Annotated in this window: 44 protein-coding genes and 5 pseudogenes (1 of these 49 running past the window's edge); 26 read left to right on the top strand and 23 right to left on the bottom strand. The window is 63.1% G+C overall.

Annotated elements, in window-relative coordinates:
* Window positions 1-231, bottom strand: partial view of a cell surface protein gene (locus CKO42_RS16310; protein WP_200246320.1) — the 5' end (the start) only. Its footprint begins 942 nt before the window's first position; 231 of the gene's 1,173 nt are visible here — the first part of the coding sequence; the start codon lies at window positions 229-231; its stop codon lies beyond the left edge, outside the window.
* Window positions 232-734: 503 nt separating this feature from the next.
* On the opposite strand from CKO42_RS16310, the gene CKO42_RS16305 reads away from it, so the two are divergent.
* The 9 genes and pseudogenes from CKO42_RS16305 to CKO42_RS27400 all read left to right on the top strand — a co-directional run bounded on the left by CKO42_RS16305 (window position 735) and on the right by CKO42_RS27400 (window position 10,423).
* On the top strand, window positions 735-2,096 hold the full coding sequence (locus tag CKO42_RS16305; protein ID WP_200246318.1) for a TrpB-like pyridoxal phosphate-dependent enzyme: 1,362 nt from the start codon (window positions 735-737) through the stop codon (window positions 2,094-2,096).
* 190 nt (window positions 2,097-2,286) lie between these two features.
* The gene (locus CKO42_RS16300; RefSeq protein ID WP_200246316.1) at window positions 2,287-3,390 is read left to right on the top strand and encodes a LysM peptidoglycan-binding domain-containing protein; all 1,104 of its coding nucleotides are present in this window, start codon (window positions 2,287-2,289) and stop codon (window positions 3,388-3,390) included.
* Window positions 3,391-3,565: 175 nt separating this feature from the next.
* The gene (locus CKO42_RS16295; protein WP_200246314.1) at window positions 3,566-3,919 is read left to right on the top strand and encodes an ArsR/SmtB family transcription factor; all 354 of its coding nucleotides are present in this window, start codon (window positions 3,566-3,568) and stop codon (window positions 3,917-3,919) included.
* Window positions 3,920-4,050: 131 nt separating this feature from the next.
* Window positions 4,051-5,124 (top strand): phosphate ABC transporter substrate-binding protein PstS, encoded by a 1,074-nt coding sequence (gene pstS / locus CKO42_RS16290; RefSeq protein WP_200246312.1) that lies wholly within the window; start codon window positions 4,051-4,053, stop codon window positions 5,122-5,124.
* A 151-nt stretch (window positions 5,125-5,275) separates the two neighbouring features.
* Window positions 5,276-6,325: an ArsJ-associated glyceraldehyde-3-phosphate dehydrogenase gene (locus CKO42_RS16285; protein WP_200246310.1), complete on the top strand. Its 1,050-nt coding sequence runs from the start codon at window positions 5,276-5,278 to the stop codon at window positions 6,323-6,325.
* Between the two features lie 13 nt (window positions 6,326-6,338).
* Window positions 6,339-7,550: pseudogene (gene arsJ, locus CKO42_RS16280) on the top strand (organoarsenical effux MFS transporter ArsJ); the annotation flags it as partial.
* An 885-nt stretch (window positions 7,551-8,435) separates the two neighbouring features.
* On the top strand, window positions 8,436-9,398 hold the full coding sequence (locus tag CKO42_RS16275) for a permease (RefSeq protein WP_200246306.1): 963 nt from the start codon (window positions 8,436-8,438) through the stop codon (window positions 9,396-9,398).
* A gap of 119 nt (window positions 9,399-9,517) precedes the next feature.
* On the top strand, window positions 9,518-10,018 hold the full coding sequence (locus CKO42_RS16270) for a disulfide bond formation protein B (protein WP_200246304.1): 501 nt from the start codon (window positions 9,518-9,520) through the stop codon (window positions 10,016-10,018).
* 105 nt (window positions 10,019-10,123) lie between these two features.
* A complete protein-coding gene (locus CKO42_RS27400) occupies window positions 10,124-10,423 on the top strand; it encodes a thioredoxin family protein (protein ID WP_242479441.1) in 300 nt (99 codons plus the stop codon).
* Here the strand turns inward: CKO42_RS27400 and CKO42_RS27395 are convergent.
* Window positions 10,399-10,752 (bottom strand): annotated as a pseudogene (locus tag CKO42_RS27395) (glutaminase); the annotation flags it as partial. The gene CKO42_RS27400 and the pseudogene CKO42_RS27395 sit on opposite strands and share 25 nt — an antisense overlap.
* A 29-nt stretch (window positions 10,753-10,781) precedes the next feature.
* Here CKO42_RS27395 and CKO42_RS16260 point away from each other — a divergent pair.
* Complete coding sequence (locus tag CKO42_RS16260) at window positions 10,782-11,363, top strand: Uma2 family endonuclease (RefSeq protein ID WP_200246302.1); 582 nt, start codon at window positions 10,782-10,784, stop codon at window positions 11,361-11,363.
* Window positions 11,364-11,635: 272 nt separating this feature from the next.
* On the opposite strand, the gene CKO42_RS16255 is transcribed toward CKO42_RS16260, so the two are convergent.
* Window positions 11,636-12,595, bottom strand: a complete 960-nt coding sequence (locus tag CKO42_RS16255) for a GNAT family N-acetyltransferase (protein WP_200246300.1) — start codon at window positions 12,593-12,595, stop codon at window positions 11,636-11,638.
* Between the two features lie 225 nt (window positions 12,596-12,820).
* Here CKO42_RS16255 and CKO42_RS16250 point away from each other — a divergent pair, with 225 nt between their 5' ends.
* Both CKO42_RS16250 and CKO42_RS27990 read left to right on the top strand, forming a co-directional pair.
* Window positions 12,821-14,395 carry an AAA family ATPase gene (locus tag CKO42_RS16250; RefSeq protein WP_200246298.1) on the top strand — a complete coding sequence of 525 codons (1,575 nt, stop codon included), beginning with the start codon at window positions 12,821-12,823 and terminating at the stop codon, window positions 14,393-14,395.
* A gap of 187 nt (window positions 14,396-14,582) precedes the next feature.
* On the top strand, window positions 14,583-14,705 hold the full coding sequence (locus CKO42_RS27990) for a hypothetical protein (protein WP_274608930.1): 123 nt from the start codon (window positions 14,583-14,585) through the stop codon (window positions 14,703-14,705).
* A gap of 87 nt (window positions 14,706-14,792) precedes the next feature.
* Here CKO42_RS27990 and CKO42_RS16245 read toward each other — a convergent pair whose 3' ends face one another.
* From CKO42_RS16245 to CKO42_RS16235, 3 genes are all read right to left on the bottom strand, one after another.
* The gene (locus tag CKO42_RS16245; RefSeq protein ID WP_200246295.1) at window positions 14,793-15,149 is read right to left on the bottom strand and encodes a Uma2 family endonuclease; all 357 of its coding nucleotides are present in this window, start codon (window positions 15,147-15,149) and stop codon (window positions 14,793-14,795) included.
* A gap of 419 nt (window positions 15,150-15,568) precedes the next feature.
* Complete coding sequence (locus CKO42_RS16240; protein ID WP_274608929.1) at window positions 15,569-16,615, bottom strand: rod shape-determining protein; 1,047 nt, start codon at window positions 16,613-16,615, stop codon at window positions 15,569-15,571.
* Window positions 16,616-16,705: 90 nt separating this feature from the next.
* Entirely contained in the window at window positions 16,706-18,028 is a 1,323-nt protein-coding gene (locus CKO42_RS16235; protein ID WP_200246293.1) for a hypothetical protein, read from the bottom strand.
* A gap of 211 nt (window positions 18,029-18,239) precedes the next feature.
* On the opposite strand from CKO42_RS16235, the gene phoU reads away from it, so the two are divergent.
* Window positions 18,240-18,983 carry a phosphate signaling complex protein PhoU gene (gene phoU / locus CKO42_RS16230; RefSeq protein ID WP_200246291.1) on the top strand — a complete coding sequence of 248 codons (744 nt, stop codon included), beginning with the start codon at window positions 18,240-18,242 and terminating at the stop codon, window positions 18,981-18,983.
* A 73-nt stretch (window positions 18,984-19,056) separates the two neighbouring features.
* Here phoU and pstB read toward each other — a convergent pair whose 3' ends face one another.
* From pstB to msrB, 8 genes and pseudogenes are all read right to left on the bottom strand, one after another.
* Window positions 19,057-19,803, bottom strand: a complete 747-nt coding sequence (pstB, locus tag CKO42_RS16225; RefSeq protein ID WP_420844325.1) for a phosphate ABC transporter ATP-binding protein PstB — start codon at window positions 19,801-19,803, stop codon at window positions 19,057-19,059.
* 129 nt (window positions 19,804-19,932) lie between these two features.
* A pseudogene (gene pstA / locus CKO42_RS27390) lies at window positions 19,933-20,727 on the bottom strand (phosphate ABC transporter permease PstA); the annotation flags it as partial.
* Between the two features lie 525 nt (window positions 20,728-21,252).
* Window positions 21,253-21,759 (bottom strand): annotated as a pseudogene (locus CKO42_RS27385) (DUF3333 domain-containing protein); the annotation flags it as partial.
* The gene (gene pstC, locus CKO42_RS16215) at window positions 21,752-23,143 is read right to left on the bottom strand and encodes a phosphate ABC transporter permease subunit PstC (RefSeq protein ID WP_200246280.1); all 1,392 of its coding nucleotides are present in this window, start codon (window positions 23,141-23,143) and stop codon (window positions 21,752-21,754) included. The pseudogene CKO42_RS27385 and the gene pstC, both read right to left, overlap by 8 nt.
* Window positions 23,144-23,268: 125 nt before the next feature.
* Window positions 23,269-24,312, bottom strand: a complete 1,044-nt coding sequence (locus CKO42_RS16210; protein WP_200246277.1) for a substrate-binding domain-containing protein — start codon at window positions 24,310-24,312, stop codon at window positions 23,269-23,271.
* A 195-nt stretch (window positions 24,313-24,507) separates the two neighbouring features.
* Window positions 24,508-25,377, bottom strand: coding sequence for a trypsin-like peptidase domain-containing protein (locus CKO42_RS16205; protein ID WP_200246274.1), 870 nt, complete (start codon window positions 25,375-25,377; stop codon window positions 24,508-24,510).
* A 113-nt stretch (window positions 25,378-25,490) separates the two neighbouring features.
* Entirely contained in the window at window positions 25,491-26,717 is a 1,227-nt protein-coding gene (locus CKO42_RS16200; RefSeq protein ID WP_242479440.1) for a D-alanyl-D-alanine carboxypeptidase/D-alanyl-D-alanine-endopeptidase, read from the bottom strand.
* Between the two features lie 291 nt (window positions 26,718-27,008).
* Window positions 27,009-27,407, bottom strand: coding sequence for a peptide-methionine (R)-S-oxide reductase MsrB (msrB, locus tag CKO42_RS16195; RefSeq protein WP_200246269.1), 399 nt, complete (start codon window positions 27,405-27,407; stop codon window positions 27,009-27,011).
* A 302-nt stretch (window positions 27,408-27,709) separates the two neighbouring features.
* Between msrB and CKO42_RS16190 the strand changes: the two genes are divergently transcribed.
* Window positions 27,710-28,378 (top strand): hypothetical protein, encoded by a 669-nt coding sequence (locus CKO42_RS16190; protein ID WP_200246268.1) that lies wholly within the window; start codon window positions 27,710-27,712, stop codon window positions 28,376-28,378.
* 199 nt (window positions 28,379-28,577) lie between these two features.
* Window positions 28,578-29,423: an archaetidylserine decarboxylase gene (gene asd / locus CKO42_RS16185; RefSeq protein WP_242479446.1), complete on the top strand. Its 846-nt coding sequence runs from the start codon at window positions 28,578-28,580 to the stop codon at window positions 29,421-29,423.
* 204 nt (window positions 29,424-29,627) lie between these two features.
* Here the strand turns inward: asd and epmA are convergent, their stop codons facing one another.
* Together epmA and efp are read right to left on the bottom strand one after the other, a co-directional pair.
* Window positions 29,628-30,662 carry an EF-P lysine aminoacylase EpmA gene (gene epmA / locus CKO42_RS16180; RefSeq protein ID WP_420844322.1) on the bottom strand — a complete coding sequence of 345 codons (1,035 nt, stop codon included), beginning with the start codon at window positions 30,660-30,662 and terminating at the stop codon, window positions 29,628-29,630.
* A gap of 81 nt (window positions 30,663-30,743) precedes the next feature.
* Window positions 30,744-31,316 carry an elongation factor P gene (efp, locus tag CKO42_RS16175; RefSeq protein WP_200246266.1) on the bottom strand — a complete coding sequence of 191 codons (573 nt, stop codon included), beginning with the start codon at window positions 31,314-31,316 and terminating at the stop codon, window positions 30,744-30,746.
* 111 nt (window positions 31,317-31,427) lie between these two features.
* Here efp and epmB point away from each other — a divergent pair, with 111 nt between their 5' ends.
* Window positions 31,428-32,435: an EF-P beta-lysylation protein EpmB gene (epmB, locus tag CKO42_RS16170; RefSeq protein WP_200246264.1), complete on the top strand. Its 1,008-nt coding sequence runs from the start codon at window positions 31,428-31,430 to the stop codon at window positions 32,433-32,435.
* A gap of 37 nt (window positions 32,436-32,472) precedes the next feature.
* Here epmB and CKO42_RS16165 read toward each other — a convergent pair whose 3' ends face one another.
* The 6 genes and pseudogenes from CKO42_RS16165 to CKO42_RS16140 all read right to left on the bottom strand — a co-directional run bounded on the left by CKO42_RS16165 (window position 32,473) and on the right by CKO42_RS16140 (window position 41,031).
* Window positions 32,473-33,408: a 5'-nucleotidase gene (locus tag CKO42_RS16165; protein WP_200246344.1), complete on the bottom strand. Its 936-nt coding sequence runs from the start codon at window positions 33,406-33,408 to the stop codon at window positions 32,473-32,475.
* An 83-nt stretch (window positions 33,409-33,491) separates the two neighbouring features.
* Window positions 33,492-34,016, bottom strand: coding sequence for a hypothetical protein (locus CKO42_RS16160; RefSeq protein ID WP_420844321.1), 525 nt, complete (start codon window positions 34,014-34,016; stop codon window positions 33,492-33,494).
* A 223-nt stretch (window positions 34,017-34,239) separates the two neighbouring features.
* Window positions 34,240-34,872, bottom strand: coding sequence for a nucleotide-binding protein (locus CKO42_RS16155; protein WP_200246262.1), 633 nt, complete (start codon window positions 34,870-34,872; stop codon window positions 34,240-34,242).
* A 55-nt stretch (window positions 34,873-34,927) separates the two neighbouring features.
* Complete coding sequence (locus CKO42_RS16150) at window positions 34,928-35,809, bottom strand: hypothetical protein (RefSeq protein ID WP_200246260.1); 882 nt, start codon at window positions 35,807-35,809, stop codon at window positions 34,928-34,930.
* Between the two features lie 22 nt (window positions 35,810-35,831).
* Window positions 35,832-39,777 (bottom strand): annotated as a pseudogene (locus CKO42_RS16145) (efflux RND transporter permease subunit).
* Between the two features lie 87 nt (window positions 39,778-39,864).
* Window positions 39,865-41,031 carry an efflux RND transporter periplasmic adaptor subunit gene (locus CKO42_RS16140; RefSeq protein ID WP_420844324.1) on the bottom strand — a complete coding sequence of 389 codons (1,167 nt, stop codon included), beginning with the start codon at window positions 41,029-41,031 and terminating at the stop codon, window positions 39,865-39,867.
* A 610-nt stretch (window positions 41,032-41,641) separates the two neighbouring features.
* Here CKO42_RS16140 and CKO42_RS16135 point away from each other — a divergent pair.
* The 7 genes from CKO42_RS16135 (at window position 41,642) to dauA (ending at window position 50,445) form a co-directional block, all read left to right on the top strand.
* The gene (locus CKO42_RS16135) at window positions 41,642-43,111 is read left to right on the top strand and encodes a dynamin family protein (protein WP_200246256.1); all 1,470 of its coding nucleotides are present in this window, start codon (window positions 41,642-41,644) and stop codon (window positions 43,109-43,111) included.
* A gap of 15 nt (window positions 43,112-43,126) precedes the next feature.
* On the top strand, window positions 43,127-44,074 hold the full coding sequence (locus tag CKO42_RS16130; RefSeq protein ID WP_200246254.1) for an ROK family protein: 948 nt from the start codon (window positions 43,127-43,129) through the stop codon (window positions 44,072-44,074).
* A 95-nt stretch (window positions 44,075-44,169) separates the two neighbouring features.
* On the top strand, window positions 44,170-44,898 hold the full coding sequence (locus CKO42_RS16125) for an NUDIX hydrolase (RefSeq protein WP_200246252.1): 729 nt from the start codon (window positions 44,170-44,172) through the stop codon (window positions 44,896-44,898).
* A 216-nt stretch (window positions 44,899-45,114) separates the two neighbouring features.
* Window positions 45,115-46,185: a quinolinate synthase NadA gene (gene nadA, locus CKO42_RS16120; protein WP_200246250.1), complete on the top strand. Its 1,071-nt coding sequence runs from the start codon at window positions 45,115-45,117 to the stop codon at window positions 46,183-46,185.
* Between the two features lie 120 nt (window positions 46,186-46,305).
* Complete coding sequence (gene bioA, locus CKO42_RS16115; RefSeq protein ID WP_242479439.1) at window positions 46,306-47,772, top strand: adenosylmethionine--8-amino-7-oxononanoate transaminase; 1,467 nt, start codon at window positions 46,306-46,308, stop codon at window positions 47,770-47,772.
* Between the two features lie 139 nt (window positions 47,773-47,911).
* A complete protein-coding gene (locus CKO42_RS16105) occupies window positions 47,912-48,562 on the top strand; it encodes a LysE family translocator (protein ID WP_200246248.1) in 651 nt (216 codons plus the stop codon).
* A gap of 149 nt (window positions 48,563-48,711) precedes the next feature.
* Window positions 48,712-50,445, top strand: coding sequence for a C4-dicarboxylic acid transporter DauA (gene dauA / locus CKO42_RS16100; protein ID WP_200246246.1), 1,734 nt, complete (start codon window positions 48,712-48,714; stop codon window positions 50,443-50,445).
* Window positions 50,446-50,647: 202 nt separating this feature from the next.
* Here the strand turns inward: dauA and CKO42_RS16095 are convergent, their stop codons facing one another.
* A complete protein-coding gene (locus CKO42_RS16095) occupies window positions 50,648-51,073 on the bottom strand; it encodes an OsmC family protein (RefSeq protein ID WP_200246244.1) in 426 nt (141 codons plus the stop codon).
* A gap of 371 nt (window positions 51,074-51,444) precedes the next feature.
* On the opposite strand from CKO42_RS16095, the gene CKO42_RS16090 reads away from it, so the two are divergent.
* The 3 genes from CKO42_RS16090 (at window position 51,445) to CKO42_RS16080 (ending at window position 57,562) form a co-directional block, all read left to right on the top strand.
* Window positions 51,445-53,262 (top strand): hypothetical protein, encoded by a 1,818-nt coding sequence (locus tag CKO42_RS16090; protein ID WP_200246241.1) that lies wholly within the window; start codon window positions 51,445-51,447, stop codon window positions 53,260-53,262.
* A 5-nt stretch (window positions 53,263-53,267) separates the two neighbouring features.
* Complete coding sequence (locus CKO42_RS16085) at window positions 53,268-57,068, top strand: DEAD/DEAH box helicase (RefSeq protein ID WP_200246340.1); 3,801 nt, start codon at window positions 53,268-53,270, stop codon at window positions 57,066-57,068.
* 212 nt (window positions 57,069-57,280) lie between these two features.
* The gene (locus tag CKO42_RS16080) at window positions 57,281-57,562 is read left to right on the top strand and encodes a hypothetical protein (protein WP_200246238.1); all 282 of its coding nucleotides are present in this window, start codon (window positions 57,281-57,283) and stop codon (window positions 57,560-57,562) included.
* The last annotated feature ends 109 nt before the right edge of the window (window positions 57,563-57,671 follow it).

The following is a 57,671-nucleotide window of genomic DNA, read 5'->3' as shown; positions in this document are numbered from 1 at the left end:
GCCAACCTCCATCGCCTGCACCTGCTGACGGACCACGGTGTTGAAGGTCGAGGCCTGGCCCAACGTGCGGGCAATGGCGGTCACCCGCTCCTCATCGAGCACGGCGATGGCCTCCAGTAACGGGATCATCGGATCATCAGCGCTGCGCTGCTTGCTGGGCAGTAGGCCCATCTCATGCAGGGTATTCATCGCTTTATCCAGGTGCTGCATCGGGGCTGCGGTGGTGCTCATGGCGGGTCCTCTTAACGCGCGTGCTACCGAATAAGGGTGTCGTAGGCAATCAACAGGGAATCATCAGGGAGTCATCAGGAGGGGGCTCAGTCGCCCCAGACAAACAAGCCGCAAGGTCTACCGGTCAGCTTACCACCTGTTCGCTTGCACCAATCAGCTTGCTACCCGTTAGCCGGTGACAGTAACCCCAAGCTCGGACGTCTACAAGCAATGGTCGACGATCAAGGTCGACGATCAAGGCCGACGACCAAAGAGTTGCGCAAGCGCCCTTCAGCCAACACCGATAACCTGGCAAACTTGCCGACGCCGCAAGCACTGGCCAGCGATCGCCAGTATCGATGGCGGCGAACGTGCCATAGCACCAATAGCCATTCACCCTGACTGCCGGCCGACTGCCGGATTTGACGAACAGATAGCGCTAGCGTTCTAGCGTTCTGGCCTGCCTCGGCCGGCGATCAGGTAGAACGGCCACAAAATACGACTGGGGAAACTGAGAAACGATCATGTCCGACAGCGTCAAGTACCTGCTCGACGAAGAGCACCTGCCCAAGTTCTGGTACAACATCAACGCCGACCTACCCGAGCCGATGGCGCCCGTGCTCCACCCCGGCACCAAAACGCCCATCACGCCCGATGACCTCGCCCCGATCTTCCCGCGCGCCGTGATCGAGCAGGAGATGAGCACCGAGCGTGAGGTTGAGATCCCCAAGCCGGTCCGTGACGTCTACCGGCAATGGCGCCCATCACCGATGTTCCGGGCCCGCAGACTCGAGCAAGCGCTCGATACCCCAGCTCGCATCTATTACAAATATGAGGGCGTCAGCCCAGCCGGCTCGCACAAGCCGAACACCGCGATTCCACAAGCCTTCTACAACAAGATCGAAGGTGTGAAGCGAATCACCACCGAGACCGGCGCCGGTCAATGGGGCTCGTCACTGGCGCTGGCCGGCACCTTCTTCGATCTCGAGATCGTCGTCTTCATGGTCAAGGTCAGCTTCAACCATAAGCCTTACCGCCGCGCCTACATGGAGACCCTCGGCGCCGAGTGCATCGCCAGCCCAAGTGACCGCACCCAGTCCGGGCGTGCCATCCTCGCCGAGCATCCAGACAGTACCGGCAGTCTCGGTATCGCCATCAGTGAGGCCGTCGAGCTGGCGGTACAACGCGATGACACGCGCTATGCGCTGGGCAGCGTGCTCAACCATGTGCTGCTGCATCAAACCGTCACCGGACTTGAGTCGATCGAGCAGATGCAGATGGCCGACGACTACCCGGACATGGTCATCGGCTGCACCGGCGGCGGCAGCAACTTCGCCGGCATCGCCTTCCCCTTCCTGCACCAGGCCATGCGCGACGACCTGAAGACCGAGTTCATCGCCGTCGAGCCCTCAGCCTGCCCGACCCTGACCAAGGGCGCCTTCGCCTACGACTTCGGCGACACCGCGCATCTAACCCCGCTGGTGAAGATGTACACGCTCGGCTCAACCTTCGTGCCACCCGGCTTCCATGCCGGCGGGCTGCGTTATCACGGCATGGCGCCACAGATCAGCCATCTGGCCAAGCTGGGCTTGATCAAGCCACGCTCCTACAATCAGCTCGAGTGTTTCGACGCTGGCATCCGTTTCGCCAAGGCCGAGGGTATCTTGCCGGCCCCGGAGGCCAACCACGCCGTGCGCGCCGCCATCCACGAGGCCGAGAAATGCCGTGAGTCCGGAGAGTCGAAGGCGATCCTGTTCAACCTCTGCGGACACGGACACTTCGACATGCAGGCCTATATGGACTACAAAGACGGTAAGCTCGACGACCTGAGCTATGACGAAGGCGAGATGGCGATGGCCCTGGCGGGATTACCCGGCGGCTGTTAGTGGCGTCGATCCGCCGCGCCCCGACTCCATTCATGGCGCAGGCTCATGGCGCAGGCGGGCCCTGACCGCAATCTGCCGGTTGAAACCTTCCTCTTCAGGGGCATAATGCCGCACGGGAGAGGTCTAACCTCTTTCGTGCCATGTCGCCCGACTTGGTCGGGCCTGGATTCAAGCCGCCGCGGAGATTGCGATGCCGACCCCCTCTGCAAACCAGCTATCGAGTCAACAATGGTTAGCGCGGCAGCACCGCGCTAGCCGCTGGTTGGCGCTGAGCGCAAGCGGACTCCTGCTCGGCGCGGCCATTGTGCTGGCGGACGACGAGGCCAGACCAACTACCTCCCCTGCGGACACAGCGCCGCAAGCAAGCCCCGAAGACGCTGGGCAGCAGGCTTGGAACGAGCGCCCCGGCCCGCAACGACAACCCATCAGCCCGTCCGAGCAAGCTCGGCCCAAGGCTAAGCTCGAACGGGTGCAGGAGGCCTCCCAGCAAACCCAAGCGCAGGTCGCAACACTGCAGTCGCAGCTCACGGCCGTCGAAGCCGAAAAGGCGCGGCTGAGCCTGCAGCTCGACCTACTGAACCGCAAACAGGCAGACCTTGAAGCCCAAGCCCGCGAGCTAGAACGCGTTCAGCAGCAGCTTCGCCACAGCCAGACCGCCGCCGAGCGCGCCGAGATCGAAGCCGCAGCGCTCCGAACCGAGATTCAACAGCTCAGGCAACAGCGTGAGCTCGCAACGCAGAAGCACACAGCACAGCTCACCGCGGCGGAGCTACGACTGCGAGAGCATAAGGACCGGCTCGGAGGCGTAGACGCCCGCATTCAGAGTCTCGAGCAACAGCTCGCTCAACGCGAAGCGCAAATCGCACGCTTAGAGGCCGCGGATACTCGACGCGCTGAAGCAAAGCAGCAGCTCGAAGACCGTATCGCCGAGCTACGCGCGCGTCTGCCTGCGCCGGAAGGCGGCACGCTGACGGCCGCCCAGGCCCAGACGCAAGCGAGGCGAGACGCCGAAGTTCTCGCGCGCCTCATCCGCGAAGGCCAAGGGGTGCAAAACCCGCAGCTTTGGCAGCAGATTCAAGAAACGGAAAACGCCCTGCATCGCAGCCAATACCTCCTCGCCCGTGCCCAAGGTGACCGCACCGTCTATCGGGTGCGTCCAGGCGACTCGCTCGCACGCATCAGCGCCATGTTCTACGGCGACGAGGAGACCTGGACGCGTCTCTTCGAGGCCAATCGTCACCTGCTCGATGATCCGGCTCCGATCCCACCGGGTCTGACCTTGGTGATTCCCTGAACCCATAGGATAGACAGACTGTTCCTCAGCCATTCGCCCTCGATCGGCATCCTCTTAGCCATGAGTGCCGATGTAGCCGCTGCCCGCAACCGCTGCAAAGCGAGGAACTAGTGAAGCCTGAGCAGCGCTTCACGCCGCTCTGCGACTTGGATAGATCATCTCCGACAGGGACCACATGAGCATCGATCCCAGTGCCTTCTATGGCGCCCTCGCCCACCCGACTCGGCTACGCACCCTGATGCTGCTCGGACGCTATTCCGAGCTCTGTGTCTGTGAGCTGACCTATGCCATCGGGGTGAGTCAACCTCACATCTCCCGCCACCTTGCGCAGCTTCGCGAGCAGGGGCTGGTGACCGATCGACGCGCCAGCACCTGGATCTACTACCGGATCAATCCTGCCCTTCCCGACTGGGCCAAGACCGTGCTACACGAGACGCAAACCGGCCTCCAATCCAGTCAACCCTTCATCGACGACACCACCGCATTAAGCACAATGCCAAATCGCCCAGACGCACCCCGCTGCGCCTAAACTCACCACTCACCACTCACCACTCACCAAGCGACCTGTCATCATTCCGTAAACATTTGGTCATCCATATATTCGAGTAACGCTATAGACTAGGCCGACCGCTGAGATCCACCTGCACCCCGGAGACCAGAATGCGCCTGCCTGTTCCATTCGCGATCACTGCCTCGGTATCTGTTCTTTGCGTCTCCCTGCTCGGCGGCTGCCAGCCGCAACAGGGTGATGACACCGCCGACCAGCCTTTAACGACGACCAGCGCTGACGCGATCACCGCCGCCGGCTCCTCATTCGCGGCCCCGATGTTCAACCAATGGCTCCAGGTCTACGGCACTGAGCATTCAGACCTGAGCCTAAGCTACGACTCGATCGGCAGCGGCGCCGGCATCGAGCGCTTCCTCGCCGGCAGCGTCGATATTGGCGCCACCGATGCGCCCTTGCGCGGCGATGAGGACAAGCAGTTTGAAGGCCACTTCGCGCAACTACCCATCACCGGCGGCATGATCGCCATCGCCTACAACCTGCCGGGCGTGCAGGGGCCGATCAATCTGCCGCGCGATGTCTACGCCGACATCTTCCTCGGCAAGGCCTTCCGCTGGGATGATCCACGCCTGATCGCCGCCAACCCTGGAATCAACCTGCCGCCGAAGCTGATCCAGGTCGTCGGCCGCCGCGATTCGAGCGGCACCACCTTTGCCTTCACGAACCATCTCGCCGCGATTAACAAGGACTGGGCCGCCGGCCCTGGTGTGAGCAAACAGATCGACTGGCCGGGCGGCGCCATGGAAGCGCGTGGCAACGAAGGCGTCGCACAGCGAATCAAGGTCACCGAGGGCTCCATCGGCTACGTCGAGGCCGGTTTCGCGCAGCGCCTCGGCCTCTCACTCGCCTGGCTGGAGAACCAAGCCGGTGGTTACGTACAGCCCAACGTCGAAACCGGGCGCCGCGGCCTCGCCGATGGCTCTGACAGCCCCCCAAGCGCTCTGACCCGCACCATCCCTGACCCGCAGGGCGCTCGATCCTACCCGATCGTCACCTACACCTGGGCGTTGGTCCGCGATGCCTACGAGCCCGCCGACAAGACCGCGAAGGTGCACGACCTGATCCGTTGGACGCTGACCGAAGGCCAGCAATACGCCGAGTCATTACGCTACGTGCCGCTGCCAGAGAATCTCGTTCAAGCAGCCCTTGCCGAGCTGGATAGCCTCTAGCAAACGCCTCACGAGACGACTCACCTAACACTCATGGCGCGGCGCCACTCCGGAAAATGAATCGCTTGAGATTCACGTTAACGCTCATGGCGCGGCGCCACCCCGAAAAATGAATCGCATGAGATTCACCTTATCTCCCGGAGGATGACTCTTGATCACCCGCATCGGCATCAACGGCTTCGGCCGTATGGGTAGGCTGGCACTGCGCGCAGCCATCGACCGCAAGGCAAAGGCAGCCACCAAGCACCAGCACCCAGGCCACAACCTGGAATTCATCCGCATCAACGAGATTGCTTGCGACGCTGCCGGCTCAGCCCATCTGTTGCAATTCGACTCGGTCCATGGCCGCTGGAGCCAGGATTGCCGCAGCAGCCAAACCGGCAACGCCGAACAGATCAGCATCGACGGGCAAACGCTCGCCTACAGCCAGCACAAAACCATCGCCGAGGGCGACTGGTCGGACTGCGACATCGTCATCGAGGCCACCGGCAAACACCACAAACAGCCCGAGCTGCTGCAGGGTTACCTCGATCAAGGCGTCAAGAAGGTCCTCGTCGCCGCACCGACCAAGGGCGCACTCGACATCGTCTACGGCGTTAACCACGATCGCTACGACCCCGCCGCGCACCCGATCGTCACCGCCGCCTCCTGCACCACCAACTGCCTCGCGCCCGTGGTCAAGGTCATGCACGAGCAGGTCGGCATCCGCCACGGCTGCATGACCACCATCCACAACATCACCAACACCCAGCGCATCGTCGATCTCGGCCACAAAGACCCGCGCCGCGCCCGCGCCTGCGGCCAATCGCTGATCCCGACCACCACCGGCAGCGCCAAGGCCATCACCAAGATCTTCCCGGAGCTTGAAGGCAAGCTCAACGGCCACGCCGTGCGCGTCCCGCTGCTCAACGCCTCGCTCACCGACTTCGTCTTCGAGGCCGCGCGCAAGGTCACCGCCGAAGAGATCAACAGCCTGCTCAAGAGCGCCGCCGAGGGTCCGCTCACCGGCATCCTCGGCTACGAAGAGCGCCCGCTGGTCTCGGTCGATTATCTGAATGATCCGCGCTCCTCGATCATCGACGCCCTCTCCACCATGGTCATCAACGACACCCAGGTGAAGATTTACGCCTGGTACGACAATGAGTGGGGCTACGTGAATCGAATGATTGACATCGCCGAGATGCTCGCCGAGTCCCTCTAGCGGCAGGGTGCGCATGGACAAGAACACCCGCAACTACCTCACGGTCACCGCCGGCTACTGGGCCTTCACCATCACCGACGGCGCCATCCGCATGCTGGTGGTGCTCTACTTCCACCAGCTCGGCTACTCGCCGTTCGAGGTGGCGATGCTATTCCTCTTCTACGAGGTCTTCGGCATCATCACCAACCTGGTCGGCGGCTGGCTCGGATCGCGCATCGGGCTCAATCTCACCATGCACATAGGCATGGGCCTGCAGGTCATCGCGCTAATGATGCTCACGGTGCCCGATGCCTGGCTCGGCGTCGTCTACGTGATGGCCGCTCAAGCGCTGTCCGGCATCGCCAAGGATCTGAACAAGATGTCGGCCAAGGCCACGGTCAAGACCCTGACTGGCGACGGTCCAGCAGGCGAGTCCAAGCTGTTCAAGTATGTCGCTGTCCTGACCGGCTCCAAGAATGCACTCAAGGGCGCGGGCTTCTTCGTCGGTGCCGCACTGCTGCAAGGGTTTGGTTTTCGCAACGCGTTGTTCATCCTCGCTGGCGGGCTGTTCCTAGTGATGGTCATCACCATCGCACTGCTGCCCTCGGGTGTCGGCAAGCTGAAGGAAAAGGCCAAATTCACCCAGGTCTTCTCCAACACGCCGGCGATCAACTGGCTCTCAGCGGCGCGCTTCTTCCTGTTCGGCGCCCGCGATGTCTGGTTCGTCGTCGCGCTGCCGGTCTACCTGTATTCGGTGCTGAACTGGGAATACACCGCGGTTGGCGCCTTTCTTGCGCTCTGGGTGATCGGCTACGGCTTCGTCCAGGCCGGCGCCCCAGCGCTGATTCGGCCGAACAAGCAGGGGCACGGACCAAGCGGACGAACCGCGCTCCTCGGCGCCTTGCTGCTGGCAGTAGTCCCGGCTGGCATCGCCCTCGCGTTGAGCGAGGGACCAGCACTGGCCTGGGAGCCGGCACCAATCCTGATCGTCGGGCTGATCCTCTTCGGCATCGTCTTTGCCATCAACTCCGCCGTCCACTCTTACCTGATCCTGGCCTATGCCGATGCCGACAAGGTCGCCCTCAATGTCGGCTTCTACTACATGGCCAATGCCGGCGGCCGACTCGCCGGCACCGTGCTCTCGGGTCTGATCTATCAGATTCAGGGGCTTGAAGGCTGCCTCTGGTGGTCAACGGGCTTTGTGCTCGCTGCCGCACTGCTCTCGCTCTGGCTGCCGCGCACGCCCCAAGCCACGCTACTCAAGGCCGTCGCTCAACAGCCTGGACAGATCCAGGTCAACGGAGTCGTCGAGCCGACCCGGCGCGCCGAGCTCTACGCACCGATGGCCGGGCGGCTCCAAGCCTGCTCGGTGCGCGAGGGTGATCCGGTCCATGCAGGTCAACGGCTGCTCAGCATCGTCCCGACCGCCGATGAGCTGGCCGAGCACCCGATCGAAGCCCCCTGGGACGGTCGTATCGCGCGTTTGCATGCGCGTGTCGAAGGGCGGGAGATCGCGGCGCAGACGCTGCTGGTCGAGCTCTTCGATCCAGACAGCCTGGTGCTGCGCTTTGCCGTTGATGGACAGCAGGCGATCGGCCTTGGCGTCGGCCAATCGGTGCAAGTACAGTTCAGCGCTGCCCCGGACAGCCTCATCGCGCTCAGGATCACGCGGACATGGCCGGCCCTCGAGCCGGAGACCGACCTGCGTGTGTTCGAGGCCTGGATTCCCCCGCAAGCCGATCTCGCCATTGGCATGAGGGCGCAAGTCCGGGCCAATCCCGCCATCAGCTTGCAACTGCCAGCGAACAGCCTCGATGGTTTAGCGAGCCCCTCCGGCATCCTGGCTGCCCATGGATCAGGCCCCCAAGCCCAAGCCTAACGCGCATGGCGGCGGGCCAGAGCCACCCTGGCAGATGCATCGCATGAGATTCAGGTTCACCTGCCTGGGGCCGCATCACTCCGGCAGATGAAGCGCGAGAAGTTCAGGTTAACGAGCTTTAGCCGCACCAGGTGACACCTCGACTACATGCGGTTAATCATATATATGAAATCACAGATCTGCTAGGCTTGCTGATTCTTGGCCGAATCCGAGTGAGCTGCCGGCCACAGCAACCCAGTCTGGAGCCTCCGCATGCCCGACCCCTTCGCCTGGCTTGGCAATGTCATTGCCTATTCACTGTTCGGCCTGAGCCCAGACAGCGCGGCCGGCTCGGCCATGCAGTTCTTCGTTATGGATGTGGTCAAGCTCTTCGCACTCTTGGTCATCATCATCTATCTGATGGGCCTACTGCGGGCGCTGGTCTCGCCCGAGCGCGTGCGTGAGTTCGTGCGCGGCCGACCGGACTGGCAGGCGCGTGGCCTGGCCGTGGGACTGGGTGCGGTGACGCCCTTCTGCTCCTGCTCCTCGGTGCCGCTGTTCATCGGCTTCGTCGAGGCCGGCATTCCGCTCGGAGTGACCTTCTCGTTCCTGATCGCCTCGCCGATGATCAACGAGGTCGCTGCAGTGCTGCTGATCGGCATCCTCGGCTGGAAGCTGGCGCTGCTCTATATCGGCGCCGGGCTCATCGTCGCCTGGTTTGGTGGCATCATCATGCAGCGCTTCAAGCCAGAGCGCTGGGTTGAGGACTACGTCTGGAAGATCCAGATGGGCGAGACCGCCATCCAGCGCCCGGATACCAGCCTGCGCGGTCGGCACCGCTTCGCCGTCGCCGAGGTCAAGGAGATCCTGCGTCGGATCTGGAAGTGGGTCTTTATCGGCATCGGCGTCGGTGCGCTCTTCCATGGCTTCGTGCCGGAGCAATGGGTGGTCGAGCACCTTGGCGATGGTCAATGGTTGGCGGTTCCCGCTGCGGTGCTGGTTGGCATCCCGTTGTATTCCAATGCCACTGGCGTCATACCAGTGGCCGAGGCGATGCTTGGCAAGGGCGTCGCGATCGGCACCGTGCTGGCATTGATGATGAGCATCGCCGCGCTCTCGGTGCCGGAAATGCTGATTCTGCGCAAGGTCATTCGCTGGCAGGCGTTGGCACTGTTCGCCAGCGTACTCGCAATCTCCTTCATCATCGTTGGCTGGACCTTCAATCTGATCACCTGAGTCCCTATAGGATGTCCCTCACACTCGACTCCAGCATTCACTGCCCAGACTGCGGTTTCAGTCGCATCGAGCAGATGCCCACAGACGCAGAGCGATAGCCGCAGGAGTTGCTGCCATCCATGAACATCACTTCCACCCGCAGCCTTTGGCTGCTGATCGTCGCCGCGAGTGCTGCCCTCGCGCTGGCAAGCATCCTGCTGACCGAATGGCTGGCGCTACAACCCTGCCATCTTTGTATCTTTCAACGGCTGCTCTACATGCTCATGGCGCCCTTGGCGCTGTTCGCAGCACTCACCCCGGGCCTCGCACGGCGCATCAGCGGCGCCCTGACCGCCCTAGCAGCAGCGGGCGGTGCTGCGACAGCAACCTATCAGACCTGGCTGCAGGCGCAGCCGGCGGGCAGCGTCTCCTGCATTGGCCCTGACATGGGCCCAATCGAGCGGCTGGTGGAATGGCTCGGCATGCAACTGCCATCGCTGTTCATGGCCACCGGTTTCTGCGAAGACCAGGCTTTGGTAATCCTCGGCCTGTCGTTGGCGCAATGGGCGCTGGTCTGCTTCCTTCTGGCGCTACTTCTGAGTCTTTGGCTGCTCGTGCGATCGCGCGGGGAGCCGCGTTGAGGAGACCAATCTCAACACCAGAACCAGGCCCTAGAGTCCTTAGGATCAATGGTCGATGAACGGCTGCGGGAGCGACTGCTAACCTGATAACGAGGTCAAACCATCATGAAACAGATCAAGGTTCTCGGCTCTGGCTGCCGAAACTGCGAGATCACCGCCAAGGTCATCAGCCAGGCCGCGGCCGAGGCGGGCATCGAGATCGAGTTGGAAAAGGTGACCGATATCGCCGCGATCATGGGCTATGGTGTGATGTCCACACCTGGCGTCGTCGTCGATGGCGTTGTGGTCCACTCCGGTGGCGTGCCAGGACCGGAACAGGCGCGCGGCTGGGTCTGCGGTAGCGCCGACAGCAACAGAGGAATCACCCTCGAACCGCCGCTCTTGCCGGGCAGGCCGGTGTCATAGAGCCAGTCACCTGAGTGCTCGTAGAGGCCCGCCGTCACCATCACCGCCAGGACATGCTGACAGTGGATCGCCTCGATCACGGGCTCGCGGGTGACCGGATTGACCCCTCCATTGGCAAGCGTTGCCGCCATCACGGACAGATCACGCACGGTCACCCGCAGGGCGCATTGCCGCGTGTAGACATCGGTCGCCTGCAAGGGATCGAAATAGATCCGATCATAGCTCTGCAGCAAGCTGGCAATGCCGGTGTTGCGCTGATTGGCGGCAGACTCGGACTTGAAGCGGGTGTCCCGCGGCCAGCGCGACCCATCTATAGTACAGTGAGTCATCACTAAAAGATCTCAGCGGAAGCAACCGCATGGCAACCGTTCTGAAAGATCGCTTCGTCGCCCTTAAGGACTATTTCGCCTTGGATTCCGAGACTGCGGGCGAGCGTTGGGAGTGGCGCAATGGCGACGTCTACTGCATGACCGGCGCCCAGCCAGAACACAATCTCTGTTGCGTCAATCTCGTCGGCGAACTGCGCGCTGGGCTGCGTGGCTCCAGTTGTCGAACCTTCCCGAGCGATCAACGCGTCAAGGTCCACGCGGGTAGTCCTTACCTATACCCAGATGTCTCAGTCGCCTGCGATCCGCGCTACACGACCATCAACGGCCTACGCACACTGCTGAACCCGACGCTCATCGTCGAGATCCTCTCGCCCAGCACGGCTCAGGACGACAAGGGCACCAAGTTCATGCAGTACCAAACGATTGAGTCGCTCACCGATTATCTGCTGGTCGACTCCAGCGAGGTCGCTGTGCTGCATTACCGCAAGGAGAGCGAAGTTTGGACACCGCGACTTTTCGATCAGGCAAGCGACAGGGTCGAGCTTTCGCGATTGAACATCGTGTTACCCATCACCGAGATCTATCTCGATACGGGACTGCTGACCAGCTGAAATTGCTCGCCGTCAGAGGACAAGGCTGCTGAACTAAGCAAGGTGTCAGTCCATCGCCGGGCTCGGCGTCGTTCGATAGGAATTGAATCCCTGACGTGCCGCCGCCCGGTTGCCGAGCCGGTATTCAGGACGCTCGCTGTTGGGAGTGCCAGAGGTGGCTGTCCCAACCAAAATGCATCAAAACGTTCTACCAGATAATCCCGGTCGCCCTGCCGGGCGGCACCTACATCCTGCGCCGTCGCGCCACCGCCGTTGCAGAGTGCTCATGCGGCTCATGACAACGCCTCCCAGCTCGGATAGCTGAGTCCTGGAATGCGCGGGGTGCGCACGGGCAGTCCGTGGTGGCGGGCATAGGCCTCCCAGAGCTGGATCTTGTGCGCCAACCCCTCGGGCATGCCGGCGTCCATCCAGCGCAGCCGGTCCGCCCAGGTGCGCTCGCTGCGGATCAGTGGCCAGCCGTGCGTCGCCAGCCAGAGCGCCAGCGTCGGCTCCCAACGCTGCAAGTTGGCGCGGTCCTCACGCTCTGCTTCTGTGTGATGGTCGTGCCAGCGCAGCTGCTCACCGTCACGCGCCGCGCTGAAAATCGGCGTTTGGTCGGACTCGCGCAGCAGTTCGATGCGCGCCTGCTGGACCCGCACCCGCGGTGTCGGCAGCTCGCGCCAGCGCACCAGGCTCAGCACATGCTTCCAGTTGGCCACCGCGAACCCACAGTCGAGATAAAGCCGCACCGCCGGTTGCCAAAGCCAGTCCGTCTCCAACCGCAGCGCGGACAGCCCCACCTGCTCCATGGCGGCAAAGAGCCTGGTCAGCAACCGCTTCGCATGCCCCCGTCGGCGGCGTTCCGGAAAGACGTACAAGCTTGCAAAACCGAGGTGTGGGCCAGCCCAGCCCCAATCCCAGACCTGCAACGCAATCGTGCCGATCCGCTCGCCATCGACCAAGATCCAATAGGACCGGTACCAGTCAGACTCACGCGGGTCGCTGATCCGTTCCCCGGGTAGCAGCAGGCGCGAAGACCAAGCGTCGATGTCGCCAGCGGTCATCGCGCGCGGGTCCAAAGGCATTGCGGGGTTGTCGATACGGTGATCGAGAAAACTGCACAGCTCACAGGCGCGCCAAAGGGTGCGTGCGCCGGCATCGTCGAGGTCGAGCGGCACGACCGCAGGCGTGCCTGCCCGCAGTGGCTCGGCCACCTGCCGATGCAAGTCTTTCAGCTCGTCTTCACTCAGCATCTCCAGCTCCAGTTCCAGTTCCAGTTCCAGTTCCCGCTCCACAGTTAGCCATTCAGGATGCTACGCGAAACCGATCGGTATCGAATTCAGCCAGGAGCAGCGAGAGATGGCGAAGGAGATGTGCAGCGAGGTCTCAGATGCCAGCCCGATCCGTTCGGGGCATGGTAAGTTGCCCACTGGCTTTAACCCGGATTATCGCCTCGTCTCAATGCCGCAGGTACCCGCATGCGCTTCTTCAACACTGAAGGCCCGATCCGCCCCGAAGACCATTACAGCCTGCCACCTCTTTCACGCTGGGATCTCGAGCAGATCCTCAGCCTGATCGAGCAGAAGAAATATTTCCTGCTCCACGCCCCACGCCAGACGGGCAAGACCTCGTGTCTGCTGGCGCTGATGGAGCATCTGAATCGGTATGGGCACTATCGGGCGGTCTATGCCAACCTGGAAGGCGCTCAGGCCTGGCGCGAGCAACTTGCCGACGCCATGGCGACCATCGTCACCGATATCGCCACCTCGGCCCAGGTCTGGCTCGGCGACGAGGAGCGGCCAGGTCACGCCCGGGAGGTGCTCGCCAGCACCGCGCCCGGTTCGGCATTGAGCGTGTTTCTGAGTCAGTGGTGTCAACGCAGCGCCCAGCCCCTGGTACTGTTGCTGGACGAGGTCGACGCCCTGATCGGCGACACCCTAGTCTCCCTGCTGCGCCAACTGCGCGCCGGCTACCCGCAACGCCCGACGGCCTTCCCGCAGACGGTCGTGCTCTGCGGTGTGCGCGATCTGCGCGACTACCGCATCCACGCCAGTTCCGAGCGCGCGGTCATCACCGGCGGCAGCGCCTTCAACATCAAGGCCAAGTCCCTGCGCTTGGGCGACTTCAGCGCCGAGGAGACGCGCACCCTGCTGCTGGAGCACACGCAAGAGACCGGGCAGCTGTTCACCCCCGAGGCGCTAGAGCAAGTCTGGACGCTGACCCTAGGCCAACCTTGGCTGGTCAATGCGCTGGCCTATCGCGCCTGTTTCGAGCTGCCCGCGGGACGCGACCGGACCCAGCCGATCACGCGGGAACTGATCGATCAGGCCAAGGAGCAGATGATCATCGAGCGCGTGACGCATCTCGATCAGCTCGCCCATAAGCTGCAAGAGCCGCGGGTGCGCCGCGTGATCGAGCCGATGCTCGCCGGGATGCTAATTGAGGATGCGAGCGAGGATGAACGCGACTATTTAGTCGATCTCGGGCTGCTGAAGCGCGACGGCGCCGGCGGACTGATCGTTGCCAATCCAATCTATCGCGAGGTACTCCCCCGCGCCCTGGCCAGCGTTACGCAGGACTCGTTGCCCCGGATCACTCCAATCTGGCTCAAGGCCGATGGCCGCCTTGATCCCGAGCAGCTCCTCGACGCCTTTCTCGCCTTCTGGCGTCAGCACGGCGAGCCGTTGCTCAAAAGCGCCCCCTACCACGAGATCGCCCCGCATCTGGTGCTGATGGCCTTTCTGCATCGGGTCATCAACGGTGGCGGCACGTTGGAGCGCGAATACGCCATCGGCTCCGGGCGCATGGATCTGTGCCTGCGCTATGGCGCGGTGACGCTGGGGATAGAGCTGAAGGTCTGGCGCGATGGTCGCCCTGATCCGCTCGCCGAGGGGTTGAAGCAGCTCGATGCCTATCTGGCGGGATTGGGGCTTGACGGAGGCTGGCTGGTGATCTTCGATCGCCGCACTGGGCAGCCACCAATCGAGGCGCGCACCGCCAGTGAGGCGATGATCAGCCCCGGAGGGCGGGAGGTCGTCTTGGTGCGCGCCTAAGTTTCAACCTGGGACCAGCGGACCCTAGGGCCTAGGTCTCGGCTAGAAGCCATGTTCACCTGGCTGGTCATCTCGAGTAGTCGGCATGCTGATGACGAAGTTCCCCCGCATAGCCGCCTCGCCGCGCCGAAGTGGGGCAACGCTGGTGACGCCAACCAATCCTATCCACTTCAAAAAGGAGCACCAAATGGCACTGATCACGCATCGCCGGTTGTGGCTACTCATCGCCGGCACCAGCGCGGCACTCGCGCTGGCAAGCATCCCGGCGCGCGGCGGCGCTGAGCGCGATCGACCGCGCGATCGGAATTGATGGAGTAGCGCTAGGCTCGAGCTGCCCGGGGAAGACTTCCGGGCGGTTGCCCGTCATCCGGTGTCCGTCTCCGTCATCCGGTGCCCGTCATCCAAGACCGCTGAACAGGAGGCTTAGGTCGATCTCGATCGCTTCGAACGGCGGGATGCGCACCTTGGCCGTGGTCTCGTCCGGGCCTTCGGCCGTGAACAGGGCACGGTAGCCACCGTCATCCAGGGCATAGGCGATCAGCGCTCGGTCCTCGGGTGAGACAATCCAATAGAACGGAACGCCGGCACGTTGCAGACGCAGGAAGTGCGTGACCGTGTCCTTGCGCTCGTGGCCCGGGGAGAGGATCTCGCAGACCCAATCCGGCAACAGGGTCATGACGCCGGCAGGTCGCTCCGGCAGCCGCTCCTTGCGCCAACCGGCCAGGTCGTGGCTAGGGCAGCGATCATCTGGCATCGGTCGAGGCCTTTTAGTTGGGCAGTTCGATCGCTTTCATCGCCGTTTAGCGCGCTTGATCGAGGCAATGACCGGTAGAGAATGTCTGGAGCAATCTCTCGCGCGGCGAGCCGCACTTCAGCCTCGCCTAGGTCGCCTTGAACGACCTGATCATGGTATTCGCATTCGGCCCGATCTGCGCAGCACTCAAGTGGTCATGGCGCTGCACCTGCTTGGTCATCAAACTCGAGACAACAGGCTCTAGCGGAAAGCGATTGCCCCGCCGCCTTCAGCGAACCACTGCTATCCTGACCATCAGGAATCCCGCCCATCAGGAATCCCGCACTGGAGCCGATCACATAATGGCGGCCCTGAACAATCCGCCTCGTAAGCCCTTAGGCCGGTGCCTATCGGCGCTACGAGACCTTTGTCTATCCGTGCTACTCACGACGCAGGAGATCGATGCCACGCCGATCGATCTGCTCGAGCACCTTGCCTCCGCCACGCGCCACGCAGGTGAGCGGATCTTCCGCAACCACCACGGGCAGACAGGTCTCCTCGGCAATCAGACGATCGATATCGCGCAGGAGCGCGCCGCCACCCGTGATGACAATGCCGCGCCCGGCAACATCCGCCCCCAGCTCCGGCGGGGTCTGTTCGAGCGCCTGCTTAACCACCATCACAATCCCCATCAGCAGCTCCTGCAAAGCCTCTAGGACTTGTTGGCTATTGAGCGTGAAGCTGCGCGGCATGCCCTCGGTGAGATTGCGGCCCTTGACCTCAAGCTCATTGACCTCGCTGCTCGGAAAGGCCGACCCAATACTGTGCTTGATGTGCTCGGCCACCGCCTGGCCGATGACGCTACCGAAATGGCGACGCACATAACTGATGATGACGTCATTAAAGTTGTCACCACCAATCCGAACTGACTGGGAAAACACAATCCCATTCAATGAAATGACCGCAACCTCCGAGGTTCCACCGCCAATGTCCAACACCATCGAGCCGCGCGGCTCATGCACGGGCAGCTCGGCGCCAACCGCTGCCGCCATCAGCTCGTCAATCAGATAGACCTCACGTGCACCCGCCCCGATCGCCAGCTCTTTGATCGCGCGCCGCTCCACCTGGGTCGAGCCGCAGGGCACGGAGATCAGCACACGCGGGCTGGGACGAATCACCGACGACTGGTGCACCTTCTGCAGAAAATACTGCAGCATCTTTTCGGTGATCGTGAAGTCAGCGATCACGCCGTCCTTCATCGGCCGGATCGCGGTCAGATTCTGCGGTGTTCGCCCGAGCATCCGCTTCGCTTCGGCACCGACTGCGACCAGCGACTTGCGCCCGGTCGCGCTATCCTGACGAATCGCAACCACCGAGGGCTCGTTCAGCACAATCCCTTGCCCGCGGGTATAGATCACCGTATTCGCCGTTCCCAGATCGATCGCCAAATCGTTGGAAAAGAGTCCTCGAAAGCGCCTCAACAACATCAAACGTTTCCTCAACAGCAGGGAACACTACCCTAGCGCCCCAAGAATCATCGCCAGACAAGCATCATCGCCCAGAGAAGCATCATCGCCCTAACACCGCGGCACCCTATAGCGACGATGCGCAAGCTCTCCACCGCAAGGCTGACCTTGCACCTCGACCAGCACGCGGCCGGAATCATCGCTCAAGCGCCAATCAGCGATACCGATCTCTTCGCTGATGAAGAAGTGCCGCACCGCAAGCCGCTGCCGGCGCAGCAATGGCATCCGATGCAACACGCGGTTGTCGAGGCTCAGCCGCAGGCCGCCAGCCGCAGCCTCGATCCGCCGCCGCAATGGCCGTTGCACGCCGAGCACTGGGTCGTACACCCGCTCGGACCAGTCTAGCCGAAGACTCTCCGCCGGAAAACGCCACTGTCGAAGCGCTCCATCCTGCAGCCAACAGACCTCGACATAGCGCAGCGCTTGGCTGCCGCGATAGGTCTGCAGGACCAGCGCCTCGCTCGTCTCCGGCTTGGGCACAAACAAAAAGTCCCAGCCCTGCAACGGCAACGGCCGAATCCCGAAGCTATGCTCGGCGTAGGCGCTCGCAGCCTGCCAAGTCAACACCTGCTCGCCAGAGGCAACACGCGCCCGCAATGCAGCCGATGCATAGCAGGGATTGATGCCGCCTGACGCCTCGGCACATCCGTCTAAAAGGCCGGGCTCAAGCATCAGCTCGCCATCGGACCAGGCCATCGGCGATGGGCATTGCACCTGCCAATGCGCCCCCAAGGCCCGGCCGAGCCAGCCATCAAGACGCGTATCGAGCGCATTGGGCAAGGCCGCGCCTGGCACACCGGCATGCGCAAGGCGCAGCTTGAGCCCCTGCCCCGATTCGACGACAAGCGATGCCTCGGCAGCACTGGCTTGGCGGAGCTCGAGACAACAGTCGGCATCGCCAGCGCGCAGGCTAACCCGAGGCGAGTCTGGGCCGGACGGATCGAATGCGCAGGCCTCAGGCGCGAACAGATGCATCCAGCACAGCTCCGCCGTCTCGCCGCCAAGCAACGGGCCGCTCTCGTTAGCCGCGGCAACCGAGATCGGCAGTCGCGGACGATCCACGACGCCAGCGATAATCAACAGCAGACCGCCCTCAGCGATGCGCTGAAAGCGATGATCCGGATTCACCAGCGCCAAGCCGACGATGCCGTGAAACGCCGGCGATAGCACCGCGAAGTAGCGCCATTCGACGAAAGACGCCCGCGCGAGCCCATGCAGCGGCGGCGGCGCGATCGGGATGGAGTTCGCTAGATCAGTCGCCACTGTGGCGTCGAGCCCCAAGTGACCGCGATCGCGCGCAAGCACGCGCGCAGATAAATGCGCTCGATACCGCGGCCACTGCCACTGCATCGCCTGCAGCGCATCAGGGCTCACTCGACTGGCTCCTGGCGCCGTTCACACTGAGCGGAAACGAGCGAGCGTCGAACCATTGCATCCGATCGAAATCATTGCACCCAAGACAATCCCCTCTATCTAACACTGCCCTCTACCTCACACTTCTATGCGAAAATCTCAGCTCGGCAAGGCGTCAGCGCCCACAGACCCCAAGCCCCACACCATATCCCGACATCAGAGGCTAGAATCGATGCAGACGCACGACGATCATCATCATATCGTAAGCGCCTACGACCTTGAGCTTGCCCATTTCCGAAGCCTGGTCGTCGACATGGTCTCTGCCGTGGCTCGGCAGACGAGGGATGCAGTCGAGGCACTTGCGACCAACAGCAGCGCGCTCGCCCGCGAGGTCGTCGACCGCGACCCCGATGTCGACGCACTCAGCCTGGCCGCCGATGAAGAGGTGTTTCGCGTCATCGCCAAGCGGCAGCCAACCGCGATCGACCTTCGCCTCGTCTTGGCGACGGCGCGCATCGTGGGCGAGCTGGAACGGGCCGGCGACAAGGCCAAGCGCATTGCAAAGCATTGCCTGAAGCTGATCGATACCGAGACCCGCCCACTCTTACCGGAATTGGCCATCGAGCCGATGCAACGGTTGATGGACATCGACTGTGAGCTGCTGCAGGATGCTGTCTCTGGCCTCGTCGAGGCCGATCTGCAGAAGGCCGTTGCCGTTTTCCAGGCGGACTCGCGACTCAGTGGCGCAAGTGGTCAAGTGCGCAGCAGCCTGTTCGACCCGGCCACGGGACTGAGCGGCGATCACTTCGCCAGCCTGCTCACCGTGGCTCATGCATTGGAGCGCACCGGCAACCACGCCAACAACATCGCCGAGCAGGTCGTCTATGTGATTACCGGTGAGGATGTGCGCTTCCGCAACCGTGAGTTGCTGATTGACCGTCTTCGCAGCGAACGCCCCGCCTCATCCAACCGCTAAAGGCGCAGGCTGGCCCCGTCGTGCCAGCCCGGCCGGCGTTACCGTTCAAGCGGCTGGAGTGGCTTGAGCCGACCTAGCCGAAACGGCCAGTGATGTAGTCCTCGGTCAGCTTGTGCTTGGGCTGATTGAAGATGTCATCGGTGGTGCCGACCTCGACCAGATCGCCGAGATGGAAGTAGGCGGTGCGCTGTGACACGCGCGCGGCCTGTTGCATCGAGTGGGTGACGATGGCGATGGTGTACTGCTGGCGCAGTTCATCGATCAGCTCTTCGATGATCGCGGTCGCGATCGGGTCCAAGGCCGAGCAGGGCTCGTCCATCAGGATCACTTCAGGTGAGACCGAGAGGGTGCGGGCGATACAGAGACGTTGCTGTTGGCCGCCCGAGAGGCCGGTGCCGGGCGCGTCGAGCCGATCCTTGACCTCTTTCCACAGGCCCGCGCGCTGCAGGCTGGTCTCGACCAGCTCATCGAGCTCGGCGCGGCTGTTGGTCAGTCCATGGATACGGGGGCCGTAAGCGATGTTCTCGTAGATCGACTTTGGGAACGGGTTCGGCTTCTGAAACACCATGCCGACTCGGGCCCGCAGCGGCACCACATCGATGCTCTTGTCCTGGATCTCTTGGCCATCGAGCTGGATCGAGCCTTCCACCCGCGCTGCCGGAATCGTGTCGTTCATTCGATTCAGGCAGCGCAGGAAGGTCGACTTACCGCAGCCCGAGGGACCGATCATCGCGATCACCTCATTTTGGCCGATATCGAGACTCACGTTCTTGATCGCCTGGTTGGCGTTGTACCAAACGTTGACGTCTCGACACTCCATGCGTGGATTCGGCGAGCTGATCTCACCGACCGTGATGGTCGTGGATTGATCTTGCGCTAAGTGATCGGCCGTCAGGTTAATCGGTTTCACTGCAATAGCTTCAGCGGTCATATTCATTAGGGGATCTCATTACCAGCGCCGCTCGAAGCGTCTGCGTAGCAGCACAGCGGTTAGGTTCATTAGGATGAGGAAGGCCAATAGCACCATGATCGCGGCCGAGGTGCGCTCGACAAAGCCACGCTCGGGGCTATCCGCCCACAGGAAGATCTGCACGGGCAGCACCGTGGCCGCGTCCGTGAACCCCTGCGGTATGTCAACAATGAAGGCAATCATGCCAATCATCAGCAGCGGCGCACTCTCGCCCAGTGCCTGGGCCATGCCGATGATGGTGCCGGTCATCATCCCCGGCAGCGCCAATGGCAGAACATGATGGAGCCGGGTCTGCAGCGGCGAGGCACCAACCCCCAACGCGGCTTCGCGGATTGAAGGCGGCACCGATTTCAGCGCCGCCCGACTGGCGATGATGATCGTCGGCAGCGTCATTAGGGTCAACACCATCGCCGCCACCAGGGGTGTCGAGCGTGGCACGCCAAAGAAATTGATGAACACCGCAAGTCCCAGCAGACCGAAAACGATCGACGGCACCGCGGCCAGGTTGTTGATATTCACCTCGATCAGATCGGTAATGCGATTCTTCGGCGCAAACTCCTCCAGATATAAGGCCGCTCCGACGGCAATCGGGAACGAGAACAGCAGCGTCAACACCAAGGTATAGAATGACCCCAGCACCGCACCGGCAATACCGGCCAGCTCCGGCTCGCGCGAGGTGCCATTGGTGAAGAAGGGAACATTGAAGCGCTTGCTCAGCAGCCCCTCATGCTGCAACTGCAGCACCCAGGCGAGTTGCTGATCCGTGAGTCGGCGCGCATCCTGGGGCGTCGTCAGCTCGAGCGTCTCCCAGGTGCCAGCCTCGGCTGGCGCGGCCGAGGCCGGTGGCACCAATAGCTCACCGCGTGCGCTGTTCGGCTCCAACGCCACCAGCTTGATCAGCCCATCGTTGATACGCAGCAGGAAACTCGGTGCCTCCGCGCTGAGCACCAACTCATCGCTCCCTTCGGCCTCTGCGCGTAAGGCCTGGATCTTGGTCTCCAGCTGTGCCATATCGCGCTCATTGCGAGCCGCTTCACGCTCAGCTTCGCCCGCTTGGTCATCGCTCAGTCCACCTTGCTCGAGCAGCGCGGTCTGAGCATCCCGCGAGCGCTGCAGACGCGCCTGCTGGCGCGCTAGTCGGTCGGCGTTGTCGACGAGGCGAGCCCGAGCCCGCTCGAGGAGTGGCAACAAGCCGTCATCCGTGACCCGGACAACAACCGCTTTGCCGATCTTGTCCAGATCACCTTCGACGGAGGCAACACCAGTGCCATCGAGACGCGAGATCGGCGTCGACCGTCCCTTCATGAACATGTCGACGTCATCATCGACCAGCAGCCGGACCGAACGCTCGCTACCAATCACCGCCGGGTCGCTGGTCACCATCTGCCGCAGCTGCAAGGGTGCCCCTGGGCTGAGCAACGCGTCCAGACTGCGCCGCTGGGTCCGGCCCGTGACCTCTGGAAACTCGGCGCGTAGGGCGTCACGAGCAAGCTTCAAGAAGTTCACAGACCGCAGTTGCCGCGCAATCTCGATCTCATCCAGGCCACCCTCGGCCAGCTTCCCGCTCGGATCGATCAGCTCGGCATTAAAGGCCACCGGCAGCTCAACATAGGACTGGAAAAAGGCCGTGTAACCTTTGCTGACGATGCTGACAAAGAGGATCAGCACGAAGCTGAGCCCAAGCACCACGGCGCTGGCGCCGAACAGCCGGAACCGGCGCTCGGTCGCATAGCGGCGCTTGAGGCTCGCCTCGACGATCTCTCTCGGGCTGCGGCGCGTGCCGCTTGCAGTTGATCTGTTACTCATACTGTTCACGGTATTTGCGCACGATGTGCAGCGCGATGACATTGAGAATCAGCGTGACGACGAAAAGCGTGAGTCCAAGCGCGAAAGCGGCCAGGGTCTTGGCACTATCGAACTCCTGGTCACCGGTGAGCAGGGTGACAATCTGCACCGTCACCGTGGTCACGCTCTCGAACGGATTCGCGGTCAGGTTCGCGGCCAAGCCGGCGGCCATCACCACGATCATGGTCTCGCCGATCGCGCGCGAGACCGCCAGTAGTACACCGCCGACAATCCCCGGCAGCGCAGCCGGGAAGATCACTCGGCGGATGGTCTCGGATTGGGTCGCGCCCAGCGCATAGGAGCCGTCGCGCAACGATTGCGGCACGGCGTTGATGACATCCTCTGAGAGCGAGGAAACAAAGGGGATGATCATAATGCCCATCACCAAGCCAGCCGCGAGCGCACTCTCGGAGGCAATGTCGAGGCCGACACTCTCGCCTAGCCCGCGCATGAAGGGAGCGACCGTGAGAGCGGCGAAGAAGCCATAGACCACGGTCGGAATACCGGCCAAGATCTCCAGCACCGGCTTGGCCCAGGCGCGCACCTGGCGTGGTGCGTACTCAGCCAGATAGACCGCCGACAGCAGCCCCACCGGCACCGCCAGCAACATGGCAATAAACGAGATCAGCAAGGTGCCAGTGAACAGCGGGATGGCGCCAAAGGCCCCTGAAGCCCCCACCTGCTCCGCACGCAGTGCGATCTGCGGGCTCCATTTGGTACCGAACAGAAACTCGGTCCAAGGCACCTGTTGAAAAAAGCGAATCGATTCGAACAGCACCGAGAGCACGATGCCAAGTGTGGTCAGGATTGCGATTGAGGAGAACAGGATCAGCACGATCATCGCAATCGACTCGACCCGATTGCGGGCCCGGAAGCTCGGCGTGGTGTGCTGCCAGGCCCAAGCCATACCGGCCAGCACCATGGCACCGACTAGTGCCCAGAGCGTTGCCGTGGCGATGCCCTGCAGCCGCTGATAATGGGCAGCGGCCGCCTCAACCTCCGCGCTTGGCTCACGGCCCATCAGGTTGCCGTCGGCCAGGTTACGGATATCGCTCACCAATAGACTCAGCTGGCCCTCAGAGAGGTTGGCGGTGGTCTCCAGCGGCAGCTCGGCAAGGGTCAGCGCGGTCAGGATCTGGCCCTGTAAACCGGCCCAGAACAGTAGCAACAGCAAGGACGGGAGGCCGACCCAGAGCGCGGCGTAGTAACCGTAATAGGCCGGCAATGAGTGCAGGCGGTTGATCTGAGTGATGCCGCCAGCCACGCCAATGGCACGCTTACGCCCCAGGTGATAGGCCAACGCCATAGCGGCCAGGATGATAAACAACAACAGCGAAGGGCTCATAAGGGCTCGCGGTCTTGATGAGTGTCTGAACAGCTAAAACGCAACACGCCAGCAGCCCTCACAGGCCGCTGGCGATTGCGAGCCACGATGCCGCGCAACGGCCACATCGCGGATCGAGCCAGCTTTTATTCCGGGCTGGACATCGGCTCCAACGCCTGCGATGACTTGGCGACCTTCGCACGCATGTCGTCCGGCAGCGGGATCAGCCCCTTGCTCGGCAGATAGCCATCCGGGCCCCAGGCATTCTCGCTGGTGAAAGCGGTGACGTACTCCTGGATGCCAGGAATGGTGCCAACATGGGCGTTCTTGACATAGAAGTACAGCGAGCGCGAGACCGGATAGTCACCGCTGGCGATGTTGTCGAAGGTCGGCTCAACGCCGTCGATGATGGTGCCCTGCAGCTTGTCAGCGTTCTGATCCAAGAAGCTGAAGCCGAAGACGCCGAGCGCATCCGCGTTCGAGTCGAGCTTTTGCACGATCAGGTTGTCGTTCTCACCAGCCTCGACGTAGGCACCGTCCTCACGCACCGAGCGGCAGACGGCCTTGTACTGGTTCTTGTCTTCCTTCTTCATCGCGGCGATCCAATCGAAGGTCTTGCAGCCTCCTTCCATTGCGATCTCGGCGAAGGCATCACGGGTACCTGAGGTCGGCGGTGGGCCGAGCACCTCGATGGCGACGTCGGGCAGGTCTGGGTTGACGTCCTTCCAGGTCTTGTAGGGGTTAGCCACCAGCTCTTCGCCGCCCTCTGGGTTTGGCACATCCTTCGCCAGTGCCAGCCACAGGTCGCGCAGCGACAGCTCAAGCTGCGGCGCCTTCTTCGAGTTGGCGACAGCGATGCCGTCATAACCGATGACGACCTCGGTGATCTCCTTCACGCCGTTGTCCTGGCACTGCTCGAACTCAGAGACCTTCATCCGCCGAGAGGCGTTGGTCACGTCCGGATGCTCGACACCAACACCAGCGCAGAACAGCTTCATGCCGCCGCCCGAGCCGGTCGACTCGATCTTCGGCGTGTTGAACTCAGTCGCGTTACCGAAGTTCTCAGCAACCGTGGTCGCGAACGGGAACACCGTTGAGGAACCGACGATATTGATGGTATCGCGCGCCATCGCCTGCGACGACAGGGAGAGCGTGCCAAGGACGGCAATGGCAATTACAGATTTCTTCATGGAGAGACTCCATCAGGGGGGTGAATCGAGTCACCTATTGTGTCCCTTAACTATTGATATGATATGACTATAAGATTGCAGTTTGATGACAACGCCTCAGCCGCCGTCGGCGACTCACTGGATATTCACCGCAGACATCCACCGCAGACATCCACCGCAACCATCCACCGCAACCGAGGCGCTACGAGCAGTTGCTTAACGCTGACCGATGATGCGCCGCATGGCGCGCTGGACGCGGTTGCTCGGCACCGAGAAGCCGATACCGACGTTGCCGCCGGAGGGTCCGATGAGGGCCGTGTTAATACCGACAACCTCGCCAGCCAGGTTCACCAGCGGGCCGCCGGAGTTACCTGGATTGATCGAGGCATCGGTTTGGATGAGGCCACCGAGGGTGTCACCGGCGATACCGCCGCGCCCGACGGCACTGACGATGCCGGAGGTGACGGTCTGGCCGATGCCGAACGGATTACCGATCGCGACCACGAAGTCGCCAACCTCCAGTGCGGAAGAGTCGCCAAAACGCAGAGCCGGTACGCGCACTGGTGGAATTCGCAGCACGGCGGTATCGGCGCTGGCATCACTGCCGATCAAGGTCGCCCGAAAGCTGCGCCGGTCTTTGAGGGTGACGGTGATCTCGGTTGCGTCGCGAATCACATGCGCATTCGTCAGCACATAGCCGCGCTTGGCGTCGATAATCACGCCCGAGCCGGCGCTCTGGGTACGCTGACGTTGCACCGATTCGGGTAACGGCAGATCAAAACGCTCCAGGAAACGCCGGAACGCCGGGTCGCGCAGGAATGGATGCTCCTCGAGCCGGGTCTCGGAATCGACCGAGATGTTGACGACCGCCGGTGTGATCGGACGCAGCAAGGGTGCGAGCGAGGGATAGCCTTTGCCGCCAATGCCTTTGAGATAGACCGGCAGCGCGGAGCCCCGATCGGCTGACATTGAATCCGACCGTGCCCCTGTATCGAGGGACGGCGCGAGCGCTGTGCCCGCACAACCGCTGGCGAGCCCAAGGATGAGCGCGAACGCGATCAACGCTCGCGCACAGCGTGCTGTCATCGAGATCAGGCTCGAGCTGAACCGGGGCCTTGGGCGCAGAGAGTGGGCTTCGCACGCCGCCCGCAATCGCGGTCTACGCCAGTGTGCAATGCCTAGCCAGTCCATGCGCAGCATCAGTTCCCGCGCAACGCCGAGTGCTGGGTCAAGGCGCTCGCCACCTCGAGACGGAAGCCATAGGCCACCGGCTGATTGATCATCAGGCTAAACGGCAGCCAGTCGCGCCCGCGGCGCACAAAACCAGCATAGGTGCTGACCCCGCGCAGGGTGCCGGTCTTCGCACGCACGTCCGCAGCATTATCTTGCGCCGACAGCAGATCGAGATGCGGCCGCAGCCGCTCGAGAACATCTAACATCTGCCGACCGCTGAGGCGATTCCCACGCGAGAGGCCGGCGCCGTCTTCGATGCTGAAATCCCGCCAGCCAAAGGTCTGCCGCGCCCAGCGCTCCATGGTCTGCTGCGCGCTGGCCATGCTCGCGCGGCCGTTCTGCTCGCCGAGCAATAGGAACAGATCGTTGGCAACGAAGTTGGTCGAATATTCGAGCATGTTCTTGACTACCTGGCCGAGCGTTTGGCTGCTGCGATGGGTGTAGACCAGCTTCGCCGACGGCGGGACTGCGCCCCTCTCAACCTGCTCCCCAACCTGAAGACCGCCCTGCTGCAGCTTGGCCTTCAAGACCTCGCCAAAATGGCCCAGTGCGGTCTCACCATCAACAAGATTGATGCGGTGCTTGCCATCCCCGAGGCCGCGGCCGAGCCGCTGCGCTGTCGGCGTGATCGGGGTTTGCATCTCGGCGCTGGTGACACGCCCGGCCGACACCAGCAGGCTTGCGGTGTTGAAGTTGACCGCGAGCGCAGTCACAGGCGCGTCGTAGGGATTATTGCTCGATGAGCGACCGGGGATGACAACCTGCGTTCCAAACAATTGGGCATCGAGTCCAAGCCCAGATACTGTTCGCACGCCAACAGCCTTCAGTGCACTCACCACCCGATCCAGCTCCTCTGAGACCAGGTAGGGATCGCCGCCACCTTTCACCCAGAGACGGCCATCGCGGCCCAGATAGAAGCGCGTTTCGAAGCGGTGCTTCAACCCCCAACGCTCAATCGCAGCCAAGGCGGTGATCAGCTTCATGGTCGAAGCCGGAACCAACAGCCGATCTGGCTCATCGGCGATCAGCAGGCGGCGGCCATCGCTGACCACCAGACTGGCATCCTGCAGCGCCAGGGCCTGCTCGACCGGTCCAGCGACGGCAACGCCTGCCAGCATGGGCGAGACCAACAGGCCAAGCAATAGGCCGAGCAATGAGCCAGCAACCGCCCGCGAAGGGAACAGAACGCACATGAACGACACCCTAAAAGACCGCATGAAAAGACCGCATGAAAAGACCACTTTGAGAAACGCTCGCGAGCATAGCACGCAGCCGTCATCCTTCTGTGGCGCAGGCAGCCTTTAACGCTCATCTGGCGCGGTGCCACCTCGGAGCATGCTTCGCGAGCGTGTCGCGAGCGTGTCGCGAGAGCGTCAGGGTAACGTCGATCAGGCGTCGCCACACCCCGCACCATGAAGCGCTTGTTCCAGGGTAACGACGACAGGATCGGGACGACTGCGGCCTCAGGCCTTAGGCCTTAGGCCTTAGGCCTTAGGCTCCAGCTCCAAAGACACCGAGTTGATGCAGTAGCGCAGGCCCGTCGGCCTCGGCCCATCCGGAAACACATGCCCGAGATGGGAATGACATCGTGCGCAATGCACTTCGGTTCGACGCATGCCATAACTCGTGTCGGTGTCAGTCTCGACCGCCGACTCGTTCAGCGGCGCGAAGAAGCTCGGCCAGCCGGTGCCGGAGTCGAACTTGTGCTCGGCGTCGAATAATTCCGCTCCGCAAGCTGCACAGCGGTAACGACCGGGCGCTTTGGTGTCGAAGTAAGCACCGCTGAAGGCCGGCTCAGTCCCATGCTCACGCAGCACCCGGTATTGCTCGGCGCTCAACTGAGCGCGCCATTCGGCCTCGGTCTTCTCGATCTTCTCGCTCATGCGCTTGACCTCGTCAACTTGGTGGCATCGTCATCATGGTGGAATTCAGGGTTATGATGAGCGCGCCCAGCCCGGAGTCGGCTGCGGCTGCGGCTGGTTGAGGCAACAGTGCGAGCGTCGCTATACTCACGAGGCTCCAAGCCGCTCTTCGCTCCTTTACACATCTGCTCCTTTTCACCTCTGGTCTCAGCGACACCTCTGGTCTCAGCGATGCACCCCACTGCGCTCCAAACCCTGATGTCATCTGTGATGGGGCCTGGCCTGGCCAATGTCCACCCTGCTCGCTCGTCTCAGGCCTGAGCATGCAGCGCTCCTCTCGCCCCTTCATTGCCCGCTTGATCATGGCGGTCGCCGCCGTCGGTCTGTTTATCGTCGGCTACCAGTGGGGCAACCAGTTTCAAACCGCCCAGCAGCCCCCACTGCGTATCGATGGCGTCTTACTGCGCCCGCCCGTCGAACTGCCCGAGCTTGATCTGCATGGACCTCAAGGCCCGTTCAGCCGCGCCGACCTCGACGCACAGTGGTCGCTAATCGCCTTCGGCTCGCCAGGGAGCGCGGCCGGCCATCGTGGCGTCTCGCGCCTGATCGAGATCGCAAACCGAGTCGCTGATCAGCCCGATCTGCGAAAGCGCCTGCAGCTCCTGCAGATCAGCGCCGATGATGCACCAACGCTCGCGCGCGACTTCGAGCAGCTCACACCAAGCTTGCGCGTATTGAGTACCCCCGAACAGCGCTTGGCCGAGTTGAAGACAGCGGTTGGCGCTGGGCAGAACGAGCCAGCAGAGGCTGCTGACGGACCGCCACCGTTGTTCCTGGTTGATCCAAGGGCGCGCTTGGTTGCCCTCTTCGCCGGCGGTCAACCGGCTGCCAAGGTCGCGGATGATCTGAAAATGCTTTCAGAACGGCCAGAGGCATTGGTGGCTGTGCCGGAATCGGCTGATACCGCTGCGACGAATCACCCAGACCAGTAAGACCGGCACCACGCATCCCCGCGGTTCATCCTCGACCTAATCCGTCTAGCGAATCCCTCTACCGAATCCACCCAACTCACCCGACCAGCTCACCCGACTAGCTCACCCGGCTAGCGAACCAGAGTAGCGATCCCTATCAGTGACCCATCCCGCCACCAGATCCAGCCCAGGCCGCACAGCACGCGGCTTTAGCGCCCGCCTGTTCGTTGGACTGCAGTACCTGCTGCCGCAGCACGCCCTGTCCAACGCGATGTTCTGGCTGACCCGCCGCCATTGGCTGGCGCTCACAGCCTGGATCATTCGGCTCTATGTCCGCATCTTCCGCGTCGATCTGACGGAGGCCGCCGAGCCCAATCCAGGCGCCTATCCAAGCTTCAACGCCTTCTTCACGCGCAGGCTGCGGGCCGATGCCCGACCGCTGCCGAGCCTTCCGGATGCCATCGCCTGCCCGGTCGATGGCCGCGTCAGCCAGGCCGGAAGGATTCATCATGGCAAGCTGATCCAAGCCAAGGGCCAGCACTACTCGCTGGAGGGCCTGCTGGGCGGCGATCCGTCGCTCGCAGCCTCATTCCAGAACGGCCTCTTTGCGACCCTTTACCTCTCGCCAAGGGATTATCACCGCATCCATATGCCGATTGCGGGTCGCCTGCGACAGACCATCCTGGTCCCGGGTCGGCTGTTCAGTGTCAACCCGACCACGGTGGCTGGCGTGCCAGATCTCTTCGCGCGCAACGAGCGCGCCATCTGCCTGTTCGACACCAACGCCGGACCAATGGCCGTGATCCTGGTCGGCGCCATCTTTGTCGGCAGCATCGAAACCGTCTGGTCTGGACGCCTGACCCCACCCCGGACGCAAGCGATCCACGTCGACGATGCGGGAGACGGGGGAGCCAGCCTGAGCCGCGGCGATGAGCTCGGTCGCTTCAATATGGGCTCGACCGTGATCCTGCTGTTTCCCGCGCACAGCGCGCACTGGGAGCCGCACCTGCAACCGGGCACAGCTGTGCACTGTGGCCAGCAGATCGGTCAGCTGGACCACGACTGATAGTCAGCTGGGGCGAAGCCTTAGGCGATTGCCGAATAAGCCCGTACCGCATTGCGCCGGAGAATTGCGCCGGATTTTCGTCTGCCTCAATGCAGATCGTCTGGAGCATCGCCGGGCTGTGTGTCCTGCTATGTGCCCGGCTTTGCGACGCGGAAGGCAGGCGAAAAGACCAACAAGGCGATACGAGATTTGGCAGCAATCGCCTCAGGCGCGCTCGACCGGAAACGCCAGCACCGCGTCGATCTGCTCCGCGCCGAGCACACACATCAGCAGCCGATCGAGTCCCAATGCAATCCCCGCGCTGGCTGGCATGCCCACCTCAAGTGCAGCCAAGAAGGCCTCATCGATCGGCGGCACCGGCTGTCCCGCAGCCCGGCGTACGCGCTGATCGGCTTCGAATCGCGCACGCTGCTCTTGGGCGTCGGTCAGCTCATCGAAGCCATTCGCCAGCTCCATGCCCTCCAGATACAACTCGACGCGCTCGGCGACGCTCGGATCACCCTCGCGCAACCGCGCAAGCGCCGCTTGGCTGGGCGGATAATCGCGGACGAAGGTCATGCAGCCACGGCCTAGGCCAGGCTCGAGGCACTGGCTCATCAGCAGGTCCAGCCAGCCATCGCGGTCCAGTTCGAGGTGATCGCAGCCTTCAAGGCCGCTCGCCCTCGCCACGGCCTTGAGCGCTGCAGGAGTTGCTCCCCAGGGATCGACATCCAGCCGATCCCTAAATAACTGCCGATAGCTCAGCACCTCGCGCTCAAGCCCCGGCCGATCGAGGATGACCCGCAGCAGGTCGGCGACCTCATCGATCAATGCACTCAGAGACCAGCCGGGCCGGTACCACTCCAGCAGACTGAATTCGAGATGATGCCGACGTCCACGCTCGCCATCGCGAAAGACCTTGCAGACCTGATAGATCGGACCACTGCCCGCAGCCAGCAACCGCTTCATCGGCAGTTCGGGTGAGCTGTGCAGGTAGAGCCCCTGGCCCGACGGCGCGTCCGTGCCAGACCCAGACCAGCGGGTGCGCAGCGATTCAATGGCCGGATCGGTCGTCGCGCTTGCCGAGAGCAGTGGCGTCTCGACCTCTAAAACCTCGCGCTCGGCGAAGAAATCTCGCAACCGCTGTAACATGCGCGCACGCGCGTGCAGGACATCGATCGAGGCGCTTGGCTGCCAGCAAGCCTGCCCGGCATCAGCGCGACCTCGCAACGTGTCTCGCGCGATCGTTGTCCGACTCACCGTTGCGCCATCGCGATCAGGCTGCCGGCAATTGCCTGACAATTGCCTAATAATCGCCTAACAATCGTCTAAGCACCCGAATCATTCCTCTTTGGCGCGCGAGACATACGAGCCGGTGCGCGTGTCGACCTTGATCATCTCACCGGTCTGCACGAACAGCGGCACATTCACCACCGCCCCGGTCTCGAGCGTCGCCGGCTTACCGCCACCGCCGGAGGTATCGCCCTTCAGCCCAGGATCGGTCTCGGTGATCTCGAGGACCACGAAGCTCGGCGGGTCAACACTGATCGGCTGGCCGTTATAGAGCGTGACGCTGCAGAGATCCTGTTCCTTGATCCACTTCGACGCCTCGCCGATCACGGCCTCATCAGCAGTGAGCTGCTCGAAGCTGCTCGGGTCCATGAAGTGCCAAACCTCACCATCGTAGTAGAGATACTGGAGATCGGTCTCGAGCACATCCGCCGCTTCGACCGAGTCGCCAGACTTGAAGGTCCGCTCGACAACACGGCCGGTCTTCAGGTTGCGGACCTTGACGCGGTTGAAGGCTTGCCCCTTGCCGGGCTTGACGAACTCGTTCTCGACGATCGTATACGGATCGCCATCGAGCATAATCTTCAGCCCGCCTTTGAATTCATTGGTCTTGTAACTTGCCATCAGATCCTCTTGCAGTGCATCGTGCGTTCAATGCGATGGTCTGCCCGGTAGCGTTATGACTTGGGCCGTCATGACTCGGGGCACCAATACCGGACAGAAACCAAACCGACTATGGTAGCGCGAACCCAACAACGATGGCAGACCCCGAGCTGGAAACAGGCGTTGGCGGCGGCCTTTACCGACCCGATCGCGCTGCTGCAAGCGCTCGAGCTCAGTCCGACCAAGCTATCCGCACCGATTCAGCCCTCGCCCCGCTTTCCGCTCTTGGTCCCCCGAGGGTTCGCGGCACTGATGCGCCGCGGCGACCCCAACGACCCGCTCTTGCGCCAGGTCTTGCCGCTCGCCGCAGAGGCACGCCCCGCGACCGGATTCGTACTCGACCCTGTTGGTGATGCCAACGCCCGGCTTGCGCCCGGGCTGCTCCAGAAATACCAGGGCCGCGCACTGCTGATCGCGACCGGCGCCTGCGCGCTACACTGCCGCTACTGTTTCCGCCGCCACTTCCCCTATGCCGACGCCGGCGCTCGGAGCGATCGGTTCAACGCTGCCATCGCTGCGCTCGAGCAAGCCCCGGATATCGAGGAGGTCATCCTCAGCGGCGGTGATCCGCTGATGCTCGATGACACTGCGCTAGCGGCACTCATCACCCGTCTCGATGATCTCCCGCAGCTCAAGCGGCTGCGACTGCACACGCGCCTGCCAAGCATCTTGCCGAGCCGGATCACCGACAGGCTCTGCGCGATCCTCTCCGGCAGCCGACTTCAGGTCGTCATCGTGGTCCATATCAATCATCCGGCCGAGCTTGGACGGGACGCCTGCCTGGCGCTGCTCAGCCTGGCCGAGCTCGGCGCGCCGCTGCTCAACCAAAGCGTGTTACTCCGTGGCGTCAATGACGAGGTTGCAACGCTGGCCCAGCTGTCAGATGCGCTGATCGCGACGCGGGTACTGCCCTACTACCTGCATCTGCTCGACCCGGTCAGCGGCGCCGCGCATTTTGACGTCCCCGAGGTCGAAGCCCGCGCCCTCGTCACCCAACTCCGGCAGCGGCTGCCTGGCTATCTGGTCCCACGGCTGGTGCGTGAGCAGCCCGGCGAACCCTCGAAGACCGTCTTGCTGTGACCGGTCTTGCTCTGACCAAAGCGGCGGTGCGTCGAGGTCAGGCGTCTCGCAGGTTCGCAATCCCGTGCGGCACATGGCCGGTGGTCACATGGCCCTGGGTATCGCGGCAATGGTGCTCTTGATCGTCGAAAAAGATATCGGCATCGAAGGCAGCCAAGAAGGGCCCCTTGGACAGGCCATCGAGGAACAGTGATTCATCGATACGGATGTTCCAGGCGCGCAAGGTGCGCACCACCCGCTCATGGGTTGGAGCGCCGCGGGCGGTGATGAGCGCCGTTCGCAAAGGCGCCTCATCGATCGGGAACAGGGCCTGAATGCGCCGCAGCGCGACAAGGAAGCCCTTGAACGGTCCATCGGATAACGGCTTTTGCGCGGCTGCAACCTCATTGGCGGTGAATGCGGCTAAGCCTTCGGCGCGAAAGATCCGCTCCGACTCATCGGAAAACAGGACTGCGTCGCCATCGAAGGCGATACGCAGCTCCTCCTCATCATCGTCGACCGCAGGCCGGGCCGGAGCGGGCAAGATGGTCGCCGCGGCGCAGCCCGCTTCGAGCGCCTGGCGCACATCATCACGGTCCGCCGACAAGAAGAGATGGGCGCCGAATGCGGAGACGTATCGGTAGGGACTCGCACCACTGGTAAAGGCCGCGCAATGGATCGCGAGCCCATGATGGCGAATCGCGTTGAAGACCCGCAGCCCCGTGTCACTGCTGTTGCGCGAGAGCAGGATGACCTCGACCCGGCCACGATCGCCAAGCCGTTCATTCAGGGCAAGCAGCTTTTTCACCAGAGAGAAGGCCACGCCAGGCGCCAAGACCTCACCCTCATGCGCTACCTGGTAGGCATGATAGGCCTCGACCCCGTGCTCTTCGAAGACGCGATGAGACTCCGAGAGGTCGAACAGGGCGCGCGAGGAGATCGCAACGACGAGACGAATCTGGGGGGCCGCCGTCCCCGCGGTCTCGCTCGCCACGCGGCCAGGGGATTGGTCTGGGGCAAGCCCTGAGTTGGCCGTGCTCACCAGCGCCAGAGCGGGCTCGCCCGATCCCAGCCGGCTTACCAAGGCATGAACGAATTCATAAAGTGCATCGGGCGACCGATACTGCGATTCATCGAGCCAAGATCTTCGCGCATTGTTGCGGTGGTGAAGGTCATCGACTGCATCGATTGGGTCATGGTCTCGATCGAGCTCAACATCGGCTCTAGGGTAGCGACATCCCGCGCCATCGAATCGACACCCACCGTCATGGTGCGGACGTTCGAGCTCATCTGGCCCATGTTGTCGGAGATCGACTGCATGTTGCTCGCGAGCACCGTCATATTCGAGTCGACACTGATGGCCAGATAGTGGACGTCCTTGGCCAAGCTGAACACGAGATAAAAGCCATAGGCAGCGAGGATGATGAAGGCGAACAGCGTCGGATAAACGATCAGCTCCCAGCGTCGAGCGCTGGTCTCAAACGCCTGCGAGAGCCGATCCATCGCGAATTGGCTCGCTGCAGGATCGCCTTCCGGCGATTCGAGTCCGGTTGTGCCCGTCTTGTTAAAAGCCTCTCGCTCGAGCGGGTTCTTGCCTGTCATAAGAAATCACCACCTCTCAGGTACCGCCGCGGCCCTCCCAAGGCCAGACCATTGGGTCGGCGCCGGGTGGTATGCATCGGCCGAGCGCCGCGCTGAAACTGACGCCAGCGTCGGCAAGCCTGCCGATAAGTTAGTCTACGAAGCGTAACACGAACGCAGGCTTATACAAGCAATCCGCGCCCAAGACGAGACGCCCAAGGCCTCCAAGCTTTGGTGCCGATGGTTAGCTCAACACCTGAGGAAACAAGCTTGCAGCGAGCGCGTAAAACTCTTTCGCCCCCTTGCCGCGGGGCTCGAGCTCGAACACGGCCAAGCCTTCGCTGAACGAGCGTCGGAACACCGTGCGTTGCGACAACCGCGACTTCACGAACCGGATATCAGGCAATGACACCAAGGCGGCGGCCGCTTCGTTGGTCTCCCGCACCGCATGATGGGTATCGCCCCGATTGATAAATCCGAGAATCTCCGGGGGATGAGCGCGCTCGACCGACTTCACCAACTGGATGAAGCGTTGCGTTGACCAAATATCGGCTTGCGAGGGAGGCACCGGCACGATCACGCGGTCGCAATGCTGTATCGCCTCGCGCAAGGCCTCCATATCAGAGGTTCCGACATCGATCAGGGTCTCGTCGTGCTCACGGAGCTTGTCGGTACCGAGCGAGGCCCAGTCCAATACGGGAAGCACGGGCTGAAAGCCCTCTTCATGCCGCACCGCAGTGACGTCGGTCAAGGTACCCTGTGGGTCGGCGTCTACCAGTTGTACGTCGACCTCGGCCATCGACAACCAGACGCCCATGTTAAAGGTGAGGGTGCTCTTACCGGAGCCGCCCTTCAAGGAGCCGATGACTGTAATCATCCGTTCTTGCCGCGATCACGCAAAGTGGCTGGAGGGGTTGGAGTATGGCGAGGGCTCAACGCAGCGGTGGCTGCGACGAGTAGCCTGACCACTCATCATCCGCATGGTAACCGAATGTAACGCCTTCGTCTTGGTAGCTGCGCCAGGGACCGCGAGGCAGATAATCGCGCTCATCGATCTGGGGATAAGGGCTGTCCGCGAGTGAGCGTGCATTATCCCGCTCGGACAGGGGGCGAAACTCCCAGCCGGCGGGGCCGCCCGGGCGCAGCGCTTGGAGATCGGGGTCAGGGCGAAACTGATAACCACCCGAGCCGTACAGCCGATCGCCGCCTGAATCCCTGAAACGTTGCTGACCGCGGACATCCCAATCCGAAGCCGCGTCCTGCGGCCAATGGTCTCGTCGCTCGTGCAGCGATCGGTCATCAGATCGACCGCCGACGGTGGTGTCGTTCCAATATCGGCCCTGGCTCGGCTGTCGCCATGCGTCGCTCCTTTCGCTCGGCGCCTCCCGCCAACGACTCTGATCGCTCCAGTCGGATGTCGGCGCTCCCGATTGCCAGCGCTGGTCGGCAGCGCCACGGCCGCCAGCATCGAAATCGTCTCGTGGCGCCGACGACCAGGTTGCGTCCTGAGGGTCTTCTGACAGGTACCACTGACTCCGGCTATCCAAGGCGCCCGGCCAGTCTGAGTCCTGCTGACCAGGATCTGTCCGACCCCATTCAGGTGGGCGCGGTGTCCGGTAATCACCGGGGGAGGCGCGATCTGCGCTGGAATAAGCCGATGACCCATGGCTATCCGTCTCGTAAGGATTCCAGGCCCACAGGAGAGGGCTGGCGAGCAGCGGGATCATGGCCAGCAAGACCAGATGCAGCCGAGCCCGCACACGTCGCCGCCCACCTAGGGTTGAGCGACCTCGCGGTGAAGGTCTCGATTGCATTCTTTTCATGGTGTCTGCCGTGCTAACTGGTTTCAGGCCCGTCGTTATCGTCCGTCTTGAGGCGAATACCTCGTCTAGAGGCCTTCGGCTGCGGCTTCGCTGGCGCCTTTTTCGTCGTCGCCTTTTTTGCCGTTCCTTTCTTCGTCGCCGCCGCCTTCTTCGTTGAGGCCTTTTTCGCCGGAGCCTTTTTCGCCGCAGCCGGCTTTGCCGGTGCCTTGCGCTCAGGAGCGTTGGCCGACGTCTCCGCTAACGCATCACTCGTCACTTTAGTCGGCTCTGGCCTACTTGTCTGGTCTGGCGTCTGGTCTGGCGCCGTTTCCGGACGCTCAACCTCACTGGCGACTGCAACACTGGCGGACTCGACGTCCGTTTCTGACCGACGCAACGCATTGGGCAGTGGCCCGGCTGGTGCGGTTCCCGCTGGTGGCGCCGATCGCCGTTTCTTTAGCATTCCCTTGATCCAATCGAACAGCAGCAAGAACAGACCACGGAAGGCATAGAGCACGAGCATCAGAACGCCGCCAATCTTGGCCAAGACGCCGCCGCCCTTCTGTTTACCCTGGGTAGAGGTCGAGTGGGCCGCACGACTAGGCTCATCGTGCTGCAGGCCCTCGGCGCAGGGAACCACCATCCCGGGCGGAGCGCTCGCGACGGCCACCTCGCAGAGATCCTTGCTCGCCGCAACGCAACCCAGGGGGATGACGATCAAGGTCAGTAGCGTCGAGACCAGCACACCTGATGACAGCGAGATCGCCATACCCTGGAAGATCGGATCGGTCACGATGACGCTCGCGCCAGCCACCAGTGCCAGCGCCGTGATCACAATCGGCCGTGTTCGTGTGGTGCAGGAACGGATCACCGCCTCGGCGACCGGCACGCCCTTCTGCACCTCATGGATCGAAAAATCGACCAGCAAGATCGAGTTACGCACGATAATGCCGGCCAAGGCAATCCAGCCGATCATCGAGGTAGCAGTGAACTCGCCCCCATAGCCAAGCTCGAAGGCTACCCAGTGCGCAGGGATGATCCCGAGCAAGGTCAAAGGAATCGGCGCCATGATGACGAGCGGGATACGGAAGTTGCCAAACTCCCAGACCACCAGGACGTAGATCAGGATCAAGGCGACGCCGAACGCGGCCCCCATGTCGCGGAAGGTCTCGTAGGTGACGGTCCACTCGCCCGCCCATTCAAAGCTCGACACCTGATCCGAGGGCGGCGGACCCAGCCAGTAGGCCTCCGGCTTCACGCCATCGGGCGCCACATAACCCATCTCATCGATGCGGTTCTGGATCTGCATCATCGCGTAGACCGGTGCCGCCAGGGTACCGCCGACATCGGCCACCACGTACTCGACCGCGCGCAGATCTTTCCGATAAACGATCGACTCCTCGGGCACGCGCTCAAAGCTTCCCAGCTCACGCAGCGGAATCGTCGAGCCGGAATTCGTCCTCACCGGCAGATCACCCAGGCTCTGAATCTGCGAACGTTCAGCGAGCGGCACCTGCACCACGATATCGACCGGCTCGTGGCCAGAGCGCATCTTCACGTCGCCGATCTCAGCCCCACCAAGGGCCATGGTCAGATTGCGGTTGATGGCATCCACCGAGACACCGCGACGCACGGCCTTTTCGGTGTCGACATCAAAACGCCAATAGTCGAAGGACTCGCGCAGATAGTTGTCGACATCGCGCGCGCTCTCGGCTTGGGCAAAGATATCTGTCAGCTCCTGCGCAAAAGCGCGCCGGACTTCCGCGCTCGGCCCATGGATCTCGGCCACGACTGACTGCAGCACCGGTGGCCCAGGGGGCATCTCGACCACGGCGATGCTGGCGCCGTTGGCATCCGCCAGCGGCTTCAGCATCTCACGCGCCTCGACCGCAATCTCGTGGCTGCTGCGATCACGGTCGTGCTTATTGGTCAGCTGCACCTGCAACTCGCCCTGCCAGGGATCGGAGCGCAGATAGTAGTGGCGGACCATGCCGTTGAAATCGAACGGCCGCGCCGTGCCAGCGTAGAGCTGAATCGCGGTGACCTCCGGCATGCTGCGGATCTTGTCCGCCATCTGATGCGCCAGATTGGCGGTCACCGGCAACGCGGTGCCCTCGGGCATGTCCAACACCACCGAGAACTCGGGCTTGTTGTCCAGCGGCAGCATCTTCACCGGCACCCACTTGAAGTAGAAGAAGCTCAGGGTGAAGAGGAAGGTGCCCCATAGCACCAACTTAAAGATCAGGCGCGTACGCCTGTTTTCGATCAGCGGGGTGAGGATGCCAACATAGAGCTTCTCGAGGTTCTTCGACTCTTGATGCTCGCGCTTCTCGGCCACCTCCAAGTAGCGCATGGATGGCCGCAGCCACTTCGAGATCGCCAGATAGGGCGTGAACACAAAGGCCGCGAACAGCGAGATCAGCATCGCCACCGAGCCCAACGCTGGAATCGGCATCATGTAAGGCCCCATCATGCCGCTGACGAAGCCCATCGGCAGCAAGGCCGCGATCACGGTAAAGGTCGCAAGGATGGTCGGATTACCGACCTCGCGTACCGCATCGACCGCGGTGACCTCATCGGTACGGCCTTCCTCGAGCCAACGCCGATAAATATTCTCGACCACAACGATGGCATCATCGACCAGGATGCCGATCGAGAAGATCAGCGCGAACAGGCTCACCCGGTCGATGGTGTAGTCGGCGATCCAAGCCACAAAGATGGTCATCAACAGGACCACCGGAATCACCAACATGACCACGATCGCCGGCTTCAGCGCGCGGAAGGCCGCCAGTACCAGCAAGAAGACGAAGAAGGTCGCGATGAACAGCTTGAAGATCAGCTCCGAGACCTTCTCATCGGCAGATTCGCCATAATTCCGGGTCACACTCACCGCAACATTGTTCGGGATACGCTCGCCTTTGATCTCCTCGACCTTATCAAGGATCGCATTCGCCACCGTGACGCCGTTCGTCAGCTCCTTCTTCGCGATCGCGATGGTCACCGCAGGCGCGCCATCAGCCCTGAGATCCCCCTCAGCCGCGGGACCGCTGTAGTAGGCGACCAGCTGATCCGCATCCTCTGGTCCCTGGCGCACGCGCGCGATGTCGTGCACATAGACGGGGATCTCGTTATAGGTGCCAACCACCAAACGCTGGATATCCTCAGCGCCTGTCAAGAACGAGCCCGAGACCACTGAGAAATGGGTGCCACTTGATTCAACACCGCCAGCACTCGCCTCAGCGTTCGCCGCGCGGATGGTGCTAGCCACCTCGTCCAGGCTGATCCGATAGCCAGAGAGCCGTTCCGGATAGGCATCGACGGTAATCTGCTCGGTCCGCCCACCAACAATGAAACTGTTGCCGGTGTCCTTGACCTCCTTCAGCGATTGCAGCACGTCTTGCGCGAGCAGCCGCAGTTGCCCGTCATCGACATCAGGCCGGCCGTTGCCATCAACATCCTTGGACCAGAGCGTCAGGGTGACGATCGGCACATCGTCGATGCCCTTGGTCTTCACCTAAGGGCGGCATCACCCCGGGCGGAATCTTGTCCATGTTGGACGATAGCTTGTCGTTGACCTTGACCAGCGACGGACCAACCTCCTCGCCAACCTTGAACTCGACCGTCACTAGCCCTTGGCCGCGCTGTGAGGCGGAGTAGACGTGCTTGACGCCCGGGATCTCGCTCATAATTCGTTCGAGCGGCTGCATCGTCAGACTCGAGACCTGCTCGGCCGAGGCCCCCGGATACTGCACCATGATGTCGATCATCGGCACCGAGATCTGCGGGTCTTCTTGGCGCGGCGTCGCGATGAGACCGAGCAGTCCCATCATCAACATCGCCACATAGAGCAGCGGCGAGAGTGGTGAGCGGATGAAGAAACGAGCAGTGCGGCCTGCAAGACCGAGACTGTCACCATCCATCGAAGCAAGGGAGCGAGCGTCTTCTGGCGCTGCGGTGCGAGGGCTATCGTCCTGGCTCATAGCGTGTTTCTTACATCAGGGGCGGACGTGAAAAAACCGAGACAGGGCACAAACGGCAGAACCCCGTCTCGGTCCTCGGAGGACATCTCAGCGGCTTGAGCGGTCGCCCTGCGACCAGCCAGTGGCGATGCCGGGTCCTGGGTTACTGAGGATGCGCTCACCGGCACGGAGACCGCTGAGCACTGTCACACCGCCGTTCGGTGTCGGCTCACCGACGCGGATCAAACGCAGGTGCGGATTGCCCTCTTCGTCGAGCACATAGACCCCAGGAAGGCTGCCGTTATAGCGGATCGCGGTGCGCGGCACGACCGGATTGACGCGGGCCGGAGCGTTGAAGTCCGGCACTAAGACCTTGGCATACATGCCCGGCTCAGAGACGCCTTTCGGCAGATCGAACTTAACTTTCACCGTGTGTCGCTGCGGATCAGCCATTGGATAGACCTGCGCAACACGCACTGGCACGTTGCCCGCATCATTCATCGCATCGGCCGCCGAGCGCGGGCGGGCCGGAACATCAAGCTCTGCACGCAGCATCGCCCCCTCGCGCAGACCTGGCCGCAGCCGTGCCGGGACGTCAACCTCGACCTGCAGGTACTCGACATCGGCAAAGGTCAGCAGCGGCTGGCCGGGTTGCACCGTATCGCCAACCTCGATGAACTTACTAACAATGACGCCGTCAAATGGCGCGATTGAGCGCGCATCGCGCAGTTTCGCATCCAAGGCCCGCAACTCCGCCTGCAGCTGCATCATGGCATTGCGTGCTTCCTGAATCTGCGTGCTAGAAGCGAAGAGATCGGCAGAAAGCTCGGCGTCCTGATCCCGATCGCCGATGAAATCCTCCATCGGCCGCGTGAAGAACTGATCAAAGAGATTCGGCACACCCATGCCACCTGGCGAGGTCCGCGAGCGTGGCGAATACAACTCCCGACTGTACTGCACGCCAGCATTACGCAACTGCGCGTCCGCCGTCGCCATCTGCGCAAGCAGCGCCTGACGCTTGGCCTTCAGCTCGCTGGCATCCAGTGAGACCAGCAGATCACCGCTATCGAACGCATCACCCTCGATGCCCGCGAGATAGTCGACCCGCCCTGGTAGCTGCGCCGCCAGCGTCACCTCCTTGTAGGGGACGACAGTACCGCCAACCGAGACGGTCGGCAGACCCTCCGCCTGCTTGACGACATAGATATCTTCCACGGTCTGGGCTGATACCGCGGTGACGGCACCCATGGCGGCGAGGAGCCCGATCGAGAGCATGCGCATAATTAGATTTCCCATGATTTCGGGTACCCGAGAGCTGAATTCGGCGAATCCGCAAGCTGGCCAGTCGCGAACCTTGGCTCAAGCCCCCAGCGCACTCCAGCCAATTCTGGCGCCGCGAGCCAGAGATCAGCAGATGAGCAAGGGATGCAGCGCTTGATGCACAGCAATCCATGTAAGACCGGCTTGGCTATCGGCAATAGCCTCGGCCTAACAGCGGTCGGCTCTAGAGAACGCAGTCTGCAGTTGAGGCCCATTCGCACTGACGGTGGTGGTTCTGATGAGTCTGATCGTTATTGTTGGCAAGATCGAATACGAGCCAAGCCGAGAAGTATCCTGAAAATACAGCGCGATATCAAGCAAGCCAGGCATTTAGGCCAAAAGAATCAGCCCCTTAGACGTCCTAAAACCCTACTTTGGCCGCAGAGCCGGCGACAAAAAACAGCTAAGCCATTGACTGCGGCATGCTTTATGGACTCAGGGTGCACTTAACCCCTCGGTCCGCATGGACACTACCCTGCGTGGATCAAAGCGTATAGTATCCGCTGGCGTTCAAGCTTTCACCCGCCCTCGAGCTCGACCACGATTACTGACAGGAGCATGACGCATGTCTTCAGCCGCCGGCCCGGAAAGCGTGCAGAGGCGTCTCAACGACCTCGAAAGCCACCTGGAGCAGGAAAACCCGATCCTCTTGAGCGCAGTGCAGAGCTTCCGGACGCTCGACCGGGTCGCCTACGACATGCACCTGCTGCCAGAGAACAAATCGTTCGCCAGCCAGGTCCCCTGGTGGCCACTGATCTCGGTGCTCGGCACCTTCTCCGCCGGTAAGTCGACCTTCATCAACGACTTCCTCGGCCAGACCATTCAGCGCACCGGCAACCAAGCTGTCGACGACCGTTTCACCGTCGTCGTCTACAGCCCGGAGACCCGCAGCCACGCCCTGCCCGGCGTTTCGCTCGATTCCGATCCGCGCTTCCCGTTCTATCAGATGTCGCGCGAGATCGAGCGTGTCGCCGGTGGCGAAGGCAAGCGTATCGACGCCTACCTGCAGCTCAAGACCTCCTGCAGCGATCGGCTGCGCGGTAAGATCCTAATCGACTCCCCCGGCTTCGATGCCGATGCCCAGCGCGATGCGATCCTCAGCATCACCGATCACATGATCGACCTCTCCGATCTGGTCCTGGTACTCTTCGATGCACGCCATCCTGAGCCGGGCGCGATGCGCGACACGCTGCAACACCTGGTGGTCCGGACCAAGAACCGCGCCGACTCGAGCAAGTTTCTCCACATCCTGAACCAGATCGACACCTCCGCCAAAGAGGACAATCCAGAGGATGTCGTCGCCGCCTGGCTGCGGGCACTTGGCGAGGTCGGCATGACCACCGGGCGCTTCTTCACTATCTACAGTGGCTCGGCGCCGGGCATCGAAGATCCGGTCAGGCGCGAGCGCTTCGAGCGCAAGCGCGACGCCGACCTGAGCGAGATCTACGAGCGCATGGACCAAGTCGAGATCGAGCGCGCCTATCGCATCGTCGCCTCGCTGCGGCAGACCGCGACCAGCTTCGCCGATGAGACCGTGCCACTGCTCGAGACCGCGGTGCGACGCTGGCGATCGCGTACCTTCATCGCTGACCTCATGGTGCTATTGATCATGGTCTCGCTGTTCTTGGCCTGGAGCATCAGTAGCGGCCATTGGAACGCCCTCTCCTATGAGCCGGCTTGGCTCGAAACGCTTGAAGGCTGGGGCCTCAACTGGGCCTTGCAGGGTGCCGAGGCGCTTGCACTGCTGGTCTTCGTCGCCGCGCACTTCGGTTTGCGCAAGCTTGCCGCCCTCAGTGTGCGCCCCTGGCTGCGCAAGCAACTGCGCGATGAAAAACTGCCCGGCAATGTGCTCGAGGCGTTTCAGATCAACACCCGCAGCTGGCAGACCTTCTTCGTCGGCAAGCCGCTGGGCTGGAACGACTGGTCGGAGGGGCGCATCGCCAAGGTGCTGCATGACTGCGAGACCTATGTGCAGAATCTGAACGAGCGTTTCACCAACCCACGCGGATTGAAAACCTCCCCGGCGAGCGACTGAGTTCAGCAGGCGGCGATGGGCAGGCCGGTCCATATCGGCGTCGATCTTGGCGGCACCAAGATCGAGGCCGCCGCATTGGACGCCGCGGGCCAACTGCTGCAGCGCAAACGTATCGCAACGCCCCGCAATGACTACCCAGGCACCCTTGCCGCCATCCATGGCCTGATCTCGGCACTCGAAGCCGAGTTCGGGGTCCGCGCCAGCATCGGCATCGGCACCCCAGGCGCGGTGTCGCCGTTCAGCGGACGCTTACGCAACGCCAACTCGGTATGGCTCAACGACCGCAGCCTGTGCAGCGATCTGGAGCACTGTCTGCGGCGTCCGGTGCGCATCGCCAACGACGCTGACTGCTTCACCCTCTCCGAGGCCACCGATGGCGCCGCCGCCGGCGCTCGCTCGGTGTTCGGCGTCATCATTGGCACCGGCACTGGTGGCGGTATCGTCATCAATGGGCAGTTACTCAGCGGACCCAACGCCATCGCCGGCGAATGGGGACACAACCCACTGCCTTGGCCGCACGATGATGAGCGCCCTGGCCCTCACTGCTACTGCGGCAAGCGCGGCTGTATCGAGACCTGGGTCTCTGGCCCGGCCCTCAGCGCGGACCTCCAGCGCCACAGCGGCCGCCGGCTCGACGGCAAGGCCATCGCCGCCGCCGCCGAGCAGGGCGACACCGAGGCCGAGGCCGCGCTGCAACGCTATGAGGATCGGCTTGCGCGCGCGCTGGCGTCGGTGGTCAACCTGCTCGACCCCGAGGTCATCGTGCTTGGCGGTGGCCTGTCGAATCTGCAGCGGCTCTACCAGCACCTGCCTGAGCGAATCCGCCCCTACATCTTCGGCGATGGCCTCGCCACCCGGATCATCCCGCCCCGCTTCGGCGATGCCAGTGGCGTGCGCGGCGCAGCCTGGCTGTGGCACGACCTCGGACCGCACATTGTCGGCAACAGGCCTTCAACAGGCTGATCTTGCATCCTGACAACCAAGCGCTGGCAACGACTTGAAAAGGTGTAACTCATACACTAAGTTAACAGAAGGGAAACAACCAACAGCCGTCAACGATGACCGACAAGCCCCACACCATCGCTGCCAGCGATGCCGATGCCGCCACCGACCCTGAGCAGCCTCACTGCTACCGCTACCCACATCCGGCGGTCACCACTGACGTCGTCCTGTTTACGATTCGCGACGATCGGCTACAACTGCTGCTTATCGAGCGCGGCAACGAGCCGTTCAAAGGCAGCTGGGCGCTACCTGGCGGCTTCGTTGATATCGATGAAGACCTCGAGACCTGCGCGGCCCGTGAGCTGGCGGAAGAAACCGGGGTTGAGAACCTGTACCTCGAGCAGCTCGGCACCTTCGGCAAGCCCGGACGCGATCCGCGCGAGCGGGTGATCAGCGTCGCCTATCTGGCGTTGGCACCCGAGTCTAGGCTCCAGGTACGCGCCGGCGACGATGCCGCAGCCGCCGCCTGGTTTCCGGTCAAGGCCTTGCCACCGCTTGCCTTCGACCACGACGAGATCATTGCCATGGCCCATCGCCGTCTGGTGGCCAAGCTCGACTACTCGACCATCGCCTTCCAGCTCCTGCCGGAGACCTTCACCCTCAGCGAACTGCAGCAGGTCTACGAAACCCTAGTTGATGCCGAGATCGACAAGCGCAACTTCCGCAAATGGGCGCAGGCGCTTGAGGTCATCGAAGACACTGGCGAATTCCGCCGCCTTGGCAGCCATCGTCCAGCACGGGTCTATCGCCTGCTCGACCGCGAGCGCATCGCGTTCCTCAAGTAGCCAGCCCTGATTACCTGATGCCCGATGCCCGATGCCCGATGCCCGATGCCGAGAGATGCACCAAGGACGACCGTTCTCAACAACCACCCGTCGGCGAGCCCTTGTAGCGGCGACCCGACAACGACCGAACAACGGCCATTGCGCCCAAGCCCTGATCGATCCTCAGCGACCAGCGATGATCGTGCAGGAACAGCCGCAGGCGCCCCGGAGACAAGTATGACCACTGCGACCCAGGAAGCCCCCATCCGCGACCGCATCCAAGTCCCTGCGCATCCGGCCTGGCCAGCGCTCAACGACGCCGCCAAGACCGAGCTCAAGGAGCGCATCAAGCGTCTGCTCGTCGAACAGCATGCGGTGCTGGTCGCGCATTACTACGTCGACGGCGATCTCCAAGCACTGGCTGAAGAGACCGGAGGTTATGTCGCCGACTCGCTGGAGATGGCCCGTTTCGGCGCCGAAAGCGATGCCCAGACGCTGGTCGTCTGCGGCGTGCGCTTCATGGGCGAGACGGCGAAGATCCTCAATCCCGAGAAGCGCGTGCTGATGCCGACGCTGGAAGCGACCTGCTCGCTCGATGAAGGCTGCCCGGCCGACGCCTTCAGCGCCTTCTGCGACGCTCATCCCGATCACAGCGTCGTGGTCTACGCCAACACCAGCGCCGAGGTCAAGGCACGCTCGGACTGGGTCGTCACCTCGAGCATCGCGCTACCGATCGTCAAGCACCTGCATGAGCGCGGCGAGAAGATCCTCTGGGCGCCCGATAAGCACCTCGGACGCTACGTGCAAAGACAGACCGGCGCTGAGATGCTGCTCTGGGACAGCGCCTGCGTGGTGCATGAGGAGTTCAAGGGCTTCGCGCTCGAGCGCCTGCGCCGCCTGCATCCGGACGCCGCGATCCTGGTGCATCCGGAATCACCCGATGAGATTGTCGACCAGGCCGATGTGGTCGGCTCCACCACCCAGCTGATCAAGGCCGTGTGCGAGCTGCCGAATCGCGAGTTCATCGTCGCCACCGACGAGGGCATCTTCTGGAAGATGCACCAGCTGGCACCCGACAAGAGGCTGATCGCCGCCCCCACTGCCGGCGAAGGAGCGACCTGTGAAAGCTGCGCGCACTGCCCCTGGATGGCGATGAACGCCCTGCAAAATCTCGAGCAGGTGCTACAACGCGGCGACCAAGAGATCCAGATCGACGAGGCCATCCGCCAGCGCGCCGTGATCCCGATCCAGCGTATGCTCGAGTTCGCGCGCGAGCATGGGATTGGCCAGACTCGCGGCATTCGCTGAGCCTCGGCAGACGACGCCCCAAGGCGATGTCTGACAAAGGGGATACCGCCTTGCGAGTCTTGGCGCCCCCCTTCCGCCATGACGACCCGAACGCGACAGGCTGAAAAGCCAGAGTCTTCGATGAGCACCAACGACGCTGCGTTATCCAACACCGAGATCGAGCGCCTGCTCGCAATCGATCGCGCCCACGCCTGGCACCCCTACACCTCGACCATCGACCGCGATCCGGTCTATCCGGTCCGAAGCGCGCAGGGCTGCACGTTGAAGCTGATGGATGGCCGCCGCCTCATCGACGGCATGGCCTCCTGGTGGTGCGTGATCCACGGCTACAACCATCCGATACTCAACCAGGCCGCGCGCGATCAGCTCGAGCAGATGGCGCATGTGATGTTCGGCGGACTCACCCACGCGCCGGCGGTCGGGCTGGTCGAGCGGCTGGTGCAGATGACACCTGAGCCACTGCAGCAGGTGTTCCTCTGCGATTCCGGCTCGGTCGCGGTCGAGGTGGCGATGAAGATGGCGCTGCAATATCAGCAGGCCATCGGTCAGCGCAAGCGCGTGCGCTTCCTCACGGTGCGCTCTGGCTACCACGGCGATACCTTCCATGCGATGTCGGTCTGCGATCCGGTCACCGGCATGCATCAGCTCTTTAACCAGGTGCTGCCACAACAGTTCTTCGCGCCAGCGCCAGCACCACGCTTCGGCGAGCCCTGCAGCGACGCAGACATCGATGAGTTTGAGCGCCTGATCGAGACCCATCGAAACGAGATCGCCGCGGTCATCCTCGAACCGATCGTTCAAGGCGCCGGCGGCATGCGCTTCTATGCAGCTGCGTATCTGCAGCGCGTGCGCACGCTCTGCGATGCGCATGGTGTGCTGCTGATCGCCGACGAGATCGCCACCGGCTTCGGCCGCACCGGCCGGCTGTTCGCCTGCGAGCACGCCGGTATTAGCCCAGACATCATGGCGCTCGGCAAGGCGCTCACCGGCGGCTACATGACCTCGGCCGCGACCCTGGCCACCGAGCAGGTTGCACATGCCATCTCCAGCGCCGAACCTGGCGCCTTCATGCATGGCCCCACCTTCATTGGCAATCCACTCGCTTGCGCGATTGCCAACGCCAGCCTAGATTTGCTGCTCGAGCCTGGCGCTAGCGTCAACATGCAGACTTCTAGCGCCAAGATTCAGACTGCCTCAACCCACGACCCGATCTCAACCTCGGCCAAGGGCACCAGCTCTGGCAAAGACGCAAGCATTGGCATTCAATCCAGCACTGGCGGTGACCCTGGTATCGGTGCTGGCAGCCAAGGCTGGCAGGCCAACATCGCGCGCATCGAGCATCTGCTCAATGCCGGCCTAAAGCCCTGCCGCGACCTGCCCGGGGTCGCCGATGTGCGCGTGCTCGGAGCCATCGGCGTGGTCGAGATGGAGCAACCGGTCGCGATGCGTGAGATCCAGCGCCGTTTCGTCGAGCGCGGCGTCTGGGTACGTCCATTTGGACGCCTGGTCTACTTGATGCCGCCCTTCATCATCAGCAACGAGGAGCTGCGGCAACTGACCGGGGCGGTTGTGGATGTGCTGGCCTAGCGAGACCGCCCTATTTCAACGACCAAGGGACAGGCTCCTGAGGATCATCAGAGACCGCATTCTCGCCTTCAAATTCAGCAATACGCTGACACGACAGCCTGTTGCTGACACCATTGAATACGTCTCTGGAAGCAAATGAATGGCCGTTGAAGCCTGGCTCTCACTCGCCCTGCTCTGTGTGCTTGGCGCCATGACGCCCGGCCCGAGCCTAGCGGTGGTCCTCGGCAGCACGCTGCACGGCGGGCGTGCTTCAGGACTCGCCGCTGCCCTTGCGCACGGGCTTGCGGTCGGTCTCTACGCCGTGCTCACGGTAGCCGGCCTAGCGGCGCTCTTGACCGCATCGCCAACGCTGTTCGCGCTGTTGCAGCTCGCCGCAGCTGGCTATCTGGTCTACCTTGCGCGGGGCGCAATCTGCCATCAGATCACTGTAACCTCAGACAATGGCAGCATCCGCAGCCATGAGGAACCTGGTATGGCCGCCCGCGATGGCTTCATGATCGCCTTCTTGAACCCAAAGCTCGCGGTGTTCATGCTCGCGCTGTTTGCGCCCTTCATCACTGCCGATCAGGGACTGGGCGCCAAGGCCATCCTGGTGCTGACCATCGGTGGCATCGACGCCCTCTGGTACTCCTCCGTGGTGCTAGTGATGGTACGCACCGGACTGCTGTCGGTGCTGGAGCGCAACCTGGTCTTCGTCGAGCGGGTGTATGCAGCGTTGCTACTCGCGCTAACGGTCTTTGTCGCCAGCCGTGCCGTCGGCGCCTTGGCCTCAGCCATGGGCGCGCTGTAGGCGAACCTGCGTTTTTTCGATGCACCGCCCTGGCTCATCGTCCAACTATGCTCGGAACGGGGTAAATTGGACGGTTTGATTGCACCCCCGCACGCTTAGGTACCCGTTCTTCGCTCGCCACGTGCAGCACCTGCCCGAGACCCACTGCCTTGCTCCACGCCCTGCGCTCCAGCTTCTCCACCCACCGCAGCCTGCGGGACCTTCGCGCCGACCTGCTGGCTGGCCTCACCGTCGGCATCGTCGCCCTGCCACTCTCCATGGCGCTCGCGATCGCCATCGGCGTACCGCCCCAGCATGGGCTTTACACGGCCATCATCGCCGGCGCGCTGATTGCGCTGACCGGCGGCTCCGCCGTCAACATCTCCGGGCCGACCGCGGCCTTCGTCGTCGTGCTGCTGCCCATCGTGCATACGCAGGGGCTCGGCGGCCTGCTCATCGCCGGCATGTTGGCCGGGCTGTTGCTCGTGGGCATGGGCTTAGGACGCCTAGGCACCCTGATCGAGATGGTGCCCTATCCGGTCACGGTTGGCTTCACCGCCGGCATCGCGGTGGTCATCGCGACCTTGCAGATCAAGGATCTGTTTGGGCTCGACCTAGGCACCCTGGACGGCCATTTCACCGACAAGCTGCTGGCAATCCTGGATGCGCTGCCGACGCTGCACTGGCAGGAGGCCTTGATCGGCGGCGTCACCTTGGCAGTGCTGATCCTCTGGCCACGCATCGACAAGCGCCTGCCCGCGCATCTCGTGGCCGTGGTGGTCGGTTCGCTGCTTGCCCTCGGTGCTGGGCTGCTGATCGACGGCTTCAGGGTCGAGACCATCGGCACCCGTTTCCATTACGCCATCGACGGCGTCGTCGGCAACGGTATTCCGCCGGTGCTGCCCAGCTTCGCTTGGCCTTGGCAACAGCCCGGTCCGAACGGACAGCCGATCGGCCTATCATTCGAGCTGATCCGCGGCCTGCTCGGTGCCGCACTGACCATCGCCGTGCTCGGCGCGCTGGAGTCGCTGCTGTGCGCGGTGGTGGCGGACGGCATGTCCGGACGTCGACACGACCCCAACGACGAGCTGATCGGCCAGGGCATCGGCAATCTGGTGGCGCCCCTGTTCGGCGGCATCCCCGCCACCGCGGCCATCGCCCGCACCGCGACCAACGTGCGCGCCGGCGGAACCTCGCCAGTGGCCGGAGTGGTGCACGCGCTGTTTCTGCTAGCGGCGGTGCTGCTGCTGGCCGACTGGCTCGCCTACGTGCCCATGGCCTCGATGGCCGCGCTGCTGCTGATCGTCGCCTGGAACATGAGCGACGCCCCGCACTTCGTGCGCACCCTGCGCATCGCACCCATGCCGGACCGGGCAACGCTGCTGGCCTGCTTCACGCTGACCGTGCTATTCGACATGGTCATCGCCGTCGGCGTCGGCATGGCGCTGGCGAGCATCCTGTTCATCCGCCGCAGCATCGCGCTCACCGGTGTCTCGGTGATCGACGGCAAACGGCCCGAGCATGCGCACCAGACCCCGCCACCGCCCGGCGTCCTGGTCTACGACATCAATGGCCCCTTGTTCTTCGGCTCGGCACAGCGCGCGCTGAAGAGTATCGTCGTGGTCAGCCCCGAGACCCGCGTCGTCGTGCTCGACATGGGTGATGTGACCATGCTCGACATGAGCGGCATCGTCGCGATGGAGTCCATCGTCAAGGATCTAGCCGAGCGCGGCATCGGCCTGGTCATCGTCAATCTCGCCCCACGGATGATCCTGAAGCTGCGCCGCGCCGGCGTGCGCCGACGGGCGGGCTCACTGGAACTCGCGCGCAGCCTCGAAGATGCGCTGGTCATCGCCGAGCGACTGGTCGCCGGGCATGACAAGAACGCACCAGTGGCGGACTGAACCTTGCGGCGACTTCGTCTGTGCAACGACCTCACCCCAGCGGAAATTTCCTGGGCGCCAGCGCGAATCTTTTTCAGTGACTGACCCACCTCTCCGGATAGACGCACGCCTTCCCCAATGCGCTTGCGATCATCATCGTTGGCCATTCCGGCTATTCCGGCTATTCCGGCCATTCCGGTCATCCGCACCGTCTCACCCAACTTCAGCCGACCTTAACGACTGGCTCCATGTCGACGGGGCAATTGAGGGAGCGGGCAATCAGGCAAAGATCATGCGCCTTCTTGAGGATGCGCTGCGCCTGCGACTCGTTGCCTGCCTCGATCGTCAGTTCCGGGCGAATCAGGATACGCTTGAAGCGGTAGCCGACCTTGCCCTCTTTGATCAGCTCGCCTTCCGAGCTGGACCGGTAGTCTTTGACCACCAGCTTCGACATCTCGGCGATCAGCAGGACGTAATTGGCCAGGCAGGTCTCGGCGGCGACCACCAACAGGTGCTCTGGGCTATAGCGCTCGGCATCATGGGGTGTGCCCACCGGGAGCAAGGATCGGCCCTCGATCCTGATGTCGCCGGCCGCGGACTCGCCGGTCCATTGATAGGCGGTGTGGTACTGCAGTGGGATCTCGCTCATGCTGATGTGCTACTGGATTCAGTTGGGGGTGTTGGACAAACCTGTCAGTCAGATGAAGCAGGCACTGATCGTCGGTGCGCGCCATCCTGTCTCTGACGCCGGCGGGTTTCTCGCCAGCGCCAGACTCGCTATGGTAGCTTTCGAGCCGACAGATTGCTGGATCGATTCTTTCAACGCGAGACCCAGCAGAGCCAGATCCTGCAGCAACTCGGCACCACATCGGCACCACATCGGCAGCACCGACGTCGCTGTGGAAGGCGAACCGATCCCTGGATTAGTCACGATACGTCTTGGGGAGCTGGCTGGAGAAGCCGATTTGAAGCCATCCGAAATCGCCTCCGCACAACCCCATCCTCGTCCTCGAAGAGCCCATGACACTGAAAGAAGCCCTCAGATCACTGACCGTGATCGAACTGAAGCAACGCTGCAGCCAGGTTCCGGACCTGCGGCCCGGGAACGTCAAGGACAGCTTGGTCAACGGCCTCGCTGGCTATCTGCTCTCCGATGCACTCGCCACGCTGGTCGCCGGGCTGACCGAGTTGGACCGCAACGCCATCGCTGAGACCCTTTACAACTGGAACGGCAGTTTCAGCGCAGTGGCCTTCAAAGCCAAATACGACGCACTGCCAGATCACTTCGCCTACGACCCTTACCTCTGGCTCGGCCGCTCGAAGACAAAACACCAGCCCAGCACACTCAGGCTGTTCTTCTTCGATCGATACATCCCGACCGACCTCGCAGCGCGTCTGGCGCAACTGGTTCCAGAGCCACCGCCCATGCAGGTTGTGACCCTAGACGATGAGCAGTTACCGGAGACGGTCACCATCAAGCGTTTCAGCGGTGACGAGCCCGAGCCGCTGCGACGCGCGGACACCGAGATGCTGGCCCATCAGGATCTATCCGCGGTGCTACGGCTGATCGCAGAGGGCAGCATCGGCGTGGGTGCCAAGACCGGCCTGCCCAGCGCCGCCGCGATCCGTCGCCTCGAGTCGGTGCTGCTCGGTGGCGACTGGTACGACGCCGACGACGATGAGGACACGCCACGCTGGGCCGGAGGGCCAATCCGTCCTATTCGCCCCTTCGCCTGGCCACTGCTGCTGCAGACCGGCGGCCTGGCGAAGATCGACGGCAGCAAGCTCGGCTTGACGGCCAAGGGCAAGAAGGCGCTATCGCAGCCCGTTCACGAGGTCGTTAAGCAGCTGTACGAGCGCTGGCAGCGCAAGGGCAGCCCGGATGAGCTGCGCCGCGTCGACCTGATCAAGGGGCAGACCAGCAAAGGCGTCAGACTCACAGCGCCGATGGACCGGCGCTTGGTCATCGAAGACGCCCTGCGCGCCAGCTGCCCGGTGGGCGAATGGCTCGCCGTGGATGACCTGTTCCGACAGATGAAGGCCGAGGGTCACCGCTTCGATGTCAGCGGAAACCCCTGGAAGCTCTATCTTTCAGATGCCAATTACGGCTCACTCGGCTATGACGGCGCTGCCAACTTCGAGATCCTCGAGGCGCGCTACACGCTGGCCTATCTGTTCGAGTACCTCGCCACGCTCGGCATGATCGATATCGCCTACTCACGACCCTACCGCGCTCGACCCGACTATTACGATCATTGGGGCGCCGACGACATCGATTTTCTGAGCCGCTACGACGGTCTGCGCTACCTGCGCCTCAACGCGCTCGGTGCCTACTGCCTGGACCTGACCGAGCACTACGTCGCGCAGCTCGCGGAGCGACCACCGTTGTTCCGGATGGACGCGGATCTGCAGCTCGAGCTGCTCCGGCCCATGGAGCCTGCAGAACAGCTACAGTTGGAGCAGATCGCGAAGTCGCTGTCGGCTGATCGATGGGTCCTGAACACGGATGTTATCTTCAGCCGCAGCGCCGATGCCGACGAGCGCGAGCGCATCCGAACCTTCCTCGAAACGTCGGTGGAGGGCGACCTGCCAGCCGAGGCGAGCAATCTGCTCGCTCGCATCGAGGAGCGCGCCACGGCGCTGACCGATGCCGGCCCAGCAAGGCTGATCCAATGCCGCGATGCCGCCCTGGCGGCGATGCTCAGCAGCGATCCGGCCACCGCCGCGCATTGCAGCCGCGCCGGAGAGCGGCAACTCTGCGTGCCGCAGAAGAAGCTCAACGCGTTCCGCAAGGGGCTGGCCAAGCTCGACTTCGTGCTGCCAGAGCTTGCACCTTGACCCCGATGGCTGCGCACCAGGACCAGAACCGGGATCAAGATCCTAACCAGGCCCAGTCCCAGGCCCAGGCCCAGCGGACTGACCTCATCGAGCGCGCCTTACAGGTCAATGCGGATGCCGATGCCGCGCTGGAGCTGCTGCGCCTGCCCGCCGCGCAGCTCGAGCCCCTGCTCGCCGAACGCACGCCCACCGAGGCCCTGACGCTGAAGGGCTGGCTGTGCGTCCTACGCGGTGATTACGCCGAGGCGATCAGCCAGTTCGACCAGGCCCACCAGGCAGAGCGCAAACGCACCCGCAAGCGCAACCTCTATCTGCCGGGCCTGCCCGGTGCGCTCTATCTGCTGGCGCTGCTGCAGCGCGGCGAGCCGGACGATCTCGCCAAGGTGCACCAGCAGGTGCGCACTTGCCTGCGCGCAAGTGTGACGGACAAGCTCGAAGCGGCCTTTCGCGTCATCGGCGAGCTGGCCCAGGTGCTGGCCGGTCAGAGCAAGCCCGTGGATTGCTATGCGCTCCAGCACGGCTTCGGCTATGGCGCCCATCGGCCGCTGGCCTTGCTGTTTCGCGCATTGGCGCTGCACTGGCTTGGCGAGCCAATCCATGCCGACATCCAGCGCGCGCTTGCAGGATACGCCGAGCAGTACGCTCAGCAGACCGCCAAGCAGGGGACTCAGTCGGACCGCCAGCCGGGTACACAGCTCGGTACCCAGCCGGGCACGCAACAGCGGAGCCAGCCAGGTGCTAAGCAAAGCCCCCAGCAGGGCGCCAAACAAAACACTGAGCAAGGCAGCGGACAAGGCAGCAGCGGACAAAACGCAGCGCCGGGTATCGCGCAGCTCGCCGAGCAAGGTTCCCGCTGGTTCCTGAGCGAGACCATCGCCCTGCTCAATGCGATCGGCTATCGGGACAGATTGCCAGCAGCCCCATCGACCCCGCCAGGTCTGGTCAACCTGACCAATCTCCTCAAACCCAAACCGCACTGGACGCTGGCGCTGGAAGCGCTGCAACGGCTCGCGCCCGATGCCGCCCCATCCAAGGACGACCCGTCCGCGCAAGATCTGCGCTTGGTCTGGCTGCTGGTCGTGCAAGGCAGCTATGCCAACCTAGAGCCGCGCGAGCAGAAGCGCACCAGGGGCGGCGGCTGGACACGGGGTCGCGCCGTCGCCCTGTCTCGCCTGGCCAACGAGCCCGAGCTGATGCCCCATCTCAGCGCCCGCGACCGGGCCATCTGCGCCTGCATCGTGCGTGAGCGGCAGCAGACGCCTTTCGGCAGCAGCGCGACGCAACAGAGCTGCAGCCTGAACCCGGATTGCGCCTTACTGGCCGCTGTCGGCCACCCGCTGGTGCTCGCCGACCCGACTGACGAGACGCCACTGGAGCTGATCCCTGCTCGCCCCACCCTGCGGGTCGTCAAGCAGGGCAAAGACCTGCTGGTTCGCATCGAGCCCTTCCCGCAAGGCAAGCGCGGCGTGCAACCTGTGCAAGAAAGTGCCTATCGCTTCCGGCTGGTCCAGTTCGACAGCAGCCACCAGCAGATCGGCGCCATCCTCGGCCCAGACGGACTGGTCGTGCCCAAGGCCTCGAAAAAGGAGCTACTGAAGACGCTGTCCTCGGTGGCGCCCTTGCTAACGGTCCACTCGGATATCGGCGGCGGGGACAGCAGCGCCGCTGAAGAGGTCCCGGCCGATGCGCGCCCACATCTGCACCTGACACCGACCGGCCAAGGCCTGGATCTTGGGCTGCAGCTGGAGCTGTTCGTGCACCCCTTCGGCGATGCCGGCCCGCAGCTGCACCCCGGCGAGGGCAGCGCCACCCTGCTGACCGATCTCAATGGCCGCGCCGTCAGCTGCACCCGCGATCTGCGCGCCGAGCGAGAGGCAGTACAACAACTCATAACAGCCTGCCCGGCACTAGCAGACGGCGCCTCGACGAACTGGCAGCTCGATGATCCCGAGGCCGCACTGACCGCGCTGGAGCAATTACAAGCCTTGGGCGATGCGGTGCTGCTGGACTGGCCCAAGGGCAAACGCATTAGCTTGAGCGCCGCCGTCCAGGTCGGCCAACTGCGCACCAGCGTCAATCAGAAACAAGACTGGCTCGAGCTCGGCGGCAGCCTGCATCTGGACGACGGCCGGGTGCTGGAACTGCGCGAGCTGCTCGCCCAAGCCGCAGAGGCCAGAGGCCGCTTCGTGCGCTTAGGTGAGCGGGAGATCCTGAGCCTGAGTGACGCCCTGCGGCGGCGTCTCGACGGGCTGCGTGGTCTGACCGACCGCGGCCGTTTCCATCCGCTGGCAGCACCGGCGATCGCCGAGCTGCTGGACGGCATGGAGATCGCCTCATCGCCGGCCTGGGAGCAGCTGCTCGCGCGCCTCAATGAGGTCCGCGAGCTGGAGCCGGTCATCCCCTCCACCCTGCAAGCCGAGCTGCGCGACTATCAGGCCGAGGGCTACCGCTGGCTCGCCCGGCTCGCGCACTGGGGCGCCGGCGCCTGTCTCGCCGACGACATGGGTCTCGGCAAGACCGTTCAGGCGCTGGCGCTGATCCTGTCGCGCGCGCCCGAGGGGCCAACCCTGGTGCTGGCACCGACCTCGGTCTGCGGCAACTGGCTGGTCGAGGCCACGCGCTTCGCGCCGACCCTACGCCCGCTGCGCTTCGGCGCCGGTGATCGCGCCGCGATGCTGGCGCAAGCCGGCCCCTTCGATCTGATCATTGCCAGCTACGGCCTGCTGCAGACCGAGGCCGAGCACCTGGCCGAGGTGCGCTGGCAGACCATCGTTGCCGACGAGGCCCAGGCCTTCAAGAACGCCCTCACCAAGCGTTCCAAGGCCATCATGCAGCTGCAGGGCGCGTTTCGGATCATCACCACCGGCACCCCGATCGAGAACCATCTCGGCGAGCTGTGGAACCTGTTTCGCTTCATCAATCCTGGTCTGCTCGGCTCGCTGGAGTCCTTCAACGCCCGCTTCGCCAACCCCATCGAGCAGCACCAAGACCAGGGCGCCCGACAACGCCTGCGCCAGTTGCTGCGCCCGTTCATCCTGCGCCGGCTGAAGAGCGAGGTCTTGAGCGAGCTGCCGCCGCGCACCGAGATCACGCTGAGCCTAGAGCTAAGCGACAGCGAGCAGGCGTTGTACGAGGCCGTGCGCCGCGAGTCCATCGCCCGCCTCGAAGACGCCGAGGCCAACGCCAACCCCGGCCAACAGCGCATGCAGCTGCTCGCCGAGATCATGCGCCTGCGCCGCACCTGCTGCCATCCGCGCCTCGCGCTGCCCGACAGCACAGTCCCCAGCAGCAAGCTCGACGCCTTCGCCGACATCGTCGACGAGCTGATCGAGAACCGCCACAAGGCGCTGGTGTTCAGCCAGTTCGTCGATCATCTCAAGCTCATCCGCGAGCATCTCGACCGCCGCGGCATCCGCTACCAATACCTCGACGGCAGCACCCCGGAGCCGAAGCGTCGCGCCGCGGTGACTGCCTTCCAGTCCGGCGACGGCGAGCTGTTCCTGATCAGCCTGCGCGCCGGCGGTGCCGGACTCAACCTCACCGCCGCCGACTACGTCATCCACATGGACCCCTGGTGGAACCCGGCTGTCGAGGACCAGGCCTCCGACCGCGCCCACCGCATTGGTCAGCAACGCCCGGTGACCATCTACCGGCTGGTCGCCAAGGGCACCATCGAGGAGCGTATCCTGCAGCTGCATGCCAATAAGCGCAGTCTGGCCGACGCGCTGCTGGAAGGAACCGATGACAGCAGCCGCTTGAGCTATGCCGAGATGCTGGCGTTGGTGCAGGAGAGCGGTGGCGAGTGACCATGGCAATCCGCTGTAGCGAACGCCTACCTCCTTCGATGCACTGGGCCGGGAGCAGGCACGAATGACCCTTAGAGCCTGGCTCTCCCTTGCCCTGCTCTGCGCGCTCGGTGCGCTCGGTGCGCAGCTCCTATCGCGCGATCAGCGCCGAGATCGAGCTCTGCGACGCCTGCTAAGCTAGGGCGCAGACCCACTCTCACCCGAGGCTCGCCATGGCCGCCACCGCAGAGCGCATTGCCGACACACCAGCATCAGCACCCATGCCGGCTCCCGCACATCGAGCCGCGCAGCCCGACGACCAAATCGTCCTGCTCGATCATGCCGACTGGAGCGACTACGAACGTCTGCTCGAGATCCGCGGCGAATCCGCGATTCCGAGGCTGACCTTCATCGACGGAGTACTGGAGCTGATGGCGCCCTCTTGGTATCACGAATCTGACAAGAAGACCCTCGCGCGACTGATCGAGACTTGGGCACTAGTGCAACCCTGTTAAATACCTGAGACCGTTCCCAGATAGTAACCTTGTCATTCTCATCATTCACATAGCGACTGACCGGAGGTTCTCACCGATGCCGCGCTGTACTGCAGCCCCAGTTGACGTC

Source organism: Lamprobacter modestohalophilus, assembly GCF_016583905.1.
Taxonomy (GTDB): Bacteria; Pseudomonadota; Gammaproteobacteria; order Chromatiales; family Chromatiaceae; genus Lamprobacter; species Lamprobacter modestohalophilus.
This window is presented reverse-complemented; position numbering and strand designations above follow the sequence as displayed.

Excerpts from the sequence above, each read along its gene's own strand:
- CKO42_RS16200 (WP_242479440.1), bottom strand. The coding sequence starts at position 26,717 with ATGTGCGTTCTGTTCCCTTCGCGGGCGGTTGCTGGCTCATTGCTCGGC.
- CKO42_RS16275 (WP_200246306.1), top strand. The coding sequence starts at position 8,436 with ATGCCCGACCCCTTCGCCTGGCTTGGCAATGTCATTGCCTATTCACTG.
- CKO42_RS16250 (WP_200246298.1), top strand. The coding sequence starts at position 12,821 with ATGCGCTTCTTCAACACTGAAGGCCCGATCCGCCCCGAAGACCATTAC.
- CKO42_RS16240 (WP_274608929.1), bottom strand. The coding sequence starts at position 16,615 with ATGTTGTTGAGGCGCTTTCGAGGACTCTTTTCCAACGATTTGGCGATC.
- CKO42_RS16245 (WP_200246295.1), bottom strand. The coding sequence starts at position 15,149 with ATGCCAGATGATCGCTGCCCTAGCCACGACCTGGCCGGTTGGCGCAAG.
- CKO42_RS16190 (WP_200246268.1), top strand. The coding sequence starts at position 27,710 with ATGCAGCGCTCCTCTCGCCCCTTCATTGCCCGCTTGATCATGGCGGTC.
- bioA (WP_242479439.1), top strand. The coding sequence starts at position 46,306 with ATGAGCACCAACGACGCTGCGTTATCCAACACCGAGATCGAGCGCCTG.
- msrB (WP_200246269.1), bottom strand. The coding sequence starts at position 27,407 with ATGAGCGAGAAGATCGAGAAGACCGAGGCCGAATGGCGCGCTCAGTTG.
- CKO42_RS16095 (WP_200246244.1), bottom strand. The coding sequence starts at position 51,073 with ATGAGCGAGATCCCACTGCAGTACCACACCGCCTATCAATGGACCGGC.
- pstB (WP_420844325.1), bottom strand. The coding sequence starts at position 19,803 with ATGGAGTGTCGAGACGTCAACGTTTGGTACAACGCCAACCAGGCGATC.
- CKO42_RS16210 (WP_200246277.1), bottom strand. The coding sequence starts at position 24,312 with ATGAAGAAATCTGTAATTGCCATTGCCGTCCTTGGCACGCTCTCCCTG.
- CKO42_RS16255 (WP_200246300.1), bottom strand. The coding sequence starts at position 12,595 with ATGCTGAGTGAAGACGAGCTGAAAGACTTGCATCGGCAGGTGGCCGAG.
- CKO42_RS16295 (WP_200246314.1), top strand. The coding sequence starts at position 3,566 with ATGAGCATCGATCCCAGTGCCTTCTATGGCGCCCTCGCCCACCCGACT.
- phoU (WP_200246291.1), top strand. The coding sequence starts at position 18,240 with ATGCAGACGCACGACGATCATCATCATATCGTAAGCGCCTACGACCTT.
- CKO42_RS16085 (WP_200246340.1), top strand. The coding sequence starts at position 53,268 with ATGGCTGCGCACCAGGACCAGAACCGGGATCAAGATCCTAACCAGGCC.
- CKO42_RS16270 (WP_200246304.1), top strand. The coding sequence starts at position 9,518 with ATGAACATCACTTCCACCCGCAGCCTTTGGCTGCTGATCGTCGCCGCG.
- nadA (WP_200246250.1), top strand. The coding sequence starts at position 45,115 with ATGACCACTGCGACCCAGGAAGCCCCCATCCGCGACCGCATCCAAGTC.
- CKO42_RS27990 (WP_274608930.1), top strand. The coding sequence starts at position 14,583 with ATGGCACTGATCACGCATCGCCGGTTGTGGCTACTCATCGCCGGCACC.
- CKO42_RS16135 (WP_200246256.1), top strand. The coding sequence starts at position 41,642 with ATGTCTTCAGCCGCCGGCCCGGAAAGCGTGCAGAGGCGTCTCAACGAC.
- CKO42_RS16130 (WP_200246254.1), top strand. The coding sequence starts at position 43,127 with ATGGGCAGGCCGGTCCATATCGGCGTCGATCTTGGCGGCACCAAGATC.
- pstC (WP_200246280.1), bottom strand. The coding sequence starts at position 23,143 with ATGAGCCCTTCGCTGTTGTTGTTTATCATCCTGGCCGCTATGGCGTTG.
- CKO42_RS16090 (WP_200246241.1), top strand. The coding sequence starts at position 51,445 with ATGACACTGAAAGAAGCCCTCAGATCACTGACCGTGATCGAACTGAAG.
- CKO42_RS16150 (WP_200246260.1), bottom strand. The coding sequence starts at position 35,809 with ATGCAATCGAGACCTTCACCGCGAGGTCGCTCAACCCTAGGTGGGCGG.
- CKO42_RS16205 (WP_200246274.1), bottom strand. The coding sequence starts at position 25,377 with ATGACAGCACGCTGTGCGCGAGCGTTGATCGCGTTCGCGCTCATCCTT.
- CKO42_RS16125 (WP_200246252.1), top strand. The coding sequence starts at position 44,170 with ATGACCGACAAGCCCCACACCATCGCTGCCAGCGATGCCGATGCCGCC.
- CKO42_RS16260 (WP_200246302.1), top strand. The coding sequence starts at position 10,782 with ATGGCAACCGTTCTGAAAGATCGCTTCGTCGCCCTTAAGGACTATTTC.
- efp (WP_200246266.1), bottom strand. The coding sequence starts at position 31,316 with ATGGCAAGTTACAAGACCAATGAATTCAAAGGCGGGCTGAAGATTATG.
- CKO42_RS16140 (WP_420844324.1), bottom strand. The coding sequence starts at position 41,031 with ATGCTCTCGATCGGGCTCCTCGCCGCCATGGGTGCCGTCACCGCGGTA.
- CKO42_RS16305 (WP_200246318.1), top strand. The coding sequence starts at position 735 with ATGTCCGACAGCGTCAAGTACCTGCTCGACGAAGAGCACCTGCCCAAG.
- CKO42_RS27400 (WP_242479441.1), top strand. The coding sequence starts at position 10,124 with ATGAAACAGATCAAGGTTCTCGGCTCTGGCTGCCGAAACTGCGAGATC.
- CKO42_RS16080 (WP_200246238.1), top strand. The coding sequence starts at position 57,281 with ATGGCCGCCACCGCAGAGCGCATTGCCGACACACCAGCATCAGCACCC.
- epmB (WP_200246264.1), top strand. The coding sequence starts at position 31,428 with ATGGTAGCGCGAACCCAACAACGATGGCAGACCCCGAGCTGGAAACAG.
- CKO42_RS16300 (WP_200246316.1), top strand. The coding sequence starts at position 2,287 with ATGCCGACCCCCTCTGCAAACCAGCTATCGAGTCAACAATGGTTAGCG.
- CKO42_RS16105 (WP_200246248.1), top strand. The coding sequence starts at position 47,912 with ATGGCCGTTGAAGCCTGGCTCTCACTCGCCCTGCTCTGTGTGCTTGGC.
- pstS (WP_200246312.1), top strand. The coding sequence starts at position 4,051 with ATGCGCCTGCCTGTTCCATTCGCGATCACTGCCTCGGTATCTGTTCTT.
- CKO42_RS16160 (WP_420844321.1), bottom strand. The coding sequence starts at position 34,016 with ATGACAGGCAAGAACCCGCTCGAGCGAGAGGCTTTTAACAAGACGGGC.
- CKO42_RS16155 (WP_200246262.1), bottom strand. The coding sequence starts at position 34,872 with ATGATTACAGTCATCGGCTCCTTGAAGGGCGGCTCCGGTAAGAGCACC.